General features: G+C 53.5%; 54 protein-coding genes, 6 tRNA genes and 6 other RNA genes (2 of these 66 only partly in view). 53 read left to right on the forward strand and 13 right to left on the reverse strand.

Annotated elements, in window-relative coordinates:
* Together nagE and glnS are read left to right on the forward strand one after the other, a co-directional pair.
* Positions 1-740: the end of a PTS N-acetyl glucosamine transporter subunit IIABC gene (gene nagE, locus LJN55_RS06250; protein ID WP_133845774.1), read on the forward strand. It extends 1,207 nt beyond the left edge of the window; 740 of the gene's 1,947 nt are visible here — the last part of the coding sequence; the start codon falls outside the window, past its left edge; its stop codon occupies positions 738-740.
* A 157-nt stretch (positions 741-897) separates the two neighbouring features.
* A complete protein-coding gene (gene glnS / locus LJN55_RS06255) occupies positions 898-2,565 on the forward strand; it encodes a glutamine--tRNA ligase (RefSeq protein ID WP_227535867.1) in 1,668 nt (555 codons plus the stop codon).
* Between the two features lie 53 nt (positions 2,566-2,618).
* On the opposite strand, the gene LJN55_RS06260 is transcribed toward glnS, so the two are convergent.
* The gene (locus LJN55_RS06260) at positions 2,619-3,455 is read right to left on the reverse strand and encodes a LysR family transcriptional regulator (protein ID WP_227535868.1); all 837 of its coding nucleotides are present in this window, start codon (positions 3,453-3,455) and stop codon (positions 2,619-2,621) included.
* Between the two features lie 133 nt (positions 3,456-3,588).
* On the opposite strand from LJN55_RS06260, the gene LJN55_RS06265 reads away from it, so the two are divergent.
* The 3 genes from LJN55_RS06265 (at position 3,589) to mtr (ending at position 6,688) form a co-directional block, all read left to right on the forward strand.
* Complete coding sequence (locus LJN55_RS06265; protein ID WP_227535869.1) at positions 3,589-4,947, forward strand: MFS transporter; 1,359 nt, start codon at positions 3,589-3,591, stop codon at positions 4,945-4,947.
* Positions 4,935-5,324 (forward strand): hypothetical protein, encoded by a 390-nt coding sequence (locus tag LJN55_RS06270; protein WP_159337435.1) that lies wholly within the window; start codon positions 4,935-4,937, stop codon positions 5,322-5,324. Before LJN55_RS06265 ends, LJN55_RS06270 begins: the two co-directional genes overlap by 13 nt.
* Positions 5,325-5,440: 116 nt before the next feature.
* Positions 5,441-6,688 carry a tryptophan permease gene (gene mtr, locus LJN55_RS06275; protein WP_133845552.1) on the forward strand — a complete coding sequence of 416 codons (1,248 nt, stop codon included), beginning with the start codon at positions 5,441-5,443 and terminating at the stop codon, positions 6,686-6,688.
* Positions 6,689-6,792: 104 nt separating this feature from the next.
* On the opposite strand, the gene fur is transcribed toward mtr, so the two are convergent.
* From fur to ybfF, 4 genes are all read right to left on the reverse strand, one after another.
* Complete coding sequence (fur, locus tag LJN55_RS06280) at positions 6,793-7,236, reverse strand: ferric iron uptake transcriptional regulator (protein WP_062748415.1); 444 nt, start codon at positions 7,234-7,236, stop codon at positions 6,793-6,795.
* Positions 7,237-7,633: 397 nt separating this feature from the next.
* Entirely contained in the window at positions 7,634-8,164 is a 531-nt protein-coding gene (fldA, locus tag LJN55_RS06285) for a flavodoxin FldA (protein ID WP_227535870.1), read from the reverse strand.
* A 141-nt stretch (positions 8,165-8,305) separates the two neighbouring features.
* Entirely contained in the window at positions 8,306-8,587 is a 282-nt protein-coding gene (ybfE, locus tag LJN55_RS06290) for a LexA regulated protein (RefSeq protein WP_133845548.1), read from the reverse strand.
* A 112-nt stretch (positions 8,588-8,699) separates the two neighbouring features.
* Positions 8,700-9,464, reverse strand: coding sequence for an esterase (gene ybfF / locus LJN55_RS06295; protein ID WP_133845546.1), 765 nt, complete (start codon positions 9,462-9,464; stop codon positions 8,700-8,702).
* A 261-nt stretch (positions 9,465-9,725) separates the two neighbouring features.
* On the opposite strand from ybfF, the gene seqA reads away from it, so the two are divergent.
* Together seqA and pgm are read left to right on the forward strand one after the other, a co-directional pair.
* On the forward strand, positions 9,726-10,271 hold the full coding sequence (gene seqA / locus LJN55_RS06300) for a replication initiation negative regulator SeqA (protein WP_227535871.1): 546 nt from the start codon (positions 9,726-9,728) through the stop codon (positions 10,269-10,271).
* 24 nt (positions 10,272-10,295) lie between these two features.
* Complete coding sequence (pgm, locus tag LJN55_RS06305; protein ID WP_133845542.1) at positions 10,296-11,936, forward strand: phosphoglucomutase (alpha-D-glucose-1,6-bisphosphate-dependent); 1,641 nt, start codon at positions 10,296-10,298, stop codon at positions 11,934-11,936.
* Between the two features lie 46 nt (positions 11,937-11,982).
* On the opposite strand, the gene kdpE is transcribed toward pgm, so the two are convergent.
* Positions 11,983-12,612 (reverse strand): two-component system response regulator KdpE, encoded by a 630-nt coding sequence (kdpE, locus tag LJN55_RS06310; RefSeq protein WP_241008241.1) that lies wholly within the window; start codon positions 12,610-12,612, stop codon positions 11,983-11,985.
* Between the two features lie 345 nt (positions 12,613-12,957).
* Here kdpE and LJN55_RS06315 point away from each other — a divergent pair, with 345 nt between their 5' ends.
* The 11 genes from LJN55_RS06315 (at position 12,958) to nei (ending at position 22,153) form a co-directional block, all read left to right on the forward strand.
* The gene (locus LJN55_RS06315; RefSeq protein ID WP_133845539.1) at positions 12,958-13,164 is read left to right on the forward strand and encodes a YbfA family protein; all 207 of its coding nucleotides are present in this window, start codon (positions 12,958-12,960) and stop codon (positions 13,162-13,164) included.
* A gap of 110 nt (positions 13,165-13,274) precedes the next feature.
* Complete coding sequence (locus LJN55_RS06320) at positions 13,275-14,231, forward strand: YbgA family protein (RefSeq protein ID WP_227535872.1); 957 nt, start codon at positions 13,275-13,277, stop codon at positions 14,229-14,231.
* Positions 14,232-14,245: 14 nt separating this feature from the next.
* On the forward strand, positions 14,246-15,679 hold the full coding sequence (phrB, locus tag LJN55_RS06325; RefSeq protein ID WP_227535873.1) for a deoxyribodipyrimidine photo-lyase: 1,434 nt from the start codon (positions 14,246-14,248) through the stop codon (positions 15,677-15,679).
* A 2-nt stretch (positions 15,680-15,681) separates the two neighbouring features.
* Positions 15,682-16,425: a type 2 GTP cyclohydrolase I gene (locus LJN55_RS06330; protein WP_167864133.1), complete on the forward strand. Its 744-nt coding sequence runs from the start codon at positions 15,682-15,684 to the stop codon at positions 16,423-16,425.
* A gap of 179 nt (positions 16,426-16,604) precedes the next feature.
* Positions 16,605-17,261: a 5-oxoprolinase subunit PxpB gene (gene pxpB, locus LJN55_RS06335; RefSeq protein ID WP_212813902.1), complete on the forward strand. Its 657-nt coding sequence runs from the start codon at positions 16,605-16,607 to the stop codon at positions 17,259-17,261.
* Positions 17,255-18,193: a 5-oxoprolinase subunit PxpC gene (pxpC, locus tag LJN55_RS06340; RefSeq protein WP_227535874.1), complete on the forward strand. Its 939-nt coding sequence runs from the start codon at positions 17,255-17,257 to the stop codon at positions 18,191-18,193. Before pxpB ends, pxpC begins: the two co-directional genes overlap by 7 nt.
* The gene (pxpA, locus tag LJN55_RS06345) at positions 18,177-18,914 is read left to right on the forward strand and encodes a 5-oxoprolinase subunit PxpA (RefSeq protein ID WP_133845528.1); all 738 of its coding nucleotides are present in this window, start codon (positions 18,177-18,179) and stop codon (positions 18,912-18,914) included. Before pxpC ends, pxpA begins: the two co-directional genes overlap by 17 nt.
* Positions 18,915-18,978: 64 nt before the next feature.
* The gene (locus LJN55_RS06350) at positions 18,979-19,707 is read left to right on the forward strand and encodes a DUF969 domain-containing protein (RefSeq protein WP_133845526.1); all 729 of its coding nucleotides are present in this window, start codon (positions 18,979-18,981) and stop codon (positions 19,705-19,707) included.
* Positions 19,707-20,696 carry a DUF979 domain-containing protein gene (locus LJN55_RS06355; RefSeq protein WP_227535875.1) on the forward strand — a complete coding sequence of 330 codons (990 nt, stop codon included), beginning with the start codon at positions 19,707-19,709 and terminating at the stop codon, positions 20,694-20,696. The genes LJN55_RS06350 and LJN55_RS06355 overlap by 1 nt, the downstream gene beginning before the upstream one ends.
* Before the next feature lie 7 nt (positions 20,697-20,703).
* Positions 20,704-21,345, forward strand: a complete 642-nt coding sequence (pcp, locus tag LJN55_RS06360; protein WP_159337431.1) for a pyroglutamyl-peptidase I — start codon at positions 20,704-20,706, stop codon at positions 21,343-21,345.
* A gap of 16 nt (positions 21,346-21,361) precedes the next feature.
* Positions 21,362-22,153, forward strand: a complete 792-nt coding sequence (nei, locus tag LJN55_RS06365) for an endonuclease VIII (RefSeq protein WP_227535876.1) — start codon at positions 21,362-21,364, stop codon at positions 22,151-22,153.
* A gap of 69 nt (positions 22,154-22,222) precedes the next feature.
* On the opposite strand, the gene LJN55_RS06370 is transcribed toward nei, so the two are convergent.
* Positions 22,223-23,506: a citrate synthase gene (locus LJN55_RS06370; RefSeq protein WP_133845518.1), complete on the reverse strand. Its 1,284-nt coding sequence runs from the start codon at positions 23,504-23,506 to the stop codon at positions 22,223-22,225.
* A 633-nt stretch (positions 23,507-24,139) separates the two neighbouring features.
* Here LJN55_RS06370 and sdhC point away from each other — a divergent pair.
* The 31 genes from sdhC to LJN55_RS06525 all read left to right on the forward strand — a co-directional run bounded on the left by sdhC (position 24,140) and on the right by LJN55_RS06525 (position 45,034).
* Entirely contained in the window at positions 24,140-24,529 is a 390-nt protein-coding gene (gene sdhC, locus LJN55_RS06375) for a succinate dehydrogenase cytochrome b556 subunit (protein WP_133845516.1), read from the forward strand.
* Complete coding sequence (gene sdhD / locus LJN55_RS06380) at positions 24,523-24,870, forward strand: succinate dehydrogenase membrane anchor subunit (RefSeq protein ID WP_133845514.1); 348 nt, start codon at positions 24,523-24,525, stop codon at positions 24,868-24,870. The genes sdhC and sdhD overlap by 7 nt, the downstream gene beginning before the upstream one ends.
* Positions 24,870-26,636, forward strand: a complete 1,767-nt coding sequence (sdhA, locus tag LJN55_RS06385) for a succinate dehydrogenase flavoprotein subunit (protein ID WP_133845512.1) — start codon at positions 24,870-24,872, stop codon at positions 26,634-26,636. The genes sdhD and sdhA overlap by 1 nt, the downstream gene beginning before the upstream one ends.
* Positions 26,637-26,653: 17 nt before the next feature.
* Positions 26,654-27,370 (forward strand): succinate dehydrogenase iron-sulfur subunit, encoded by a 717-nt coding sequence (locus tag LJN55_RS06390; RefSeq protein WP_133845510.1) that lies wholly within the window; start codon positions 26,654-26,656, stop codon positions 27,368-27,370.
* Positions 27,371-27,602: 232 nt separating this feature from the next.
* Positions 27,603-30,410, forward strand: a complete 2,808-nt coding sequence (gene sucA / locus LJN55_RS06395; RefSeq protein ID WP_227535877.1) for a 2-oxoglutarate dehydrogenase E1 component — start codon at positions 27,603-27,605, stop codon at positions 30,408-30,410.
* Between the two features lie 13 nt (positions 30,411-30,423).
* Complete coding sequence (odhB, locus tag LJN55_RS06400; protein ID WP_133845506.1) at positions 30,424-31,647, forward strand: 2-oxoglutarate dehydrogenase complex dihydrolipoyllysine-residue succinyltransferase; 1,224 nt, start codon at positions 30,424-30,426, stop codon at positions 31,645-31,647.
* A 94-nt stretch (positions 31,648-31,741) separates the two neighbouring features.
* Positions 31,742-32,908, forward strand: coding sequence for an ADP-forming succinate--CoA ligase subunit beta (gene sucC, locus LJN55_RS06405; RefSeq protein ID WP_062748462.1), 1,167 nt, complete (start codon positions 31,742-31,744; stop codon positions 32,906-32,908).
* The gene (sucD, locus tag LJN55_RS06410) at positions 32,908-33,780 is read left to right on the forward strand and encodes a succinate--CoA ligase subunit alpha (protein WP_062748464.1); all 873 of its coding nucleotides are present in this window, start codon (positions 32,908-32,910) and stop codon (positions 33,778-33,780) included. Before sucC ends, sucD begins: the two co-directional genes overlap by 1 nt.
* Before the next feature lie 616 nt (positions 33,781-34,396).
* Positions 34,397-35,965, forward strand: a complete 1,569-nt coding sequence (gene cydA, locus LJN55_RS06415; RefSeq protein ID WP_133845504.1) for a cytochrome ubiquinol oxidase subunit I — start codon at positions 34,397-34,399, stop codon at positions 35,963-35,965.
* 15 nt (positions 35,966-35,980) lie between these two features.
* Positions 35,981-37,120, forward strand: a complete 1,140-nt coding sequence (gene cydB, locus LJN55_RS06420; RefSeq protein ID WP_227535878.1) for a cytochrome d ubiquinol oxidase subunit II — start codon at positions 35,981-35,983, stop codon at positions 37,118-37,120.
* 15 nt (positions 37,121-37,135) lie between these two features.
* Complete coding sequence (gene cydX, locus LJN55_RS06425; RefSeq protein ID WP_133845500.1) at positions 37,136-37,249, forward strand: cytochrome bd-I oxidase subunit CydX; 114 nt, start codon at positions 37,136-37,138, stop codon at positions 37,247-37,249.
* Positions 37,249-37,542, forward strand: a complete 294-nt coding sequence (gene ybgE, locus LJN55_RS06430) for a cyd operon protein YbgE (protein WP_133845498.1) — start codon at positions 37,249-37,251, stop codon at positions 37,540-37,542. The genes cydX and ybgE overlap by 1 nt, the downstream gene beginning before the upstream one ends.
* Before the next feature lie 249 nt (positions 37,543-37,791).
* Complete coding sequence (ybgC, locus tag LJN55_RS06435) at positions 37,792-38,196, forward strand: tol-pal system-associated acyl-CoA thioesterase (protein WP_133845496.1); 405 nt, start codon at positions 37,792-37,794, stop codon at positions 38,194-38,196.
* 5 nt (positions 38,197-38,201) lie between these two features.
* Positions 38,202-38,879 carry a Tol-Pal system protein TolQ gene (tolQ, locus tag LJN55_RS06440; protein WP_171148735.1) on the forward strand — a complete coding sequence of 226 codons (678 nt, stop codon included), beginning with the start codon at positions 38,202-38,204 and terminating at the stop codon, positions 38,877-38,879.
* Between the two features lie 13 nt (positions 38,880-38,892).
* Entirely contained in the window at positions 38,893-39,321 is a 429-nt protein-coding gene (gene tolR, locus LJN55_RS06445) for a colicin uptake protein TolR (RefSeq protein ID WP_062748479.1), read from the forward strand.
* Between the two features lie 29 nt (positions 39,322-39,350).
* On the forward strand, positions 39,351-40,604 hold the full coding sequence (tolA, locus tag LJN55_RS06450; protein ID WP_212815925.1) for a cell envelope integrity protein TolA: 1,254 nt from the start codon (positions 39,351-39,353) through the stop codon (positions 40,602-40,604).
* Positions 40,605-40,713: 109 nt separating this feature from the next.
* Positions 40,714-42,006 (forward strand): Tol-Pal system beta propeller repeat protein TolB, encoded by a 1,293-nt coding sequence (tolB, locus tag LJN55_RS06455; RefSeq protein ID WP_200641585.1) that lies wholly within the window; start codon positions 40,714-40,716, stop codon positions 42,004-42,006.
* 44 nt (positions 42,007-42,050) lie between these two features.
* The gene (gene pal / locus LJN55_RS06460; RefSeq protein ID WP_133845490.1) at positions 42,051-42,563 is read left to right on the forward strand and encodes a peptidoglycan-associated lipoprotein Pal; all 513 of its coding nucleotides are present in this window, start codon (positions 42,051-42,053) and stop codon (positions 42,561-42,563) included.
* Between the two features lie 9 nt (positions 42,564-42,572).
* Positions 42,573-43,379 (forward strand): cell division protein CpoB, encoded by an 807-nt coding sequence (gene cpoB / locus LJN55_RS06465; protein WP_159337428.1) that lies wholly within the window; start codon positions 42,573-42,575, stop codon positions 43,377-43,379.
* A 164-nt stretch (positions 43,380-43,543) separates the two neighbouring features.
* A tRNA-Lys gene (locus tag LJN55_RS06470) sits at positions 43,544-43,619 on the forward strand.
* A 12-nt stretch (positions 43,620-43,631) separates the two neighbouring features.
* Positions 43,632-43,745: non-coding RNA, RtT sRNA (locus LJN55_RS06475), on the forward strand.
* A 46-nt stretch (positions 43,746-43,791) separates the two neighbouring features.
* A tRNA-Val gene (locus tag LJN55_RS06480) sits at positions 43,792-43,867 on the forward strand.
* Between the two features lie 4 nt (positions 43,868-43,871).
* Positions 43,872-43,947, forward strand: a tRNA-Lys gene (locus LJN55_RS06485).
* Between the two features lie 12 nt (positions 43,948-43,959).
* A non-coding RNA gene (locus LJN55_RS06490) (RtT sRNA) lies at positions 43,960-44,073 on the forward strand.
* A 45-nt stretch (positions 44,074-44,118) separates the two neighbouring features.
* Positions 44,119-44,194: transfer RNA gene (locus LJN55_RS06495), tRNA-Lys, on the forward strand.
* A 37-nt stretch (positions 44,195-44,231) separates the two neighbouring features.
* Positions 44,232-44,307: transfer RNA gene (locus LJN55_RS06500), tRNA-Val, on the forward strand.
* A gap of 4 nt (positions 44,308-44,311) precedes the next feature.
* Positions 44,312-44,387, forward strand: a tRNA-Lys gene (locus LJN55_RS06505).
* Positions 44,388-44,430: 43 nt separating this feature from the next.
* A non-coding RNA gene (locus LJN55_RS06510) (RtT sRNA) lies at positions 44,431-44,566 on the forward strand.
* A gap of 31 nt (positions 44,567-44,597) precedes the next feature.
* Positions 44,598-44,722, forward strand: a non-coding RNA gene (locus LJN55_RS06515) — RtT sRNA.
* Between the two features lie 31 nt (positions 44,723-44,753).
* Positions 44,754-44,878, forward strand: a non-coding RNA gene (locus LJN55_RS06520) — RtT sRNA.
* A gap of 31 nt (positions 44,879-44,909) precedes the next feature.
* A non-coding RNA gene (locus LJN55_RS06525) (RtT sRNA) lies at positions 44,910-45,034 on the forward strand.
* 68 nt (positions 45,035-45,102) lie between these two features.
* Here the strand turns inward: LJN55_RS06525 and LJN55_RS06530 are convergent.
* Positions 45,103-46,560: a DNA-3-methyladenine glycosylase 2 gene (locus tag LJN55_RS06530; protein ID WP_227535879.1), complete on the reverse strand. Its 1,458-nt coding sequence runs from the start codon at positions 46,558-46,560 to the stop codon at positions 45,103-45,105.
* Between the two features lie 167 nt (positions 46,561-46,727).
* Between LJN55_RS06530 and LJN55_RS06535 the strand changes: the two genes are divergently transcribed.
* From LJN55_RS06535 to pnuC, 3 genes are all read left to right on the forward strand, one after another.
* Complete coding sequence (locus tag LJN55_RS06535; RefSeq protein WP_133841215.1) at positions 46,728-47,231, forward strand: methylated-DNA--[protein]-cysteine S-methyltransferase; 504 nt, start codon at positions 46,728-46,730, stop codon at positions 47,229-47,231.
* Positions 47,232-47,390: 159 nt separating this feature from the next.
* The gene (nadA, locus tag LJN55_RS06540; protein ID WP_227535880.1) at positions 47,391-48,452 is read left to right on the forward strand and encodes a quinolinate synthase NadA; all 1,062 of its coding nucleotides are present in this window, start codon (positions 47,391-47,393) and stop codon (positions 48,450-48,452) included.
* A gap of 26 nt (positions 48,453-48,478) precedes the next feature.
* Entirely contained in the window at positions 48,479-49,177 is a 699-nt protein-coding gene (gene pnuC, locus LJN55_RS06545; RefSeq protein WP_227535881.1) for a nicotinamide riboside transporter PnuC, read from the forward strand.
* A 68-nt stretch (positions 49,178-49,245) separates the two neighbouring features.
* Here the strand turns inward: pnuC and zitB are convergent, their stop codons facing one another.
* The 4 genes from zitB to LJN55_RS06565 form a co-directional block, all read right to left on the reverse strand.
* Positions 49,246-50,172: a CDF family zinc transporter ZitB gene (zitB, locus tag LJN55_RS06550; RefSeq protein WP_227535882.1), complete on the reverse strand. Its 927-nt coding sequence runs from the start codon at positions 50,170-50,172 to the stop codon at positions 49,246-49,248.
* Positions 50,153-53,296, reverse strand: a complete 3,144-nt coding sequence (locus tag LJN55_RS06555) for an ATP-binding protein (RefSeq protein ID WP_227535883.1) — start codon at positions 53,294-53,296, stop codon at positions 50,153-50,155. Before LJN55_RS06555 ends, zitB begins: the two co-directional genes overlap by 20 nt.
* The gene (locus tag LJN55_RS06560) at positions 53,278-53,868 is read right to left on the reverse strand and encodes a response regulator transcription factor (RefSeq protein WP_227535884.1); all 591 of its coding nucleotides are present in this window, start codon (positions 53,866-53,868) and stop codon (positions 53,278-53,280) included. Before LJN55_RS06560 ends, LJN55_RS06555 begins: the two co-directional genes overlap by 19 nt.
* Before the next feature lie 116 nt (positions 53,869-53,984).
* The gene (locus LJN55_RS06565; protein ID WP_133841210.1) at positions 53,985-54,317 is read right to left on the reverse strand and encodes a YbgS-like family protein; all 333 of its coding nucleotides are present in this window, start codon (positions 54,315-54,317) and stop codon (positions 53,985-53,987) included.
* Positions 54,318-54,609: 292 nt separating this feature from the next.
* On the opposite strand from LJN55_RS06565, the gene aroG reads away from it, so the two are divergent.
* Positions 54,610-55,662 carry a 3-deoxy-7-phosphoheptulonate synthase AroG gene (gene aroG, locus LJN55_RS06570; protein WP_133841209.1) on the forward strand — a complete coding sequence of 351 codons (1,053 nt, stop codon included), beginning with the start codon at positions 54,610-54,612 and terminating at the stop codon, positions 55,660-55,662.
* Positions 55,663-55,735: 73 nt separating this feature from the next.
* On the opposite strand, the gene gpmA is transcribed toward aroG, so the two are convergent.
* A protein-coding gene (gene gpmA / locus LJN55_RS06575) for a 2,3-diphosphoglycerate-dependent phosphoglycerate mutase (protein WP_012441996.1) crosses the window boundary here: on the reverse strand, positions 55,736-56,426 show its 3' portion. 62 nt of this gene lie beyond the right edge of the window; only the last 691 of its 753 coding nucleotides appear in the window; its start codon lies off the right edge, out of view; it ends in the stop codon at positions 55,736-55,738.

Raw genomic sequence — 56,426 nt, forward strand, 5'->3', positions numbered from 1 at the left:
CGGATAACCTTAATGTTATTGATGCCTGCATCACTCGCCTGCGTCTGTCCGTTAAAGATGCATCGCTGGTGAATGATGCACAGTGTAAACGCCTGGGGGCTTCCGGGGTGGTGAAACTGAACAAGCAGACCATTCAGGTGATTGTGGGTGCGAAAGCAGAATCCATCGCCGAAGAGATGAAAAAGCAGATTGCTAAAGGCCCGGTTGCTGCCGCAGCGGCGAGCTCGAAACCTGTTGCGCCAGTCGCCGCTCCGCAGGCAATACCCAATGCGGCTAAAGGGGTGATCGGTACACTGGTTGCACCGGTTAGCGGTAAGGTTGTTGCCATTGACCAGGTGCCTGATGAAGCCTTCGCCAGCAAAGCCGTGGGCGACGGCCTGGCCATCTTGCCAACCGGTAGCACCGTTGTTGCTCCGGCTTCCGGTACGCTGGTGAAAATCTTTAATACTAACCATGCATTCTGTCTTGAAACCGAAAACGGCGTCGAAATTGTAGTGCACATGGGGCTGGATACGGTTGCACTGGAAGGTAAAGGGTTTACGCGTCTGGCTGAAGAAGGCTCAACGGTAGTGGCGGGTCAGCCAGTACTGGAAATGGACCTTGTCTTCCTGAATGCGAATGCCCGTTCGATGATCAGTCCGGTGGTGATCAGCAACATTGATGATTTCGCGGGATTAACGCTGCTGGCCGGTGAAACCGTGGTAGCGGGTGAGACCCGAATCGTTGAAATTAATGGCTAACACCGTCGACTGATGCGACTGTGACAGGGCGGGAAGCGATTCCCGCCCTTTTTTTATGTGATTCCCGCAACAAACGGTTGTTTCCCCTCTCTGCTTTGTGGATCATACTCCGTTATTTCATAGCTAATTTAAGCCATGCACTATTGAGGAAATTGAGATGAGTGAGGCTGAAGCCCGCCCAACTAACTTTATTCGTCAGATCATCGACGAAGATCTGGCGAACGGCAAGCACAGCTCAGTGCATACCCGCTTCCCGCCTGAGCCGAATGGCTATCTGCATATTGGTCATGCGAAATCGATCTGCCTGAACTTTGGCATCGCACAAGATTATCAGGGGCAGTGCAACCTGCGCTTCGATGACACCAACCCGGTGAAAGAAGATCTGGAGTTTGTTGAGTCGATCAAGCGTGATGTGCAATGGCTGGGTTTCACGTGGAGCGGTGAAGTACGCTACTCATCTGATTATTTTGAACAGCTGCATAACTATGCTGTTGAACTGATCACCAAAGGGCTGGCTTATGTTGACGAACTGTCGCCTGAGCAGATCCGTGAATACCGTGGCAGCCTGACGTCAGCGGGTAAAAACAGTCCCTACCGCGATCGCAGTGTGGAAGAGAACCTGGCGCTGTTTGCCAAAATGCGTGCCGGTGGCTTTGCCGAAGGCACCGCCTGCCTGCGCGCTAAAATCGATATGGCTTCCAACTTTATCGTGCTGCGCGATCCGGTGATTTACCGTATTAAATTTGCTGAACATCATCAGACCGGTAACGCCTGGTGCATCTATCCGATGTACGACTTTACCCACTGCATCTCGGATGCGCTGGAAGGCATTACCCACTCCCTGTGTACGCTGGAGTTCCAGGACAACCGTCGTCTGTACGACTGGGTGCTGGATAACATCACTATTCCCGTTCACCCGCGTCAGTATGAGTTCTCCCGTCTGAATCTCGAATACGCCATTATGTCTAAGCGTAAATTGAGCCAGCTGGTGTCTGAGAATGTGGTGGAAGGCTGGGACGATCCTCGCATGCTGACTGTTTCTGGTCTGCGTCGCCGTGGTTACAGCGCTGAGTCTATCCGTGAGTTTTGCCGCCGTATCGGCGTGACAAAACAGGATAATATCGTTGAGATGGCTGCGCTGGAATCCTGTATTCGTGACGACCTGAACGAAAATGCACCGCGCGCGATGGCGGTGATGGATCCGGTTAAAGTGGTGATTGAAAACCTGCCTGCGCATCATGACGAGATGATTAGCATGCCGAATCATCCGAACAAGCTCGAAATGGGAACACGTGAAGTGCCGTTCAGCCGTGAGATCTATATCGATCGCGCTGATTTCCGAGAAGAAGCGAACAAGCAGTACAAACGTCTGGTGCTGGGCAAAGAAGTCCGCCTGCGTAACGCTTACGTGATCAAAGCCGAGCGTGTGGCGAAAGATGACGAAGGCAACATCACCTGCCTGTTCTGTACCTGCGATGTGGATACTCTGAGCAAAGATCCGGCTGACGGCCGTAAAGTGAAGGGCGTGATCCACTGGGTATCGGCTGTTCATGCGCTGCCAGCGGAGTTCCGTCTTTATGATCGCCTGTTCAGCGTGCCGAACCCGGCAGCGGCAGAAGACTTCCTCGCCAGCATCAACCCGGATTCTTTAGTGATCCGCCAGGGCTTTGTTGAGCCGGGTATGCAGCAGGCGGAAGCCTCTGCGCCGTATCAGTTTGAGCGCGAAGGTTATTTCTGTGCCGATAGCGTGTATTCCAGTGCCAGCAATCTGGTGTTTAACCGCACCGTTGGCCTGCGTGATACCTGGGCAAAAGTGGGCGAGTAAACCGCTATTTGCTGATAAAAGGCCGCCGATGCGGCCTTTTTTTCGTCTGCTACTTATAATTCGGCACACAGATAATCAATAAACATCCGCGTTTTACGCGGCAGAGCGGTGCGGGTGGCAAAGACAGCGCTGACGGGCTGTACCGGTAGCTGCCAGTCATTGAACAGAAGCTGTAATTCTCCGCTGGCCAGATCGTCTGTCACCAGCCATTCAGGCAGCACCGCCACGCCCATTCCGGCCAGTGCCATCTGGCGCATAATCTGCGCAGAATTGGCGCTGTAACGTGCTTCGCTTTTCACTTCACAACGATCCTGCCCGCGCTGGAAATGCCAGCGGCCGGGATGGGAGAGATTACTGTTGTGTATCCATGGCAGGGTGCCCACCTCACTGAGCTGTTGCAGCGAATAGCGCGCCATCAGCAGCGGCGACGCCACCAGCACAATACGGTATTCCCCCAATTTGCGACTCTTTAGCGAGGAGTCGCGCAGTGTGCCGAGGCGGATAGCCACATCCAGTTTGTTGCTCACCAGGTCATCAAGCGAGGCACCGACGTTATAGCTCAGGGTGAGCGCGGGGTGACGCTGGCAAAAACGGGCTACGGGTGGCATCAGGAACTGCTGGCCATACTCCCAGGTGGAGGTGATACGCAGTTCCCCCGATAGCGGCTGGCTGTCATCGGTGATGCGACTTACGGCAAGGTCGATATCGCAGAAGATCCCCTTAAAATCCTGGTAGAGCTGGCTTCCGCTCTCTGTCAGCGCCAGGTTACGGGTATTGCGCGTCAGCAGGGCGACGCCGAGTACCTGTTCCAGTGTCTTAATATGCAGGCTGACCATCGCCTTACTTAAGCCGAGATTATCGGCGGCACGGGTAAAACTGCCGCTTTCCACGACCGCAAAAAAGTGTGAATTTTATCCAGTTGAGCATGCATGGGATTGTTTACTTATATCGAACAATCTTTTCACTGTATGCCAGTCGATCTCCGTGGTCAATCGCCGCTATGCTGCGCCCGGAGGTATGACTATGAGCTATCGCTACCGCATAGCAGTAATTTTCCTGCTCGGCTTCTTTATTGATTGTATTAATATTTTTATGTCGGCGATTGCGCTGCCGGAGATGGCGGGAGAACTGCGTATAGCCAGCGGTTCGCTCGGCTGGGTGGCCAACAGCTATATACTCGGCTTGACGGTGATTATCCCAATCAGCAGCTGGCTTGCCGGGCGTTATGGTGCTCGCCGGGTGCTGGTGGCCTCGATGTTGCTGTTCAGCCTGGCGGCACTGGGCTGCGGTCTGGCAGATACGTTTATCACGTTGGTAATGTGGCGTTTTGTACAGGGTATGGCGGGAGGGTTGCTCATCCCGGTGGGGCAGGCTCTGACATTTAATCTGTTTAAGGGCAAGGAACGGGCAACCATATCGACCCTGATTATGAGCGTGGCATTGATTGCGCCAGCACTGTCGCCGCTGCTGGGCGGCATGATTGTCGACAGCCTCTCATGGCGCTGGATTTTCTGGTGCAATATTCCGTTCAGCCTGTTGGCCGCTGCGCTGGCCGCGCTGTGGGTGCAGCGTGAAACGCGGGTGGCAGTCCGGCCTGATATCCGTGGCATTCTGCTGGTGTGCCTGGCACTGGCTGCCGTTCTGCTTGGGTTGTCGCAGCTTGCGGAGGCGGGGTCTCTTATTTCTGCATCGTTATGGCTGCTGGCCGCGTTGGGCCTGGCTATCGGCTATTTGCGCCATTACCATCGTCAACCCCAGGCGGTGATTGATTTGAAGCTGTTGCGTAATCCCTGGCTAAAGCTGGCGGTGGTCATTTACTACGCCGTGCCGGGCATCTTCACCGGTGTGAACCTGCTCAACATTTTTTATCTGCAACAGTGCCTGCATTTTTCTGCCGAACGTTGTGGAGCATTTATGCTGCTGTACGGTGGTGGGGCACTGGTGGCGATGCTGGTATGTGGTCGTCTTTACCATTGTCTGGGCGCACTGACCCTGTTCAGCTGTGGGTTGGTCTTACATGCAGGCGGCATCGTGCTGCTGGCGCTGGTACAGAGTCCCGAACAGGTGATGCTATTGAATGCGGCTTATCTGCTGATGGGGATTGGCGGTGGAATCAGTGCCAATACGGCACAAACCAGTGCTCTGACTGATTTTCACGATGAGCAGATGACGCGGGCCAGTGTGATATGGAATATTAATCGTCAGCTTTCATTCAGCCTCGGCGCCGCATTGTTTACACTGCTGTTTACGTTGATGAGCCGCCACTATTCTGCTGCTCAGTCTTATCATCAGGTCTTTGTTGTTGCCGCAGTTACCGGCCTGTTCCCCTTGTGGATGATTTATCGCCACGCCCGTCATAAGGATGTTGTATGTCAGCGTTAACCGAAAAAGCCTGTGAAAGTATCATTGTACTGCATCAGCTTATTGAGAAAGTGTTTCACGGAGATGGGAGCTTTGTCCCTGAGCTGTTGCGACATTTTGAACCCGATTTTATCATGGTCGCGCCCAGCGGAAAAAGTCTGTCGATGGAGGAGGTGACTGCGCTGTTCACTCGTCTGGTCGGCGAACGGCAGGGTGTTGCTATCACGATTGAACACTGCAAAGTGATCTCTCAGTTTGGCCAGGAAGTAGCGATCCAGTATCACGAGCTACAACAGCAGGGTGATAATCATACCCACCGTATTTCACTGGCGGTGATTGATTGTGGTTGTACGCCACCTCGCTGGCGCTATTTGCAGGAAACAATGGTGGTCAGTTAATTACTGTACTAGTTCGTGAGTGTGATTCTGTGTAGACTATGCGGCATTATTGCCGTTTAGCCAGTGGATTATCCCGGTTTATGGCATGTTATTTATTGCATTCGCTAAGGGATTTCATGGCTACACCTGCTTCTGCTGTTCGTCTGCCGTCAACACTCTGGGGGGCGTTGATTATCAGTGGCACCATTATTGGTGCCGGGATGTTCTCGCTGCCGGTAGTGATGTCCGGTGCCTGGTTTGCCTGGTCCTCCGCGCTGCTGATCGTGACCTGGTTCTGTATGCTGCTGTCCGGATTACTGTATCTGGAAGCCAGCCTGCATTATCCCATCGGGGCGAGTTTTGATACGGTCACACGCGATTTACTTGGGCGTGGCTGGAACCTGATCAACGGTTTGTCCGTGGTCTTTGTGCTGGGGATCCTCACCTATGCGTACATTTCTGCCAGTGGCGCGATTATTCAGCACAGCCTCAATCAATTAAATGTCGGAATATCGGCACGTATGGCTGGGCTGCTCTTTACGCTACTGGTGGCGCTGTTTATCTGGCTGGGAACAGCGGTTGTCAGCCGGATGACGCTGATTTTTCTCGGCGCGAAGATCCTCACCTTTCTGATGATTTTTGGCGGCCTGCTGTGGCATGTTCAGCCGGCTATTCTGCTCGACAGCCAGGGAGCCGATCGCGATTATCTGCGATATCTCTGGATAGTGGTGCCGTTTTGTCTGGCCTCCTTCGGCTACCATGGCAACATTGCCGGGTTGACGACTTACTACCATAAGAATGCAGGCCGCGTGAGCCGTTGCCTGATTTACGGCACGCTGCTGGCTCTGATGATTTACTTTATCTGGATCATCGGCACGATGGGCAATATTCCCCGCAGCGAATTTAAAGCGATTGCCGCGCAAGGCGGTAATATTGACGTACTGGTGGGGGCGTTATCCGGCGTACTGCACAATCGCTCTCTGAATCTGTTACTGGATATCTTCTCTAACTTCGCCGTTGCCTGTTCATTCCTCGGTGTCAGTCTTGGCTTTTTTGATTACCTTGCCGATCTCTTTAAACTGGATAACTCCGCGTCCGGAAGATTAAAAACCACGCTGCTGACGTTTATTCTGCCGCTAACTGCCGCGATGATCTGGCCCAACGGTTTTCTGCTGGCAATCGGTTATGCCGGGCTGGCCGCGACGTTGTGGGCTGTTGTCACGCCAGCGCTACTAGCCTGGCAGTCACGTCGACGTTTTGCCACTGCCACGTGGCGAGTCAGAGGGGGGATGGCACCGATTGTGCTGGTTCTGCTGTTTGGTGCACTGAATGCCGTGGTCTCGTTGCTTTCATATGGTGGCTGGCTGCCGCTCTATACGCGATAACCTTTTGAGACAGATTGGCAGCGTTTTAGCCGGGAGGAATCGCTATAACGCAGGCATAAAAAAACCGGTGGCAAGCCACCGGTTTTTACACTGAACAGTGCAGATTATTTGTCGTGCAGAGTCTCGTCTTCACGACAGTCACCCAGAGAACAATGGCCATAAAGATACAGGCTATGGTTGCTCAGTTTGATACCGTGACGCGTGGCGATTTCACGCTGACGTTCCTCAATGTATTCGTCTCTGAACTCAATAACTTTACCGCAGTCCAGGCAGATCAGGTGATCGTGATGGTGCTGCTGAGTCAGTTCGAAAACGGATTTACCGCCTTCAAAGTTATGGCGGGTAACGATCCCCGCATCATCAAATTGGTTCAGCACGCGGTAAACGGTGGCCAGACCAATTTCTTCGCCCATATCAATCAGGCGTTTGTACAAGTCTTCCGCACTGACATGATGGCCCTCTGGTTCCTGAAGCACTTCCAGAATTTTCAGTCGGGGAAGCGTGACTTTCAGGCCGGCCTTCTTTAATGCGGTGTTATTGTCAGTCATGCGGATATTGTCCTGTTACTTTGCTAGTCACTTAGTGGCTGAAAAGCCCTGAACATCGGTCGACGCTAAAAGATGAGTGCGTCTCAGTATAGAACTGATACTCCGAAATGAAAACCATAAGGGGTGCCTGAAACCGCAATGGATGTAAGGATAAGTGTCATTACATCCAGGGTAGCACGCGCCCGAATTAGGCTGGGTTAACATTTCAATCTGCATCATCTTCACCGCTCTTTGGGCGACTCACATCCTCAAAGAGTGGGGCAGGTGCTGAGTAAGCGGGTAACCGATGGGGTTATTGTACAGTTTTGCAGATGAAAGTTACAAACATGTATCTATTACTTCTATAGGAAAAACCACTTACTTGATGTGAGATAGCTCCCACATCAAGCGGCTATGGTTATGCTTCGATGATATCTTTTAGCTGAAGTTCATCAAAAATTTGTTTTACCCAATTTTCAACGCGTTCGTTGGTGAGCTCTGGCTGGCGATCTTCATCAATGGCCAGGCCAAGGAAATGGTTATCATCTGCCATGCCTTTCGAAGCCTCGAAATGGTAACCTTCGCTCGGCCAGTGGCCGACAATCACTGCGCCGTTCGGCTCAATGATGTCGCGGATGGTGCCCATTGCATCGCAGAAATACTCGGAATAGTCTTCCTGATCGCCGCAACCAAACAGCGCAACCAGTTTACCGTTGAAGTCGATTTCTTCCAGCGTTGGGAAGAAGTCATCCCAGTCGCACTGGGCTTCACCGTAGTACCAGGTTGGGATGCCAAGCAGCAGAATATCAAAGGCTTCAAGGTCTTCTTTGCTGCTTTTAGCAATATCACGAACTTCTGCAACATCTTTCCCCAGTTGCTTCTGGATCATTTTTGCAATGTTTTCGGTATTGCCTGTATCGCTACCAAAGAAAATGCCGACGAGTGCCATGAGTTTAATAACCTCTTGAATCTTAATGATATGGTGACTGCTGATTTTTTCGCAGATATCGCTAATGATAACAGACCGTCGTGAGCGGATAAATGAGTAATGCTGCCGGTTTTGTCGCTGAGTGCTAAGGCCCTGATACCATCAGGACGGATGACGTTGCAACTGTTCCAGCAGCATTTCTTCGATCAGTTCACTGCGGCTGATATTGCGCTCGAAAGCTAGCTGATTCAGGACATCAACCGCGTCGCTGTTCATTTTCAGTTCGACACGCTTCAGGCCGCGCACTTTATCGCGCTTGAGCTGATTGCGTTTGTTGATACGCAACTGCTCATCACGCGTCAGCGGATTAGTCTTGGGTCGTCCCGGACGTCGTTCATCTGCAAACAGATCGATCGTTGTGCGGTCCGTGTTCTCTTTTGCCATAGGAATCGTAATACTGAAAGGCTGGATTGCTGATGAATAGGGCCGTTATGCCGTCTGATAATCAGCAGCGGCAAAATTTTAGCGCGCCATCATACCCCAGCGAAAATGGTTTTCACAGCGCTAAAAAACGTCGGATTGCACGTAATACCGCATCGGGTTTCTCAGCATGTACCCAATGCCCTGCGCCGGTGATGACATGGGCACGCGCCTGCGGGAACTGGGTTAACAGTGCATCGCGATATGCATCGGCCAAATAGGGAGAACGCTCCCCACGAATGAACAGCACAGGATGTGACCAGGGGGCCAATGGCTCCCAGCCAATGATGTTTTCATAACATGCCAGCAGCGCCGGAACGTTGAAACGCCAAACACCCTCGTGGAACGACTTGAGTAAAAACTGGATAACGCCTTCTTCACTGATACTTTGACGCATCAGGGCAGTAGCTTCGCTGCGCGTGGTGATACCGGCCTCAGTCACCGCATTCAGTGCGGCAAAAATATCGTCATGATGACGCGTGGTGTAGGCCACAGGAGCGATATCAATCACTACGATCTCCTCAACACGATCGGGCGCCAGTGCGGTAATCGCCATGGCGATCTTCCCCCCCATCGAGTGACCGATCACGCTGAAACGATCGACCTGCATCGCGTCAAGCGTGTCCAGGACATCCTGAGCCATTAACGCATAATCCATCTTTTGCGCACGCGGAGACAAACCGTGGTTTCGGACATCGAGTTGAATCAAACGGCGATCGTCTTTTAATCCCCGGGCCAGTACGCCGAGGTTATCCAGGCTACCAAATAAACCGTGGATCAATACCAGTGGAAGCCCGTCAGTGGCGGATTGTTCAGATTGCAGGCGAAAATTCAAATTCATAGAGAAAGTTCTTACAGTTGGCACCAAGGCTTAGGGTATCATGGATCCCACAATTTCTGCCGCTGGCGCGAATGGCGGGTATGATCTTTTTGCGGCATATTCCGACTTTTGCCCTGAAACGGGTCTGGCGCTACACCCTGGCGGGATTTAACTTTATAATCCTGATGTTAGAACTGGATCGGCTCAACGTCATGATGGTTGCGTGGATTGTTGTCCCCGAACAACCGGTTCTGATACTAGCAACAACCGTACTGGATAAAGATGAAAACGATAGAAGTCGACGAAGAGCTATACCGTTATATTGCCAGCCACACTCAGCATATTGGTGAAAGCGCATCCGATATTTTGCGCCGTATGCTGAAGTTCACTGCGGGTCAAACTGCTCCTGTGGCGGCGAATGCTGCAGCGGCAGCGAAAGAACCTGCCGCTGCAGGTATTAAATCTGAATCCCGACCGCAGGATCGTGTTCGTGCGGTACGTGAGCTGTTGCTTTCGGATGAGTACGCGGAGCAGAAGCGTGCAGTGAATCGCTTTATGCTGATTCTATCGACTTTATACAGTCTGGATGCCAAAACGTTTGGCGCAGCGACTGAGTCTCTGCAAGGTCGTACGCGTGTTTACTTCGCGGGCAACCAGCAAACGTTGGTAGAGAATGGCACCCATACCAAGCCGCAGCACGTTCCGGGCACACCGTATTGGGTGATCACCAACACAAATACTGACCGTAAGCGCAGCATGGTGGAACACATTATGTTGTCGATGCAGTTCCCGATGGAGCTGACAGAGAAAGTTTGCGGTACCCTCTAACTGAAGCGTCAGGGAGAAGCGCCAATGGCCAATCACCCCCGTGCCGGGCAACCCGCCCAGCAGAGCGATTTGATTAACGTTGCACAATTAACATCTCAATATTATGTCCTGCAGCCTGAACTGGGTAACGCAGAGCATGCGGTGAAATTTGGCACTTCCGGCCATCGCGGTAGCGCGGGCCGTCATAGCTTCAACGAGACGCACATTCTGGCCATCGCGCAGGCGATTGCGGAAGAACGCAAAAAGAACGGTGTAACCGGTCCTTGTTTTGTGGGTAAAGATACGCACGCGTTGTCTGAACCGGCCATCATCTCGGTATTGGAAGTGCTTACCGCTAACGGTGTTGATGTGATCGTTCAGCAGGATAACGGCTATACGCCGACCCCTGCGATCTCCAATGCGATCCTTGAACACAACAAAACCGGTGGTGCTCAGGCTGATGGTATCGTCATCACGCCTTCACACAATCCACCTGAAGATGGCGGTATTAAATACAATCCACCAAACGGTGGCCCGGCCGATACGAACGTCACGAAAGTGGTGGAAGATCGCGCTAACGCTCTGATCAAAGACAGCCTGAAAGAAGTGAAACGCATAACGCTGGATCAGGCCTGGGCCAGCGGTCACTTGACGGAAAAAGATCTGATCCAGCCTTATATTGAAGGTCTGGCTCAGATCGTTGATATTCCGGCGATCCAGAAAGCCGGTCTGAAGATTGGCGTTGATCCGCTGGGCGGTTCAGGGATTGCCTACTGGCAGCGTATTGCGGAGTTCTACAATCTTGATTTGACCATCGTTAACGATGCTGTCGATCAGACTTTCCGCTTTATGCACCTTGACCACGATGGTGTGATCCGCATGGACTGCTCGTCTGAGTCGGCGATGGCGGGTTTGCTGGCGTTGCGTGACAAGTTCGACCTGGCCTTTGCCAACGATCCTGATTATGACCGTCACGGTATCGTCACGCCTGCGGGACTGATGAATCCAAACCACTATCTGGCAGTAGCGATTCAGTATCTGTTCCAGCATCGTCCACAGTGGGGCAAAGATGTCGCGGTGGGTAAAACGCTGGTGTCCAGCGCGATGATTGACCGCGTAGTCGACGATCTGGGCCGCAAGCTGGTAGAAGTGCCGGTTGGCTTCAAATGGTTTGTTGATGGTCTGTTCGATGGCAGTTTCGGTTTTGGTGGCGAAGAGAGTGCGGGTGCTTCGTTCCTGCGCTTCGACGGCACGCCTTGGTCAACCGATAAAGACGGCATCATCATGTGTCTGTTGGCTGCAGAGATTACTGCGGTAACGGGTAAGAACCCGCAGCAGCACTACGACGAACTGGCACAGCGCTTTGGCGCACCAAGCTACAACCGTATCCAGGCTCCGGCCACTTCCGCGCAGAAAGCTGCGTTGTCAAAACTGTCCCCAGAAATGGTCAGTGCTGACACGCTGGCGGGTGATCCTATCACGGCACGTCTGACGGCAGCACCGGGTAACGGCGCCTCTATCGGCGGCTTGAAAGTGATGACCAAAAACGGCTGGTTCGCTGCGCGTCCATCTGGTACGGAAGATGCTTATAAAATCTATTGCGAAAGCTTCCTGGGTGCTGAACACCGCGAGAAGATTGAGAAAGAAGCGGTAGAGATTGTGAGTGCGGTACTGAAAAACGCCTGAGATATCAGGCAGTGAAGAGAAGGGCTCACACAGTGAGCCCTTTTTTTTATGGCATAAAGCGATAGCCCACACCGGTTTCGGTCAGCAGATGTTGGGGTCTGGCGGGGTCGCGTTCAATTTTGTGGCGCAGATGCCCCATATAAATACGCAGATAATGGCTGTGCTCAACCGCATTCGGCCCCCAGACTTGAGTCAGCAGTTGTCGCTGAGTCATCACCTTACCCGGGTGGTTAATCAGGCTGACCAGCAGACGAAATTCAATCGGCGTCAGGTGCAGGTCCGCACCGTCGCGCATCACCCGGCGGGCGGCAATATCCACCGTGACGCTACCAATATTAATTGGCGCATCCACGCTGTCGTTACCCTGCTGTGGGCGATGACGTAAGGCGACACGCACTCTTGCCATCAACTCACCGACACCAAAGGGTTTCGTCAGGAAGTCGTCAGCGCCAGCATCCAGCGCGGTGATTTTATCCTGCTCATCACTGCGTGCCGAGAGCACAATCACCGGGATATTGCTCCACTGGCGCATATCACGAATAAATTCTGTCCCATCACCATCTGGCAGACCGAGGTCAAGTATCACCAGTTCCGGTTTGCGCGTGGCGGCTTCGATTAAACCCCGGCTCAGGGTTTCGGCATCAACCACGCGAAAACCTTCCCCTTCCAGCGCCATGCGCAGGAAACGGCGGATCTCTTTTTCATCTTCAACAATCAGAATTGTGGACACAGAACCTCAGTAGCTAAGCGGCGTGACGACGTGAAAAATGATAACAGGGCTAATTTAGCAAAAAGAACGAAGGGCGTCTGTGATTGTTGCGCTCCCCCTGATGTTACAGAAAGGATGTTTTTTTCACATTCCAAGGTTAATATTTAACGAATATGTAACCTTCTTTCATTTTTGAGGCGGTTGGTGGTTTTTTTTTCGACAAAAGTGGTCGGATCAGTAGTAAAATTACATCTGAAGGCGTATATTTTGTTCAGATTACACACAACCCTTTTAATCATCTCAGGAGGACGTATGAGTCTTTATCATAACTATTCATCTGCTCGGATTTTCATGCGTCGCACTGCGGTGCTGGTTATCGGCATCGCAGCGCTGCCATTTATGCTGTTTCGCGCAGATCGTGCCCGTTTCTACAGTTACCTGCATCGCGTCTGGGTGAAAACCAGCGATCAGCCCGTCTGGCTGGCACAGGCAGAAGCTGCCGGGTGTGATTTCTATTAACTGACCTCGCATTCATAAAAATCCCGCCGTCTGGCGGGATTTTTTTTGCCTGTTACGCCGTGTTTTGCGCTACACTCAAATCTGTACAAGATATTTGAGGTTGTATAATTATGGGCGATAAAATTCCAGTGGGTATTAGTGCCTGTTTGTTAGGTCAGAAGGTGCGTTTTGATGGCGGCCACAAACGCAATGAATTCGCAGCTGAACATCTGGCGCCCTTTTTACACTTCGAGCCCGTGTGCCCGGAAATGGCTATCGGTTTACCTACCCCCAGGCCCGCACTGCGCCTGACTGAAGCCGGGGACGGGGAGGTGTCACTCTGTTTCAGCAACGGACAGGATGCCCCTGTTACAGAAAAAATGGCATCTTTCTCGCAGGAAAAAATCAGCCATCTACATCATCTCTGTGGCTACATTGTCTGCGCAAAATCCCCCAGCTGTGGCATGGAACGGGTACGCATTTACCAGCCAGATAATAACAATAACCGCAAAGCCGGAACCGGGGTCTTTACCCGGGAACTGATGGAACAGATGCCCTGGCTGCCCGTAGAAGAGGATGGCCGCCTGCACGATCCGCTGTTGCGCGAAAATTTCGTTGCGCGAGTCTATGCCCTGCATGAATTTAACCAGCTTTGGCAAAGCGGGCTGACCCGCGCCAAACTGATGGCATTTCATACGCGTTACAAGCTGCTGCTACTGGCACACTCTCAGCCCGACTACCGTGAAATCGGGCCCTTTGTCGCGAAAATGGATCAATGGGAATCGCTGGAGGATTTTGCAGTAGAGTATCGGCAGCGGCTGATGGACCTGATGAAGCAGGTGGCCTCCCGCAGCAATCACACCAACGTACTGATGCATGTTCAGGGCTATTTCCGTCGTGATCTGACATCGTCTCAGCGTCAGGAGCTGGCCGGGCTGATTGACCATTACCGTCAGGGGATCCAGCCGTTGCTGGCACCCATTACCTTACTGAAACACTATATGGCGGAATTCCCGCATCCGTGGCTGGCCGGACAGCGTTATTTTGCGCCTTATCCGGAAGCTCTGCGTCTGCGCTACGGGCATTAATCTCAGGGAGCACTATGACAACTCATCTGGTCTGGCTGCGCAATGACCTGCGTATCAACGATAACTACGCACTCCATGCCGCCTGCCGTTCAGCAAATGCCCGGGTGATAGCGTTGTTTATCGCCACTCCCGGGCAATGGGCGCAGCACCATATGGCGCCGAAACAGGCGGAGTTTATCTGGCAGAGCTTGCTTGACGTCCAGCGCTCACTGGCCAAAAAAGGCATTCCTCTTCATATCGCTGAGTGTGATGATTTCACTGCCTCGGTGGCTTTGTTACAGGACTTTTGTCGGGATCAACGTGTCGACCGTTTGTTCTATAACTATCAGTATGAAGTGAACGAGCGTCAGCGTGATGCAATGGTAGAACAGACGCTGTTTGATCAGGATGTCATGGTACAGGGATTTGACGACAGCCTGCTGCTGCCACCCGGCAGCGTGCTGACCGGCAACCGTGAGATGTACAAAGTGTTTACGCCGTTCAGCCGGGCGTTTGTGAAGCGATTGAAAGAGGGATTACCTGAGTGTCTGCCTGCTCCTGATGTCAGGAAAGGCGGGGCGATCGAAACCGATGATCGTCCCTTAAAGGCATTTGATTACCCGCGCGAAGCGGTGGACGCCCGCCTTTTCCCGGCAGGAGAGCAGGCGGCGATTGCGCGATTGCGCGAGTTTTGTCAGCAGCCTGTGACGGAGTACCCCGAGCAGCGTGACTTACCCGCCCGCGATGGCACCAGCCGCCTGTCGGTCTATCTGGCGACCGGTGTACTGTCTCCGCGTCAGTGTCTGCACCGGTTACTGAAACAGCACCCACGTGGGCTGGAAGATCAGCAGGTGTTTGTCTGGTTGAATGAATTAATCTGGCGTGAGTTTTATCGTCATCTTCTGGTGGCCTGGCCGTCATTGTGCCGGCATCAGCCTTTTACACGCTGGACCCGAGGCGTGAAATGGCGGGACGATAAACAGGGGCTGCTGGCGTGGCAACAGGGGAAAACCGGCTATCCGATTGTCGATGCAGCGATGCGTCAGCTCAACAGCCTTGGCTGGATGCATAACCGTTTGCGCATGATTACAGCCAGCTTTCTGGTGAAAGACCTGCTGATCGACTGGCGCGAAGGTGAGCGTTATTTTATGTCGCAGTTGCTGGATGGTGATTTGGCGGCGAATAACGGGGGATGGCAGTGGGCAGCCTCCACAGGGACCGATGCCGCCCCCTATTTTCGCATTTTTAACCCTACCACCCAGGGTGAGCGCTTTGATAAAAGTGGGGAGTTTATCCGCCACTGGTTGCCAGAGTTGCGCGCGGTGCCGGAAAAATATATCCATCAGCCGCATGAGTGGGCAAAGAAAAATCAGCAAAGTCTCGATTATCCGCTGCCGATCGTGGAACATAAACAGGCGCGCCAGCAAACGCTGGATTCCTTTGAAGCAGCACGAAAACAGACGGACTGATTATGCTAAATACTGAACTCGAACAGCTGGTTAACCAGTTACTCAACAGCGCGGATTACAAAGACTATGCCCCGAACGGGTTGCAGGTTGAGGGACGCCGCGAGATTAAAAAAGTGATTACCGGTGTCACCGCCTGTCAGGCGCTGCTCGATGAAGCCGTGCGTCTGGAGGCCGATGCTGTGCTGGTGCATCACGGTTATTTCTGGAAAAGCGAAGCGCCAGCTATCAGGGGCATGAAACGTCAGCGCCTGAAAACGCTGCTGGCGAACGATATCAACCTGTTTGGCTGGCATCTGCCACTGGACGGACACCCTTCAATCGGCAACAACGCTCAGCTTGCCAGGCTGTTTGGCATTGATGTAAAAGGTGAAATTGCATTGCTGCTGCCCTGGGGTGAACTGGTTGAGCCGGTCAGTGGTGAACAGTTTGCCCAACGTATCACGACGGTACTGGGCCGCGAGCCACTGCACTGTGGCGACAATGCACCCGCGCTTATTCGTCGCGTGGCCTGGTGCAGCGGTGGCGGTCAAGGCTATATCGATCAGGCCGCTGCTTTCGGTGTTGATGCTTTTATCAGCGGTGAAGCGTCTGAACAGACAATCCATAGCGCACGTGAACAGGGCCTGCATTTCTTTGCTGCGGGCCACCATGCGACCGAACGTGACGGCATTAAAGCGCTGGGGGAGTGGCTGGCAAACGAGCACGGCCTGGACGTGACATTTATCGACATTCATAACCCTGTCTGAGCCTTTCCAATCGTTCAGCGCGTTCTGATGGAATGCGCTGAAGGTTGACTCCGTTACAACAATTCCGCATAACTGTTTGTCATATCTGCAATTAACCAGACTCACCTTCTTAGTGGCCATTCTGTTTTGCCATTGGAGTGAGTGGTTTTTTCCCTTTTCTTATTTTCAGGAGGCGCCTTTTGCAACGAGCACGTTGTTATCTGTTAGGCGAACGCGCAGTCGTACTGGAGCTGGACCCGCCAATATCGCTCGCCAGCCAGCAACGTATCTGGGGCCTGACGCAGCGATTGCAGGATCGCCCGGAAGTGATCGAAGTGGTGCCGGGTATGAACAACATCACCGTGATGCTCAGCGATCCACAGCAGACCGCGCTGGATGCGATTGAGTGGTTACAGCAATGGTGGGAAGCCAGTGAATCACTGACGCTGGAACCCCGGTTGATAGAAATCCCGGTGGTCTATGGCGGTGATTCAGGCCCGGATCTTAATGAGGTTGCCCGCCACAGTGGCATGAGTACGTCTGAGGTAGTGGCCTGCCATGCCTCGGTGGACTACGTGGTCTATTTTATCGGTTTTCAACCCGGATTTCCGTACCTCGGTGGGTTAGATGAGCGGTTGCATACGCCACGGCGCGCCGAGCCACGTGTACAGGTTCCCGCCGGTTCGGTCGGGATCGGTGGCAGCCAGACCGGTGTTTATCCGCTGGCAGCACCGGGTGGATGGCAGCTGATTGGCCACACTAAAACGGCACTTTTTACCCCGGATACGCACCCTCCGGTGTTGCTGCGTCCCGGCGACCGCGTGCGCTTTGTGCCGCAAAAGGAGGGGGTATGTTAAAGATTATTCGTGCCGGTATGAGCACCAGCATTCAGGATGGCGGCCGTGTTGGCTGGCGAAAATACGGTATCAGTCTGGGCGGCGTGCTGGACCATCCGGCGATGCAAACCGCCAATATGCTGGTGGGCAATCCCCGCGAAAGTGCGGTGCTGGAAATCACCCTGGGCCAGTTTTGTGCTGAATTCCAGCGCGATGGCTGGATAGCGCTGGCGGGGGCAGGCTGTCACGCCGAACTGGATGGTAAAGCCGTCTGGACCGGCTGGCGCACCGAGGTGAAAAAAGGCCAGCGTTTAACGTTGAGTTTGCCATTACGTGGGATGCGCAGCTATCTGGCTGTCAGCGGCGGTTACCGTGTTGATGAGCGGCTGGGATCGGACAGTACCGATTTGAAAGCCGGTCTCGGTGGTTTTGCCGGACGTAAGCTGGAAGACGGTGATATTTTGCCGCTGGGCGAACCGACACGCCAGTTCCACCAGCCGGCGGGGGTGCGTCAGTTGCTGTGGGGCAATCGGGTGCGTGCCATGCCAGGCCCGGAATATCATGAGTTCAGTGAAGACAGTCAGGAAGCGTTCTGGCGCACTGCCTGGCGGCTTAACCCACAGAGTAATCGTATGGGATATCGTTTACAGGGGCGGAAATTACAGCGTGATGCTACCCGTGACCTGCTCTCACACGGTCTGGTGCCTGGCGTGGTGCAAGTGCCACCTAATGGGCAACCTATTGTGCTGATGGCCGATGCCCAAACCACCGGGGGATATCCGCGTATTGCCTGCGTGATCGAAGCGGATCTTTATCATCTGGCGCAGTTGCGTCTGGGAGAACCGATCCATTTTGTGCACTGTACGCTGTCCGATGCCCTGCATGCCAAGAATGAGCAGCAGCGCTCACTGGATCAAATGGCCTGGGGGTTAGCAGATGAACGTCGATCTTAATGCCGATCTCGGGGAAGGAGCGGCATGTGACCGCGAGCTGTTGCAACTGGTCTCTTCAGCCAATATTGCCTGCGGTTTCCATGCGGGTGATGCGCAGACGATGTTGCAGTCCGTTCGCTGGGCACGGGAGTTCGGTGTCGCCATTGGTGCCCATCCCAGTTTTCCTGACCGTGAAAATTTCGGCCGTACGGCCATGCAACTTCCTGCAGAAACCGTGTATGCGCAGGTGGTGTACCAGGTTGGCGCGCTGAAAGCACTGACCGAAAGTGAAGGGGGCAGGCTGGTTCATGTTAAACCTCACGGGATGCTTTACAACCAGGCGGCCTGCGACCCGCAGCTGGCGGATGCGATTGCCGCAGCGGTTAACGCCGTTGATCCCGGACTGATGCTGGTCGGCCTGGCCAACAGCGAGCTGATTCGCGCAGGCGTGCGGCACGGATTAATCACCCGGCAGGAAGTGTTTGCCGACCGCGGTTATCAAACCGATGGCTCACTGGTTCCTCGTGGCCAGCCCGGTGCGCTGGTGGACAGCAACCAGCAGGCGATTACCCAAACGCTGGCGATGATTCAACAAGGGCAGGTTCAAAGCCTGAGTGGAGAATGGGTGAAGGTGCAGGCCGACACAGTGTGCCTGCACGGTGATGGCGCACACGCACTGGATTTTGCCCGACAGCTCCGGCAGGCATTCAGCCAGCAGCAGATTGTGGTGACCAGCTGCTAATACCGATTACTTATTATACGCCCTGACCACGGTTGGGGCGTTTTTTTCTGTTTCAGGAGTCAATATGGACGCTGCTGTTAATCTCTGGCCCCTTGCGGGGATAGCCGCCATCGTGGTGGGTTTTCTCTTACGGTTCAACCCGGTCATTGTGGTGGTGGTTGCCGGGCTGATCACGGGTCTGGCGGCACAGATGCCGATCGCCGATATTCTGGAAAAACTGGGTGCCGGGTTCCTTAATACCCGTAATTTACCGTTTATTCTGTTACTTCCTCTGGCAATCATCGGTTTGTTGGAGCGCAACGGTTTGAAAGAGCGTGCCCAGGCATGGATTGCGCGCATTCGAAGCGCCACGGCGGGCAGATTGATGATTGTGTATCTGTTTGCACGTGAAATTACCGCAGCGCTGGGGCTGACCAGCCTCGGCGGACATCCCCAAATGGTGCGTCCACTGCTGGCACCGATGGCGGAAGGTGCCGCTGAGAGCCGTTATGGCGAACTGCCTCCGGCGGTGCGCTACCGGCTTCGTGCTATGGCCGCCGCCACCGATAATGTCGGGCTGTTCTTTGGTGAGGATATTTTTGTCGCCTTTGGCGCGATTATCTTTATGCATAACTTTATGCAGGAGTCCGCGGGGATCCAGACCGAACCGTTGCATATTGCCCTGTGGGGGATCCCTACCGCGCTTTGTGCGTTTTTAATTCATGCAGTACGGTTGCATCGCCTCGATAAAACGCTGGCGAACGAGTTGAGTAAGCTGAATGCCAGTGCGCTGCAACAGAAGGGGGGACGCTAATGTTCCAGCAAAATTATCTGTACTGGCTGGCGGGCAGCATCCTGCTGGTGGTGGCGCTGATGTCGTGGCGTGATAAAACCAATCCCCGCCGACTGACGACCGGGTTGTTTTGGGCGTTGTATGGCCTGGTGTTCTTTGTGGGGGAATGGGCCACGGATCTGGTGGGGGCGCGTGCTCTGCATATCAGTATTGGCGTGGGGGTTGTCGTGATGGCGCTGATTGCCGGTCTGGGGGGCGTTAAGCTCGGCAGTTACTCACAGCGTACCCCGGAACAGCGTATTGAACGGGCAGAGCGCCTGGGGAACCGCCTGTTTATGCCTGCACTGATCATCCCGGTGGTCACCGTGATTGGGGTTCTGATGTTCAACAATATTCCTGGTCTGCAACAGACGGTCTTCGGGGCCGGGAATCATGCCACACTGGTTACGTTGTTCTCGATGTCGGTTGGCTGTCTGCTGGCATGGTTGCTGGCACTGAGGATGACGCGGGAATCCCCGGCACAGTCCTTACAGGAGGCCCGGCGTCTGCTGGACTCGATTGGCTGGGCATTTATCTTGCCGCAGATCCTGGCGACGTTAGGGCTGCTGTTCACCAGTGCGGGCGTGGGAACGGCAATTTCCCATCTGACCGAAAGTTACCTCGCCGTGGATAATCGCTTTATTGCGGTGGTCCTGTATGCGGGCGGTATGGCGTTGCTGACCATGGTGATGGGCAATGCCTTTGCGGCTTTCCCGATTGTGACGGCGGGCATCGGTATTCCCATTCTGGTGCTGCAACATCATGGTAATCCGGCCGTCATGGCGGCAATTGGGATGTTCTGTGGTTACTGCGGCACGCTGATGACACCGATGGCAGCAAACTTCAATATTGTGCCCGCCAGACTGCTGGAGTTGCCTGACCGTAACGCGGTGATCAAGGCGCAGATTCCGACGGGCGTGCTACTGTTAATAGCCAATATCTTCCTGTTGTATTTCCTGATGTTTTTTTGAGGAAAAAATGAAAACGGTACTGATTACAGGTTTTGAGCCTTTTGAAGGCGCGCGTATCAACCCCTCCTGGGAAGCTGCCAGCCAGTTAAATGAACGGATGATCGGCGGTGTGAAGGTGGTTGCCAGACAGCTGCCCTGTGTTTTTGGCCATTCGCTGGAAGTACTGGAGCAGGCGATTGACGAGCTGGATCCTGTTCTGGTGATTGCTGTGGCGCTGGCAGGGGGGCGTACGGATATCAGCGTTGAACGGGTAGCAATAAATATTGATGATGCGCGCATAGCGGATAATGCGGGTAACCAACCGATTGATGAACCCATTATCGTCGCGGGTCCGGCGGCTTATTTTTCAACCTTGCCGATTAAAGCAATTGTCTCCGGCATTCGTGAGGCCGGTATCCCTGCATCGGTTTCCCAAACCGCGGGGACTTTTGTCTGTAATCATGTCATGTATGGTCTGTTGCATCGCCTGCGGCGGCGTAAAGCACGGGCTGGGCTGATTCATGTGCCCTGTTCGCCCGAGCAGGCGATTGAGCGCCCGGGAACACCCAGCATGTCGCAGGCCTCGGTGGTGCTGGCGCTGGAAATGGCGATCAGTATTGCCTTGACGGTTGAAGACGATATCCGCCTCGAAGGCGGCGCAACCCATTAATTCAGAGTGAGGATCTATGCCTGAGGGCCCGGAAATCCGCCGAGCGGCGGATCAACTGGAAAAGGCAATACAAGGTAAGGTGTTAACCGATGTCTGGTTCGCATATCCGGCATTGCAAACGTATCAGCAGGCGCTGATCGGCGAACGTGTTGTCTCAATAGAAACCCGTGGGAAAGCCTTGTTGACCCATTTTTCAAATGGCCTGACGTTGTACAGCCATAATCAGTTGTACGGCGTCTGGCGGGTGGTGAAAACCGGCAGTCTACCGGAAGGAAAACGCATTCTGCGTGTTCGTCTGGCCGCGGCAGACAAGACGCTGCTGCTGTTAAGCGCATCGGAGATTGCGCTGCTGGATGCTGACGGGGTGGCCAGTCATCCCTTCCTGTTAAAGATCGGACCGGATGTCCTTGATATGTCGCTGACTGAAGAGACGGTGCGTGAGCGGCTGTTATCGCCGCGTTTTCGCCGCCGTCAGTTTAGCGGCCTGCTGCTGGATCAGGCTTTCCTGGCCGGGCTGGGTAATTATCTGCGCGTGGAGATACTCTGGCAGGCGCAGTTGGCCGCACACCATAAAGCAGAATCGTTAAACAAAGCCCAGCTTGATGCGCTGGTCGCCGCATTACTGGCAGTACCGCGTCTCTCTTATCAGACTCGCGGACAGGTGGATGAGAACCATCATCATGGTGCATTGTTTCGTTTTAAGGTATTTCACCGGGCAGGGCAGGCGTGTGAGCGCTGTGGCGGGATGATTGAGCGTACGATGCTGTCATCGCGGCCGTTTTACTGGTGTGCGGGATGCCAGAAATAAATCAGGGCGAGGCATGCCTCGCCCCAACGGGTCATATCTGCAGGAGTCGGGCATGCCCGACCCGGAAGATTATTTCTTGATGTTTGACGAGAAATCACGCTGATCGTAGCCAGTGTACAACTGGCGTGGACGGGCGATTTTTACACCATCGTCATGCATTTCTTTCCAGTGTGCAATCCAGCCCACGGTACGTGCCATCGCAAAGATAACCGTAAACATGGAAGACGGAATGCCCATTGCTTTCAGAATGATGCCTGAATAGAAGTCGACGTTTGGATAGAGTTTACGCTCAATGAAGTACGGGTCGTTCAGCGCAATGTGTTCCAGCTCCATCGCCACTTCCAGCAGGTCATCTTTCATGCCCAGCTCTTTCAACACTTCATGGCAGGTTTCACGCATCACGGTGGCACGCGGATCGTAGTTCTTGTAAACGCGGTGGCCGAAGCCCATCAGACGGAACGAATCGTTTTTGTCTTTCGCGCGGCGCAGGAACTCAGGAATGTGCTCAACGGTGCTGATCTCTTCCAGCATGCGCAGACAGGCTTCGTTGGCACCACCGTGCGCCGGTCCCCAAAGGGAGGCGATACCTGCAGCGATACAGGCAAACGGGTTGGCGCCAGACGAACCGGCGGTACGCACGGTAGAGGTTGATGCGTTCTGCTCATGATCGGCGTGCAGGATCAGAATGCGGTCCATGGCGCGTTCCAGCACCGGGTTCACCACATATTCTTCACACGGCGTAGAAAACATCATGTGCAGGAAGTTGCCGGCATAGGACAAGTCGTTGCGCGGATAGGCAAACGGCTGACCGATGGAATATTTGTAACACATTGCCGCCATAGTTGGCATTTTAGACAGCAGACGGAACGCAGCGATTTCACGATGGCGCTCAATGTTGACGTCCATAGCATCATGATAAAATGCCGCCAGCGCACCGGTAACACCACACATGACTGCCATCGGATGTGAGTCACGGCGGAAGCCACGGAACAGATGGTGAATCTGCTCATGCAGCATTGTATGGCGCGTCACAGTGAGTTTGAATTCTTCAAACTCTTTCTCGGTTGGTGGTTCACCATTCAGCAGGATGTAACACACTTCCAGGTAGTTTGAGTGCAGCGCTAACTGGTCAATCGGGAAACCACGGTGCAGCAGAATGCCTTCATCACCGTCGATATAGGTAATTTTAGATTCGCAGGATGCAGTAGAAGTAAAGCCGGGGTCAAAGGTGAAATACCCTTTGGAACCCAGATTCCGGACATCGATTTCTTCCTGACCCAACGTACCTTTCAGTACATCGAGCACGATAGGATCTTCGCCATCCAGGGTTAGTGTTGCTTTTTTATCAGCCATTTACAGTCTCCTTAGCGCCGTATTTTAGGGATCTTTATCACCAGGAAAGTCATATTCCCCAGCCTTGTGTCTGGCGCAGAAGGTCATCATCTCTGTGGCATCTTTTTGCGTGCAGGGTACAGAGTGACGGGCGCGTGCTGGCCGGGATGACATATTACTGATGCGTAGCATGGTTGTATAAAGACCCGGTTTGGTAATGACTTACGTTGTCGTCAAAACCTGATGCTTTATGGGTAATCCCAACCAATGTTACATAACTTGTGCTTAGGGGAAAGTGTATCCCCATAACTTTTGTGCATCATAGAACTTTTATTCGTCCGTTTGTAACAAGAATGTTGAACTTTTGTCAAATCAGATAATTAAAATTGTATCAATTATGAAAACCGTGAGAGTGATCACTGTTCCGCTGAAATGTTCCCAAAGAGTTTGTAGGGGAATTGTAATGAGAATGTGATCCACCTATACTGCCGCCAGGTCTCCGGATTTCCCCTGCAGTAGGAGCCACCCAGCGTTTCATACGCGTCGTTTTTGACACTGGACGTTGTAGTTTTGGTGCCTGGCGCGAATGGTCAACTTAGATAACGCTGTCTGACCCCCCTTCAGGACCGGAGGAAGCAAAATAAGAAAAGCTGTGTGGGCAAAACCGTGAAAAAACAAAGACCTGTCAACTTGGATCTCACTACGATCCGGTTTCCCTTAACCGCAATTGCGTCCATTCTCCACCGCGTGTCCGGCGTGATCACCTTTGTGTCGATCGGGATTCTGCTCTGGTTACTGGGTCTGTCTCTCTCTTCTCCCGAAGGCTTCCTTCAGGCTTCTGCCGTCATGGATAGCTTTATTGCCAAATTCATCATGTGGGGCATCTTAACCGCACTGGCGTACCATATCGCTGGCGGCATTCGCCATATGATGATGGACTTTGGTTTCCTCGGTGAAACCTTAGAAACGGGTAAGTTTTCCGCGCAAATTGCATTCGGTATCACTGTCGTGCTCTCAATCCTGGCTGGAGTCCTCGTATGGTAAGCAATGCTTCTGCACTGGGTCGCAACGGCATTCATGACTGGTTGCTGCTGCGTGCTGCCGCCATGGTTATGACCCTCTATGTGCTGTATATCCTCGGCTTTATCGTGATGTCAGGGACCCTGACCTATGACATCTGGCGTGGTTTTTTTGCCTCAAACTTCACGAAAGTCTTCACCCTTCTGACGCTGTTCTCCATTCTGGTGCATGGCTGGATTGGGATGTGGCAGGTACTGACTGACTACATTAAACCACTGGCGCTGCGCATGATGCTGCAACTGGTGATTGTGGTAGCCCTGTTGGTGTATGCAATTTATGGAACCGTTGTTGTGTGGGGTGCGTGATGAGTTTGCCAGTCAGAGAATTTGATGCCGTGGTTATCGGCGCAGGCGGTGCAGGTATGCGCGCCGCCTTACAGATTTCCCAATCGGGCCAGACCTGTGCCCTGTTGTCCAAAGTTTTCCCAACCCGTTCTCATACCGTTTCTGCGCAAGGCGGTATTACCGTTGCGCTGGGTAATACCCATGAAGACAACTGGGAATGGCACATGTATGACACGGTCAAAGGTTCCGACTATATCGGTGACCAGGACGCGATTGAATATATGTGTAAAACCGGTCCGGAAGCGATTCTTGAGCTGGAACATATGGGCCTGCCATTCTCCCGTCTGGATGATGGTCGTATTTATCAGCGTCCGTTTGGTGGCCAGTCGAAAAACTTCGGCGGTGAGCAGGCGGCACGAACGGCTGCAGCCGCTGACCGTACCGGCCACGCATTGTTGCATACGCTGTATCAGCAGAACCTAAAAAACCACACCACTATCTTTTCCGAATGGTATGCGTTGGATCTGGTGAAAAACGCCGATGGCGCGATTGTCGGCTGTACTGCGCTGAACATTGAAGATGGTGAAGTGGTGTACTTCAAAGCGCGTGCCACCGTGCTGGCGACCGGCGGTGCCGGACGTATTTACCAGTCTACAACCAATGCGCATATCAACACCGGTGACGGCGTCGGTATGGCATTGCGTGCCGGTGTACCAGTGCAGGATATGGAAATGTGGCAGTTCCACCCGACCGGTATTGCGGGTGCGGGCGTGCTGGTGACCGAAGGTTGCCGTGGTGAAGGCGGATATCTGCTGAATAAACACGGCGAACGCTTTATGGAGCGTTACGCGCCAAATGCGAAAGACCTGGCGGGTCGTGACGTGGTAGCACGTTCTATCATGATCGAAATCCGTGAAGGTCGTGGCTGTGACGGTCCGTGGGGTCCACACGCTAAGCTGAAGCTGGACCACCTGGGTAAAGAGGTGCTGGAAGCGCGTTTGCCGGGCATCCTTGAGCTGTCGCGGACCTTTGCGCACGTTGATCCGGTGAAAGAACCGATCCCGGTCATCCCAACCTGCCACTATATGATGGGGGGGATTCCAACGCGTGTGAGCGGTCAGGCACTGACGGTGAACGAGAAAGGTGAAGATGTTCTGGTTCCGGGCCTGTTTGCGGTGGGTGAAATTGCCTGCGTATCCGTCCACGGGGCTAACCGTCTTGGCGGCAACTCGCTGCTCGATCTGGTGGTGTTTGGCCGTGCTGCTGGTGTGCATCTGCAGGAATCCATTGCCGAGCAGGGTGAGCTGCGCGAAGCCACGGAAGAAGAAATTGACGCTTCTCTGGCCCGACTGAACCGCTGGAATAACAACGTCACGGGTGAAGATCCGGCAGATCTGCGTAAAGCGTTGCAGGCCTGTATGCAGAATAACTTCTCGGTCTTCCGTGAAGGTGATGCGATGGCGCGGGGTCTGGAAGAGTTGAAAGTGTTGCGCGAGCGTCTGAAGAATGCCCGTCTGGATGACCGTTCCAGCGATTTCAACACCCAGCGTGTTGAGTGCCTGGAGCTGGATAACCTGATGGAGACGGCCTACGCCACAGCGGTGTCAGCCAACTATCGTACGGAAAGCCGTGGGGCACATAGCCGCTTCGACTATCCTGAACGTGACGATGCAAACTGGTTATGTCACAGCGTGTATCTGCCGCTGACTGAAAGCATGACGCGCCGTGAAGTGAACATGCAGCCGAAACTGCGTGCGGCCTTCCCGCCGAAAGCACGTACATACTAGTTTGCGGAGATAACACCATGAGACTCGAATTTTCCATCTATCGTTACAATCCGGATGTCGATGATGCTCCGCGTATGCAGGAATACACGCTGGAGTCAGAAGACGGCCGTGACATGATGTTGCTGGACGCGCTGATGCGTCTGAAAGAGAAAGACCCGACGTTAGCGTTTCGCCGCTCGTGCCGTGAAGGGGTGTGTGGCTCTGACGGTCTCAATATGAACGGTAAAAATGGCCTTGCCTGCATTACCCCCGTTTCTGCGCTGGGTAATGGTAAACAGAAAATTGTGATCCGCCCGCTGCCCGGTTTACCGGTGATCCGCGATTTGGTGGTGGACATGGGGCAATTCTATGCTCAGTATGAGAAGATTAAGCCTTACCTGTTGAATAATGGGCAAAAACCACCAGCAAGGGAACATCTTCAGGAGCCGGAACAGCGTGAAAAACTGGATGGTCTGTACGAATGTATTCTTTGCGCCTGTTGCTCGACCTCATGCCCGTCATTCTGGTGGAACCCGGACAAATTTATCGGTCCGGCAGGTTTGCTGGCGGCATACCGTTTCCTGATTGATAGCCGTGACACCGAAACCGATGCGCGTCTTGATAATCTGAACGATGCTTTCAGTGTATTCCGCTGTCACAGTATCATGAACTGTGTGAGCGTATGTCCTAAAGGGCTAAACCCAACGCGTGCCATCGGCCATATTAAGTCGATGCTGTTGCAGCGGGGCGCTTAACACTGACGTACCGGGAGCCTGCGGGTTCCCGGTGTTTTACCAGGTCATCTTTGTAAGGTGTTTTCGGCAGAGTGAAGTTGCCGGAAACCCTTTGCAAAGGTTCCCTTACGGGCCGGTCGCTCGTATCGAAGAACCGTACCACGGTAAGCCGTTAACGCGGCGCGGGACTTGCAAAGGTTCCATTAACCAACCACGGCGAAAAAAAAAGCACAAATATGCTTAAGGGATCACAATGCAGAACAGCGCGATGAAACCCTGGCTGGACTCCTCCTGGCTGGCCGGCGCGAACCAGTCCTACATAGAGCAGCTCTATGAGGACTTTTTAACCGATCCTGACTCTGTCGATGTGGCCTGGAAGTCTCTTTTCCAGCAGCTTCCTGGAACTGGGGTTAGACCTGAGCAATTTCACTCCACCACCCGCGAGTATTTCCGCCGTCTGGCGAAAGATGCTTCGCGCTATACCGCCTCCGTCAGCGATCCTGAAACCAATGCTAAACAGGTTAAGGTACTGCAACTGATCAACGCCTTCCGTTTCCGCGGACATCAGCAAGCAAACCTCGACCCGTTAGGCCTGTGGAAGCAGGAAGCTGTACCGGATCTCGACCCAGCCTACCATGGTCTGAGCGAAGCCGATTTCCAGGAAAGTTTCAATGTCGGTTCCTTTGCCATTGGTAAAGAGACACTGAAGCTGGCGGATCTGTTTGCGGCGCTGCAGCAAACCTATTGCGGTTCGATCGGTGCGGAATATATGCACATGACCAACACCGAAGAAAAACGCTGGATCCAACAGCGTCTGGAATCGGTGGTGGGGCAGGCATCTTACTCTGTTGAAGAGAAAAAGGGCTTCCTCAAGCAGCTGACTGCAGCAGAAGGTCTGGAGCGCTATCTGGGCGCGAAATTCCCGGGTGCTAAACGCTTCTCACTGGAAGGCGGTGACGCGCTGGTGCCGATGCTGAATGAGATGATTCGTCATGCCGGTAAGAGCGGTACGCGCGAAGTGGTGCTGGGTATGGCACACCGCGGCCGTCTGAACGTGCTGATCAACGTGCTGGGCAAAAAGCCACAGGACCTGTTCGACGAATTCTCTGGTAAGCATAAAGAGCATCTTGGCACGGGTGACGTGAAGTACCATATGGGCTTCTCATCGGATGTGGAAACTGAAGGCGGCATGGTTCACCTGGCGCTGGCGTTTAACCCATCACATCTCGAGATTGTCAGCCCGGTGGTCATGGGATCTGTCCGCGCCCGTCTTGACCGTCTTGATGAACCTGCCAGCAACAAAGTCTTACCTATCACTATTCACGGTGATGCTGCCGTTATCGGGCAGGGCGTGGTGCAGGAAACCCTGAACATGTCGCAGGCCCGGGGTTACGAAGTGGGCGGTACAGTACGTATCGTGATCAACAACCAGATTGGTTTCACCACCTCAAACCCTAAAGATGCACGTTCAACTCAGTACTGTACCGATATTGGTAAAATGGTGCTGGCCCCGATCTTCCACGTCAACGCGGATGACCCGGAAGCGGTTGCCTTTGTCACCCGTCTGGCGTTGGATTTCCGTAACACCTTTAAACGCGACGTGTTTATTGATCTGGTCTGTTATCGCCGTCATGGCCATAACGAAGCTGATGAGCCAAGCGCCACGCAGCCTGTGATGTACCAGAAAATCAAGAAACACCCGACGCCGCGTAAACTCTATGCTGACAAGCTGGAAGCCGAAAAGGTCGCCAGCCTGGAAGATGCCACGGAAATGGTCAACCTGTACCGTGATGCTCTGGATGCAGGTGAGTGCGTGGTACCGGAATGGCGCCCAATGAGCCTCCACTCTTTCACCTGGTCGCCGTATCTAAACCATGACTGGGATGAAGGCTACCCGGAATCTATCGAACTGAAGCGTTTGCAGGCACTGGCAAAACGCATCAGCACGGTACCGGAATCTGTCGAAATGCAGTCCCGTGTGGCCAAGATTTACAACGATCGCGCTGAAATGGCGGCCGGAAATAAGCCGTTCGACTGGGGCGCAGCAGAAAACCTCGCGTACGCCACGCTGGTGGATGAAGGCATTCCATGCCGTCTTTCCGGCGAGGATATGGGGCGCGGTACGTTCTTCCATCGTCATGCGGTTATCCATAACCAGGCGAATGGGTCGACCTACACTCCGTTACAGCATGTGCATAACGGGCAGGGCATCTTCAAAGTATGGGACTCCGTGCTGTCAGAAGAAGCCGTGCTGGCGTTTGAATATGGCTATGCCACCGCAGAACCGCGCACCCTGACCATCTGGGAAGCACAGTTCGGTGACTTCGCTAACGGGGCGCAGGTCGTTATTGACCAGTTCATCAGCTCCGGCGAGCAGAAGTGGGGCCGTATGTGTGGCCTGGTGATGCTTCTGCCACATGGCTATGAAGGTCAGGGCCCTGAGCACTCCTCTGCGCGCCTGGAGCGTTACCTGCAACTTTGTGCAGAGCAGAACATGCAGGTTTGCGTGCCGTCTACACCTGCGCAGGTTTACCACATGCTGCGTCGTCAGGCGCTGCGCGGTATGCGCCGTCCGCTGGTGGTGATGTCACCGAAGTCATTGTTACGTCATCCGCAGGCGGTATCTTCACTGGAAGAGTTGGCCAGCGGAGCGTTCCTGCCTGCCATTGGTGAAATCGACAATCTCGACCCTAAAGACGTCAAACGTGTCGTACTGTGTTCCGGTAAGGTGTATTACGACCTGCTGGATAAACGTCGTAAGAATGAGCAAACCGACGTCGCTATCGTGCGTATTGAGCAGCTTTATCCGTTCCCACACAAAGCGGTGCAGGATGTGTTGCAGCAGTATTCTCACGTGCATGATTTTGTCTGGTGTCAGGAAGAGCCACTGAACCAGGGTGCATGGTATTGCAGTCAGCATCACTTCCGCGAAGTCGTGCCGTTTGGGGCTTCATTACGTTATGCCGGTCGCCCTGCATCTGCATCTCCGGCAGTTGGCTATATGTCCGTTCACCAGCAGCAGCAGCAAGATCTGGTTAATGACGCGCTGAACGTTGAATAATTAAGGAAATAGAATGAGTAGCGTAGATATCGTTGTTCCTGACCTGCCTGAATCCGTGGCAGATGCCACCGTGGCAACCTGGCACAAAAAACCGGGCGACAGCGTCAAACGTGACGAAGTGCTGGTAGAAATTGAAACAGACAAAGTGATTCTGGAAGTGCCTGCCTCGGCGGATGGCGTACTGGAAGCTATCCTCGAAGATGAAGGCGCCACCGTGGTGTCTCGTCAGGCGCTGGGTCGCTTGAAAGAAGGTAATAGCGGCGGCAAAGAAACCTCTGCCAAAGCCGAAGCCAAAGAGGCGACCCCTGCGCAGCGCGCAACGGCCTCACTTGAAGAAGAGAGCAACGATGCGCTCAGCCCGGCGATTCGCCGTCTGATTGCCGAGCACAGCCTTGACGCTGCCGCAATCAAAGGCAGCGGCGTGGGTGGTCGTATCACCCGTGAAGATGTGGAAAAACATCTGGCAAATGCTCCGGCGAAAGCTGCTGAAGCGAAAGCGGCACCTGCTGCTACCGCACCGGCTGCTTCTCTGGGCAACCGCAGCGAGAAGCGTGTGCCAATGACGCGCCTGCGCAAGCGTGTGGCTGAACGCCTGCTGGAAGCGAAAAACAGCACGGCAATGCTGACCACGTTCAACGAAGTCAACATGCAGCCCATCATGGCACTGCGTAAGCAGTATGGTGATGCCTTCGAAAAACGTCACGGTGTGCGTCTGGGCTTTATGTCCTTCTACATTAAAGCCGTTGTTGAAGCCTTGAAACGCTACCCGGAAGTGAATGCGTCCATCGATGGTGAAGAAGTGGTGTATCACAACTACTTCGACGTCAGCATTGCGGTTTCCACACCGCGCGGCCTGGTGACTCCGGTGCTGAAAGATGTTGATGCTTTGAGCATGGCTGACATTGAGAAGAAAATTAAAGAGCTGGCAGTGAAAGGACGCGACGGTAAGTTGACTGTTGACGAACTGACTGGCGGTAACTTCACCATTACTAACGGTGGTGTTTTCGGTTCCCTGATGTCTACCCCGATTATCAACCCGCCGCAGAGCGCGATCCTGGGTATGCATGCCATTAAAGATCGCCCAATGGCGGTGAATGGCCAGGTCGTTATCCAGCCAATGATGTATCTGGCACTCTCTTACGATCACCGTCTGATCGATGGCCGCGAATCAGTGGGCTATCTGGTGGCGATCAAAGAGCTGCTGGAAGATCCGGCGCGTCTGCTGCTGGATGTCTAAACCCCTGGGGTACGGCAGTATATTGTCGTACCCAACCCTATGTGTAGCCGCTTCTGGCGGCTAAGTCTTTTCAGACCTGAATGGATAGAACATCATGAACTTACACGAATATCAGGCAAAACAGTTGTTTGCACGGTATGGTTTACCGGCACCAACCGGTTATGCCTGCACCACGCCACGCGAAGCAGAAGAAGCCGCCTCTAAGATTGGTGCCGGCCCGTGGGTAGTGAAATGTCAGGTTCATGCCGGTGGCCGCGGTAAAGCGGGCGGTGTGAAAGTGGTTAACAGTAAAGAAGAGATCCGCGCTTTCGCTGAAAACTGGCTGGGTAAACGTCTGGTGACCTACCAGACTGACGCACATGGCCAGCCGGTTAACCAGATTCTGGTGGAATCCGCGACCGATATCGACCAGGAACTGTACCTGGGCGCAGTCGTTGACCGTGGCACCCGTCGCGTGGTGTTTATGGCGTCAACCGAAGGCGGCGTGGAAATTGAGAAAGTGGCGGAAGAAACCCCGCACCTGATTCACAAAATGGCGCTGGATCCCCTCACCGGGCCACAGCCTTACCAGGGTCGTGAGCTGGCGTTTAAACTAGGTCTGACTGGTAAGCAGGTTGGTCAGTTCACCAAGATCTTTATGGGTCTGGCAACGCTGTTCCTGGAGCGTGATCTGGCGCTGGTTGAGATCAACCCGTTAGTGATCACTAAGCAGGGCGACCTGGTTTGCCTGGACGGCAAGCTGACGGCTGACGGCAATGCTTTGTTCCGCCAGCCAGAGCTGCGCGAAATGCGCGACCCAAGCCAGGAAGACTCCCGCGAAGCACATGCAGCGCAGTGGGAACTGAACTACGTGGCGCTGGAAGGTAACATCGGTTGTATGGTCAACGGTGCGGGTCTGGCGATGGGTACGATGGACATCGTGAAACTGAGCGGTGGCCAGCCTGCTAACTTCCTTGATGTTGGCGGCGGTGCGACCAAAGAGCGCGTGACCGAAGCCTTTAAAATAATCCTGTCAGATGACGCGGTGAAAGCGGTCTTTGTTAACATCTTCGGCGGTATCGTTCGCTGCGACCTGATTGCTGACGGCATTATCGGTGCGGTGGAAGAAGTGGGTGTAAACGTGCCGGTGGTGGTGCGTCTGGAAGGGAACAATGCCGAGCTGGGTGCCAAAAAACTGGCAGACAGCGGCCTGAATATTATTGCAGCAACCAGCCTGAGCGATGCGGCGCACCGTGTTGTTGCCGCAGCGGAGGGTAAATAATGTCTATTCTGATTGATAAAAACACCAAAGTTATCTGCCAGGGCTTCACCGGTGGTCAGGGGACTTTCCACTCCGAACAGGCGCTAGCCTATGGTACTCAGCTGGTCGGCGGTGTAACGCCAGGTAAAGGCGGCACTGAGCATCTGGGTCTGCCGGTATTTAACACCGTGCGCGAAGCGGTAGAAGCAACAGGTGCGACAGCATCCGTGATTTACGTACCGGCTCCGTTCTGCAAAGACGGTATCCTGGAAGCGATTGAAGCGGGCATTAAGCTGATCATCACCATCACTGAAGGCATCCCAACGCTGGATATGCTGACCGTGAAAGTGAAGCTGGATGAAGCCGGTGTGCGTATGATCGGTCCAAACTGCCCGGGTGTTATTACCCCGGGAGCCTGTAAGATCGGCATCATGCCTGGCCATATTCACCAGCCAGGCCGCATTGGCATCGTGTCCCGTTCCGGTACGCTGACCTATGAAGCCGTGAAGCAGACGACAGATATTGGTTACGGCCAGTCTACCTGCGTCGGTATCGGTGGTGACCCGATCCCAGGCTCTAACTTCATCGATATCCTGAAGCTGTTCCAGGATGACCCACAGACCGAAGCCATCGTCATGATTGGTGAAATCGGCGGTAGCGCAGAAGAAGAAGCTGCTGCGTTTATCAAAGAGTACGTGACTAAACCGGTAGTGGGTTACATCGCCGGTGTGACGGCGCCTAAGGGCAAACGTATGGGGCACGCAGGGGCTATCATCGCAGGCGGTAAAGGCACAGCAGACGAGAAGTTTGCAGCGCTGGAAGCAGCAGGCGTGAAAACCGTGCGTAGCCTGGCTGATATCGGCGAGGCCGTAAAAGCGGTACTGCCACAGTAATACGCTTGTTTACTGCAATACAGGCCACCTGAGGGTGGCCTTTTTTATGGTTGTCTGCCACACTTTTTACTGTTAGTGATTAACGTTAAATTATTATTAAAGCTCTCAGATGTAATTTAACGTTAAATTGCCACTCCATTGTTTTTATATTTTAACCTTCCCCCTGTAATCGCATACAAACCTTTAACAAACAAACCTTGCTACCACAATATATGAGATCTCAATCTTAATTTAGATCAAGAAAAGCAGACTTATTTATTGGGTATATTACTGGAGTCTTTGTGCGTTTTTGGTTTAAATTGCGCTACATCAAATTCAGGTTGTTTCCGCTATCTCATTAAAAGTTGATACAGCCTGCTAAAAATAATACTGTCGTCACAAAACCACTTTAAACCTGTGTGTATAAAGGCGTATTATGGAAGTCGGGATGTCTTTCTGGATCTTCTAAGGTTGTTACTAACCCTTTTAGCCCTATGGCTGGGATGATTCCCTGTGTCAGGAGACACTTTACGGGATTACGTTTTCTTTTTTATTTATTGGGATGTCTCCAGGTAATTCTGAGTAATTTACTCGGGTATTCTTCTGTCGGAACCCACTTGCGGAGCAAGGAGTCAGAATGTTTGATATTGTCGAACTGTCGCGATTACAGTTTGCTTTGACTGCTATGTACCATTTTCTGTTTGTGCCTTTAACGCTGGGTATGGCGTTTTTACTGGCCATTATGGAAACGGTATATGTGTTGTCGGGTAAACAAATCTACAAAGATATGACCAAGTTTTGGGGCAAGTTATTTGGTATTAACTTTGCCCTGGGTGTTGCAACCGGGCTTACGATGGAGTTTCAGTTCGGCACTAACTGGTCTTATTACTCGCACTATGTGGGTGATATCTTCGGTGCCCCGCTGGCCATTGAAGGCCTGATGGCATTCTTCCTTGAGTCGACCTTTGTCGGGCTGTTCTTCTTCGGCTGGGATCGCCTGGGCAAAGTACAGCACATGGCCGTGACCTGGCTGGTGGCTCTCGGTTCCAACCTCTCCGCATTGTGGATTCTGGTGGCAAACGGCTGGATGCAGAATCCAGTGGCCTCTGAGTTTAACTTCGAAACGATGCGTATGGAGATGGTCAGCTTCTCCGAACTGGTATTAAACCCGGTAGCACAGGTGAAATTCGTGCACACCGTGGCAGCCGGTTATACCTGTGGTGCGATGTTTATTCTGGGCATCAGTGCTTACTACTTGCTGCGCGGCCGTGATATCGCTTTTGCCAAACGTTCATTCGCGATTGCTGCCAGCTTTGGTATGGCCGCTATCCTGTCTGTTATCGTACTGGGTGATGAATCGGGCTATGAAATTGGTGATGTGCAGAAAACCAAGCTTGCCGCGATAGAAGCCGAGTGGGAAACGCAGCCAGCGCCGGCCGCCTTTACACTGTTCGGTATCCCCGATCAGGAAGCACAGAAGAATAACTATGCTATTCAGATCCCCTGGGCGCTGGGCCTGATCGCGACCCGTTCCGTCGACAAACAGGTCACCGGTTTGAAAGAGTTGATGGAGCAGCATGAAGTGCGCATCCGTAACGGGATGAAGGCTTACCAGCTGTTGCAGGAACTACGTACCGGCAACCAGGACCCAGCCGTGCGTACTGCATTCAATGCGGCCAAACAGGATCTGGGCTATGGCTTGCTGTTGAAACGCTATACAGCGAACGTTGCGGATGCCAGCGAAGCTCAGATCCAGCAGGCAACGAAAGATTCGATTCCCAGCGTTGCTCCACTCTACTTCTCCTTCCGCATTATGGTCGCCTGTGGCGTGTTGATGTTACTGATTATCGGGCTGTCATTCTGGACCGTTATTCGTAATCGCATTGGTAAATGCCCACTCCTGCTGAAATGCGCGCTGTACGGCATTCCGCTGCCGTGGATTGCGATTGAATCTGGCTGGTTTGTTGCGGAATATGGCCGTCAACCCTGGGCGATTGGTGAAGTGCTGCCCACCGCTGTAGCGAACTCATCACTGACTGTAGGCGATCTACTGTTCTCGATGGGGCTGATTTGTGGTCTGTATACGCTGTTCCTGGTGGCTGAAATGTACCTGATGTTCAAGTTTGCCCGCCTGGGTCCTAGCAGCCTGAAAACCGGACGCTATCACTATGAGCAGTCCAGCATCGCCTCGCAGCCGGCACGCTAAGACAGGAGTCCATACATGTTAACTTATGAAGAATTGCGCTTTCTCTGGTGGTTGCTGATTGGTATTTTGCTGATCGGTTTTGCAGTCGCTGACGGTTTTGATATGGGCGTTGGCATGCTGACCCGCATCCTGGGGCGTTCTGATACTGAACGCCGTATTATGATCAACAGTATCGCCCCACACTGGGACGGTAACCAGGTCTGGTTGATCACGGCTGGTGGTGCATTGTTTGCTGCCTGGCCGATGGTTTATGCCGCTGCGTTTTCCGGTTTTTATGTGGCGATGATCCTGGTGCTGGCCTCATTATTCTTCCGTCCGGTCGGGTTTGACTACCGCTCCAAGATTGAAGATATGCGCTGGCGCGGGATGTGGGACTGGGGGATTTTCATCGGCAGCTTTGTCCCGCCGCTGGTCATTGGTGTCGCCTTTGGTAACCTCTTACAAGGTGTACCTTTCCACATCGACAACGATTTGCGCCTGTTCTATACCGGCAACTTCTTCCAACTGCTGAATCCGTTTGGTCTGCTGGCGGGGATTGTCAGTCTGACGATGATCCTGACCCAGGGTGCAACGTATTTGCAGATGCGCACCGTCGGTGAATTGCATCTGCGTACCCGTAAAGCCGCGCAGATTTCTGCTGCCGTGATGATGGTCTGCTTCGCGCTGGCGGGTGTCTGGGTGGTGTACGGCATTGATGGTTATGTGGTGACCTCGGCACTCGATCATAACGGTGCGTCTAATCCACTGGTGAAAGAAGTCAGCCGTCAGGCGGGTGCCTGGATGGTGAACTTCAATAATGCGCCGATTCTCTGGGCCATTCCGGTGCTGGGCGTGGTACTGCCGTTACTGACTATCCTCTTCTCGCGTATTGAGAAAGGGGCCTGGGCGTTCCTGTTTTCTTCACTGACGCTGGCCTGTGTCATTCTGACGGCCGGTATTACGATGTTCCCGTTCGTTATGCCATCCAGTACCGTACCGAATGTGAGCCTGACCATGTGGGATGCTACGTCGACGGTATTGACACTCAACGTCATGACCGTGGTAGCGGCTATCTTTGTGCCAATTATCCTGGCTTACACAACCTGGTGTTACTACAAAATGTTCGGCCGTGTGACCAAAGAACAGATTGAAAATAACAGTAATTCTCTCTACTAAAGAAGGAGCGACATCATGTGGTATTTTGCCTGGATTCTTGGCACGCTGCTGGCCTGTGCCTTCGGTATCATTACCGCTCTGGCGCTGGAACAAGCTGAAGCGTCAGCCGCGAGTAAAGAGGAACTGTGATGGGGGAGGGCATCGCTCGTCTCTATCAACTGATGGACAAGGGCCCGCTGAGGGCGCTTTCCCTGGTGGCCGCGTTACTGCTGGCGGGGTGTATGTTCTGGAACCCATCGCGCTTTGCCGCGAACAGCAGTGAGCTGGCTATCTGGCAGGGGCTGTTGCTGATGTGGGCGGTCTGCACGGGCGTAATTCACGGTGTGGGGTTCCGCCCGCATCGTCTACGCTGGCGCGGATTTTTCTCTCCACTTCCTGCCTTGTTAGTTGCCATGAGTGGCGTTGTTTTTTTCTTCCTCTGATCGTGCAGAGGGACAGATTCATCTGTCCCTCTGTTTTCCTCTTTGTCCCTCGCCATAATAAATGTCGCTGAAGCTATTTTTAGCTGCGTTTATGTCAATATTTGTCTAACAAATGTCCTGAAATTAGTGAAGTTGTTACGCAGGGATAATTATTTTCGTCAGCCTCTGGCAACCCATTCCCAACAGGTTAGCTCTTGCGTATAGTAGCAACGTTTTCCTGTACCAACGTTAGCATTACCGGGATGTAGAGTGAGTACAACGCTGTTTCGATGGCCGGTGCGTGTCTATTACGAAGATACCGATGCCGGTGGTGTGGTTTACCACGCCAGCTATGTCGCTTTTTATGAACGGGCACGGACTGAAATGCTGCGCCAGCGCCATTTCAATCAACAGGTTCTGCTGGAACAGCAGGTGGCCTTTGTCGTGCGTCGTATCACGGTTGATTACCTTGCAGCTGCACGCCTCGACGATATGCTCGATGTGCAAAGCGAGGTTATTGGCATGACCAGAACGACCATGACATTCGCACAACGCATCGTTAATGCAGAAGGCCGTGTGCTCAATGAAGCAGAGGTCCTGATCGCCTGCATCAATCCACATCTAATGAAGCCGATAGCGCTTCCCAAGTCTATTGTCGCGGAGTTCAAGCAGTGACTGACATGAACATTCTTGATTTGTTCCTGAAGGCGAGCCTTCTGGTCAAACTTATCATGTTGATATTGATCGGATTTTCTATCGCCTCCTGGGCTGTAATCATTCAGCGTACCCGTATTTTGAATGCGGCCACGCGTGATGCAGACGCCTTCGAAGATAAGTTTTGGTCCGGTATCGAACTGTCTCGTCTCTATCAGGAAAGCCAGGCCCGTCGCGATGAGCTGGGCGGTTCTGAGCAGATTTTCTATGCGGGTTTTAAAGAGTTTGCCCGTCTGCATCGTGCTAACAACCATGCGCCGGAAGCGGTCGTGGAGGGGGCGACGCGTGCCATGCGTATTTCCATGAACCGTGAACTGGAAGCGCTGGAAAACCATATACCTTTCCTGGGTACCGTAGGTTCCATCAGCCCTTATATTGGTCTGTTTGGTACGGTATGGGGGATTATGCATGCCTTCATCGCGCTGGGCGCGGTGAAACAGGCCACCTTACAGATGGTGGCACCGGGTATTGCTGAAGCACTGATTGCAACTGCAATTGGTCTGTTTGCGGCCATCCCTGCGGTCATGGCTTACAACCGCCTGACGCAGCGTGTGAACAAACTTGAGCAGAACTACGACAACTTTATGGAAGAGTTCACGGCTATCCTGCATCGTCAGGCGTTCTCTAGCGACGTAAGCAAGTAAGTCGGAGGTTAGCATGGCCAGAAGGCGTGGTCGCGGTCGCCGCGACGTCAAGTCCGAGATCAATATTGTTCCGTTGCTGGACGTGCTGCTGGTGCTGTTGCTGATTTTCATGGCAACGGCGCCGATCATCACTCAAAGCGTGGAAGTTGATCTCCCGGACGCTACAGATTCTAAAACCGTCTCCAGCGATGATAATCCTCCTGTGATTGTTGAAGTCGCGGGTGTCGGGCAGTACAGCCTGGTGGTCGATCACGATCGGATGGAGCAGTTGCCAGCGGAACAAGTGGTGGCCGAAGCGCAGCGCCGCATTACGGCTAACCCGAAAACGGTGTTCCTGATTGGCGGGGCCAAAGAGGTTCCTTACGAGGAAATCATCAAGGCGCTGAACTTGCTGCATCAGGCAGGCGTGAAGTCTGTCGGATTAATGACGCAGCCGATTTAATTCATTCGAACCGTTTTTGGGAACCGAGAGTGTCGAAGGCAACCGAGCAAGACGAAAAGTTAAAACGAGCGATAACAATATCAGTCATCTTCCACATTATTCTGGTGGCCGTGCTGGTATGGAGTTCGTTTGACGAAAACATCGACGCCAGCGGCGGTGGTGGCGGTAGCGATATTGATGCAGTCATGGTCGATCCTGGCGCGGTGGTAGAACAGTACAATCGTCAGCAAAATCAGCAGAGCGACAGCAAGCGTGCCGAGCAACAACGTCAGAAGCAGGCTAAACAGCAGGCGGAAGAGTTGCAGCAGAAACAGGCCGCAGAACAGCAAAGGCTGAAACAGATCGAGAAAGAACGTCTGCAGGCGCAGGAAGATGCCAAACAGCAGGCGGCAGAACAGGCCGCCGAGCAGAAGCAAGCCGCGGATGCGGCGAAGCAGGCACAGCAGGAGCAGAAACAGGCTGAAGCCGCCGCGGCAAAAGCCAAAGCCGATGCGAAAGCCCAGGCGGATGCCCAGGCGAAGTCTGCTGCTGATGCACAGAAAAAAGCTGCAGAAGAAGCGAAAAAAGCGGCTGCTGATGCGAAGAAAGAAGCCGAAGCAGAAGCGAAACAGGCCGCTGCGGAAGCCGCTAAAGTGAAAGCGGCAGCGGATGCAAAAGCCAAAGCGACTGCTGAGGCAAAAGCGGCGGCGGATGCGAAGGCTGCTGCTCAGGAAGCCAAAGCACAGGCGGCGGCTGAGGCGAAAGAAAAAGCAGCGGAAGAAGCCAAAGAGAAAGCGGCGACTGCTGCCAAAGAAAAAGCGGAAGCGGCTGCAAAAGCGAAAGCTGATGCCGCAGCGAAAGCCAAAGCCGATGCCGCAGCCAAGAAGAAAGCAGCAGCTGAAGCCGCGAAAGAGTCGGGTGATGTCGGTGACTTACTGGGTGACCTGACCTCAGGTAAAAATGCGCCGAAGTCGGGTAACGCTGCTGGCGGCGGTGGTGCTGCGGGGCAGGGTACGCAGAAAAAATCGGGTGCATCCGGTGCTGCTATCGACAGTTACCTCGGACAGGTTAAAGGCGCGATTCAAAGTAAATTGTATAATGCGGATACTTTCGCCGGGCAAACCTGCGATATCCGCATCAAACTGGCTCCGGACGGGCTGCTGATTTCAGCGACGACGGCCGGTGGTGATGCTGCGCTCTGTCAGGCCGCGTTAAGTGCTGCTCGTACTGCTAAAATTCCAAAACCGCCTACCCAGGATGTCTGGCAGGCGGTGAAAGAAGCGACAGTCGAGTTTAAACTGTAAGAATTCGGTCATCAGCGGCATGTTGAACTATGTTTTGCGTGCCGTACTCTTAGGTTTCTTGATACAAGGCTAATTATCGTGGGTGCTATGCCCGGATAAGGGAGAAAGAATGAAGCAGGCATTTCGTGTAGCGCTGAGTTTTTTAATGCTGTTTGTCGCGGTCGCGCATGCAGAAGTTCGCATTGAAATTACTCAGGGTGTGAATTCCGCACGTCCTATCGGCGTTGTGCCGTTTAAATGGGATGGTCCAGGTGCCGCACCGGAAGATATTGGTGGCATTGTTGCTGCCGACTTGCGTAACAGCGGTAAATTCAATCCAATCGATCGTTCACGTTTACCACAGCAGCCAACCTCTGCTGCCGAAGTGCAGCCCGCTGCATGGAGCGCGCTGGGCATTGATGCCGTCGTGGTAGGCCAGGTTCAGCCAGGTGCTGACGGCAGCTATACAGTTTCCTACCAGTTGGTCGATACCTCGGCTAACCCTGGCGCTGTGCTGGCGCAGAATCAGTTCAAAGTGACTAAACAGTGGTTACGTTATGCCGCGCATACGGCCAGTGATGAAAGCTTTGAAAAACTGACCAGCATCAAAGGGGCATTCCGTACCCGTATTGCTTACGTAGTGCAGACCAACGGCGGTCAATTCCCGTATGAACTGCGCGTATCTGATTACGATGGTTACAACCAGTTTGTTGTGCATCGTTCACCAGAACCACTGATGTCACCAGCCTGGTCTCCAGACGGCAGCAAAGTGGCTTACGTGACCTTTGAAAGCGGTAAGTCTGCGCTGGTTATCCAGACGCTGGCTAATGGCGCGATCAGGCAGGTTGCTTCGTTCCCACGTCACAACGGTGCGCCAGCCTTCTCCCCAGATGGCAGCAAACTGGCATTTGCGTTATCAAAAACCGGTAGCCTGAATCTGTACGTGATGGACCTTGGTTCTGGTCAGATTCGTCAGATCACTGATGGTCGTTATAACAGCACCGAACCAACCTGGTTCCCGGACAGCCAGAGTCTGGCTTACACCTCCGATCAGGCAGGTCGTCCACAAATTTATAAAATCAGCGCAAGCGGCGGTACAGCTCAACGTATTACCTGGGAAGGTTCTCAGAACCAGGACTCAGACGTCAGCTCTGATGGCAAATCAATGGTGATGGTCAGCACCAATGGCGGTGCTCAACACATCGCCCGACAAGATCTGGTAACGGGAGCCGTTCAACAATTAACGGACACGTTCCTGGATGAGACGCCAAGTCTCGCACCTAACGGCACAATGGTAATCTATAGCTCTACTCAGGGTATGGGTTCCGTATTGCAGTTGGTTTCGACGGATGGGCGTTTCAAAGCGCGTCTTCCGGCAACTGATGGACAGGTCAAATTTCCTGCCTGGTCGCCGTATCTGTGATGCATGTGTAAATATGTATGGCAAACTATAATAGGAATTAAACAATGCAACTGAACAAAGTGCTGAAAGGCTTAATGCTGGCACTGCCAGTAATCGCAGTGGCTGCATGTAGCTCTCATAAGAACAACAACAACGACCAGACTAACGGTCTTGGTGACGGTTCTAACAGCGGCATGAACAGCGGTAACATGTCTTCTGACGAGCAGGCACGTCTGCAGATGCAAGAACTGCAGAAAAACAACATCGTATACTTCGGTCTGGACAAGTATGACATCGCTTCTGACTTCGCTCAGATGCTGGATGCGCACGCTAACTTCCTGCGTAGCAACCCATCATACAAAGTGACCGTAGAAGGTCATGCGGATGAGCGCGGTACACCTGAATACAACATCGCCCTGGGCGAACGTCGTGCTTCAGCTGTTAAAATGTACCTGCAGGGTAAAGGCGTTTCTGCTGACCAGATCTCTATCGTTTCTTACGGTAAAGAAAAACCTGCAGTACTGGGTCACGACGAATCAGCTTATGCTAAAAACCGTCGTGCAGTACTGGTTTACTAAGAGAATCACATGATTAGTAGCTTCAGAACTCACCTGTTGAGTCTGTCGTTACTGGTTGGCGTAGCGGCCCCCTGGGCCGCTAATGCCCAGGCAACAATCAGTAACGTTGGCTCCGGCTCGGTTGAAGACCGTGTCACTACACTTGAGCGTATTTCTAATGCTCAGGCGCAACTCCTCCAGCAACTTCAGCAGCAACTTTCCGAAACTCAAAATGATATTGACTCACTACGTGGTCAAATTCAGGAAAACAGCTATCAGCTGAATCAGGTTGTGGAGCGTCAGAAAGGACTTTACCAGCAGATTGACAGTCTCAGCAGCGGTGGTGCAAACGCCGGTGCAGCGGCCGCGTCAGGTGCGGGTGCGGCAGCCGCCGATACGTCCTCTGACGGCAGCAATGCAGCGGCAGCAGCTCCTGCTGCCGCTGCTGCCCCAACCCAAAGTGGGGATGCGAATACCGATTACAATGCGGCAGTGGCGCTGGTACTGGAGAAAAAACAGTACGATCAGGCTATCGCAGCATTTCAGTCCTTTGTGAAGAAATACCCGGATTCGACTTTTCAGCCTAACGCGAACTATTGGCTTGGTCAGTTGAATTACAACAAAGGCAAAAAAGACGATGCCGCGTTTTATTTCGCGACTGTTGTCAAAAATTACCCAAAATCACCGAAGAGTGCAGATGCGCTGCTGAAGGTGGGGGTGATCATGCAGGAAAAAGGCGACAAGGCGAAAGCCAAAGCGGTCTATCAGCAGGTGGTCAAACTGTACCCTAACAGTGAAGCCGCAAAACAGGCACAAAAGCGCTCAGCGGCACTCTGATTGGCGTGATTGAGCTCATTTTAGCCTGAAATATGGTCTTACCGCGTGAAAGCTAAGCAGTTGAACAACTTATCCTGAAATAGTGGTTGCGCTGGAAATTCAAATCAGTAATATATGCCGCCGTTGCCGGGGGATATGTTAAGAGACGCCAGCAGCACAAAAGCGGGTCGTTAGCTCAGTTGGTAGAGCAGTTGACTTTTAATCAATTGGTCGCAGGTTCGAATCCTGCACGACCCACCACTATTAAGTTTTAAACGGTGTAAACCGTGAAGGATGAGAACCGTAAAAAGTTCGAGTCGAGCGAAAGCGAGACAACGTTGCTTCAGCAACGGCCCGTAGGGCGAAGTCATCCTGCACGACCCACCACTATTCAGTTTTAAACGGTGTAAACCGTGCTTTGAAGTTTTGATATGGGTGATTAGCTCAGTTGGTAGAGCATCTCCTTTACACGGAGGGGGTCGGCGGTTCGAGCCCGTCATCACCCACCATATCGGGTCGTTAGCTCAGTTGGTAGAGCAGTTGACTTTTAATCAATTGGTCGCAGGTTCGAATCCTGCACGACCCACCACTTCAAAGTAGTAAGCGGTGTAAACCGTGAAGGATGAGAACCGTAAAAGGTTCGAGTCGAGCGAAAGCGAGACAACGTTGCTTCAGCAACGGCCCGAAGGGCGAAGTCATCCTGCACGACCCACCACTTCAAAGTAGCAAGTTATAGCGTAGTCCAGTTTTACCGCATTGCGGGTCGTTAGCTCAGTTGGTAGAGCAGTTGACTTTTAATCAATTGGTCGCAGGTTCGAATCCTGCACGACCCACCATCTCTTAAGAGATAAACATGCGTAGCAGTTCTGATATGGGTGATTAGCTCAGTTGGTAGAGCATCTCCTTTACACGGAGGGGGTCGGCGGTTCGAGCCCGTCATCACCCACCATATCGGGTCGTTAGCTCAGTTGGTAGAGCAGTTGACTTTTAATCAATTGGTCGCAGGTTCGAATCCTGCACGACCCACCAATTCAGAAAAAAGCGCCTAACAGGCGCTTTTTTCGTTTCTGTGCGGTGAAGCTTAACGTGCAGGATGAGAACCTGCAGCAGGTTCGACAAAATTGCACTGCAATTTTGTGCTGATGCGCCAGCATCACCCGCAGGGCGAGCATCAATATGATGCGAGGCATATCCTGCACGACCCACCAATGTAAGAAGGCGCCCTAAAGGCGCCTTTTTGCTGTCTGCGATTCGTGTAGGGTGAGAACCTGCAGCAGGTTCGAGTCGAACGCAGTGAGACAGCGTTGCCAAAGGCAACGACCCGGAGGGCGAGGCAAAGCCGAGTCATCCTGCACGACCCACCAATGTAAGAAGGCGCCCTAAAGGCGCCTTTTTGCTGTCTGCGATTCGGGCAGTATGAGAACCTGCAGCAGGTTCGAGTCGAACGTAGTGAGACAGCGTTGCTGAAGGCAACGACCCGGAGGGCGAGGCAAAGCCGAGTCATCCTGCACGACCCACCAATGTAAGAAGGCGCCCTAAAGGCGCCTTTTTGCTGTCTGCGATTCGTGTAGGGTGAGAACCTGCAGCAGGTTCGAGTCGAACGCAGTGAGACAGCGTTGCCAAAGGCAACGACCCGGAGGGCGAGGCGAAGCCGAGTCATCCTGCACGACCCACCAGTGTAAGAAGGCGCCCTAAAGGCGCCTTTTTGCTGTCTGCGATTTGAGTGTCCGGTCGCCCCGTTCCTTTATACCAATTTTCCACTGTGCCAGATATGCATCACCGCATAGCTGCGCCACGGACGCCATGCTTGTGAACGCTCCTCCGCCTGTTTAACGCTAAGACCACCGAGATTATTGCGTACCACAATATCTCCCGCCGGAAACGCGTCAGGCCAGCGTAATGCGCGCATCGCGAGGTATTTCGCCGTCCAGTCACCAATGCCAGGCAAGGCTAACAGTTGTGCAATCGTATCGTCAGGATTGCTGACGATATCCAGTTGCAGTTTCTCCAGAGCACACTGTTCCGCCAACGCCAGGATACAGCGGGTGCGGGCACTGACAATCCCCAGGCGGGCAATCTCATCCACACTGCATTGCGCCACCCGGGCTGGCAGGGGAGAAAGATGTGTCAGTTCGGCAAAGGGCGTAGTGATCTTTTCCCCCAACGCGGTGGCGAAGCGTCCACCCAACGTAGCAGCGGCTTTCACGGTGATCTGCTGGCCGAGAATCGCACGCACGGCCATCTCAAAACCGTCGAACGCACCGGGAACCCGTAATCCGGGATGCGCCAGCACTGAGGCGTGCAGCAACGGGTCCTGTCCCAGGTGTTCTGCAATCAGGTCAGGGCGGGCATTCAGGTCAAACAGATTTCTCAGTCGGCGCAGCAGCACAGGCAAAACGGCATTCAGTGAATGTGTGAACTCAACCTGCAGCATATTTTTCTCTGCCTGCTGCGTCACTCTTATCCATCCATAATGCGGCCCCAGACGCACGGTACGGGCATAACTGACATCATCTACACTCTCTACGCCCAGCAGCGCACGACGGCGCAGGAAGGCCAGCATCGCCTCCCAGTCATAAGGAGGGCGATAGCTGAGCTGCAATGTTGACGTGTCGTTGCTGTCGATGCCTCCTTCTCTGATCTTCATGTTCTTACGCAAATGCGAAGGGGGCATACGATACTGGCTGCTGAACGCAGCGTTAAAACGACGCAGGCTGGAAAACCCACTGGCAAACGCAATTTGCGTGACGGGCAAATGGGTTTCGCTCAATAACTGTTTAGCCAGCAGCAATCGCCGGGTTTGGCGTAACTCCTGTGGCGAAACGCCCAGCTCTTTATGAACAATGCGGCGAAGTTGACGCAGACTGAGATGAAAACTGGCAGCAATCTCTTCCAGGCTGTCGACCTGCTCAATCATCCCTTCATCAATACGCTGCATCAACCGTTCGGCAATACGCTGACTGTGATCGACAGGCGCATGGCCGGGAGCCAGCTCGGGTCTGCAACGGAGGCAGGGCCGAAAGGTGGCTTTTTCTGCCGCTTCAGCGCTGTCGAAAAACAGGCAGTTCTCCGCACGTGGTGCCTTCACCGGGCAAACGGGACGACAATAAATGCCGGTTGAGGTCACACCCACGTAGAATATGCCGTCAAAACGCGCATCGCGTGAGGTGAGGGCGCGGTAAGCTGAGATTGGGTCAATCATCGTTATGTCCTGTCGCACAGAATTCACTTCAGATTAGGTGTTTAGCGCATCCAGTACTCGCCGTTTGCGGACACAACATTATTCTGTACTGATGTCCGAAAACGGCCAGTGATATGCCATCCCCAGGGCATAATAGCGCGTACCCCAGACAGAGAAGGAGAGGGAAGATGGCTTTCTACTATAAAATGATGCAATCCCCGGTTGGTGAGTTGAAACTGGTGGCAAGCGAACAGGGTCTCGCCGCTATTCTGTGGGAAAATGATGATCCCAAACGTGTGCGCTTCAGGCCACAGCTGGAAGACACCCACAACGCAACCTTGCTCGAAGCCGAACGGCAGCTGCGCGAATATTTTGCCGGCCATCGCCAGCAGTTCAGCTTGCCGCTGGATTTCATCGGCACGACGTTCCAGAAGCAGGTCTGGGCGGCGTTGATCACCATCCCCTTTGGTGAAACGCGCAGCTACGGGGAAATCGCCCACCAGATCGGCAACCCCAACTCTGTTCGTGCAGTGGGCGCAGCCAATGGAAAAAATCCACTCTCAATTATTGCCCCTTGCCACCGGGTGATTGGCGCCAATGGTAAACTGACCGGATTTGCCGGTGGCCTGGCAGCCAAAGCCTTTTTACTGCGTCTGGAAGGGGGGCAGTTGTGGGCGGAGGAGTCTCTTTGATGATCGGCATCACATCCTGAGGCAAAAGTTAGAAATCCGGCGACATAGGTTCATTTTTCAGCTATCGTGTTTAGCATATAAAACAAACCAGCCGTAGAGTTGGCACCAGATGGGCCTTCTACGTTAATTCGGTTAAGTTGAAGAAACGAGAGTTGCCTTATGAGCCTGATGTTTGATCCCGAAGCCGCTGTTTACCCCTTCCCGCCAAAACCGGCACGTTTATCTGTTGATGAAAAACAGTTCTACCGTGAAAAAATCAAACGCCTGCTGAAAGAGCGTGATGCGGTCATGGTCGCTCATTATTACACCGATCCGGAAATTCAGGCCCTGGCAGAAGAGACCGGTGGCTGCGTCTCTGATTCTCTTGAAATGGCGCGCTTTGGCAGCCAGCACTCTGCTTCCACCCTGCTGGTTGCTGGAGTGCGTTTTATGGGCGAAACGGCCAAGATCCTCAGCCCGGAAAAAACCATTCTCATGCCAACCCTTCAGGCCGAGTGTTCACTCGATCTCGGCTGCCCGATCGAGGAATTCAGCCAATTCTGTGATGCCCATCCTGATCGCACCGTGGTGGTGTATGCCAATACCTCTGCGGCGGTAAAAGCCCGTGCTGACTGGGTGGTGACCTCCAGTATTGCTGTGGAATTGATTGAGCATCTCGACAGTCTGGGAGAGAAAATTATCTGGGCTCCCGATCGCCATCTTGGACAGTATGTCACGCGAAAAAGTGGCGCAGATGTCATTTGCTGGCAGGCGGCCTGTATCGTTCATGACGAGTTTAAAACGCAGGCACTGCAGCGCATGAAGATACTCTACCCGGAGGCGGCGGTGCTGGTGCATCCTGAATCCCCGCAGGCGATCGTCGAGCTGGCCGATGCCGTTGGCTCTACCAGTCAGCTGATCCATGCCGCGCAGACGATGCCGCATAAGCAGATGATCGTCGCCACCGATCGCGGTATTTTTTATAAAATGCAGCAGGCGTGTCCGGACAAAGAATTGCTGGAAGCGCCGACGGCAGGCGAAGGTGCCACCTGTCGCAGCTGTGCTCACTGCCCGTGGATGGCGATGAACGGCCTGAAAGCGATTGCTGATGGTCTGGAGCAGGGCGGCAGTGAACATGAGATTTTTGTTGATGAAGCACTACGTCAGGCCGCATTGATCCCGCTGGATCGTATGCTAACCTTTGCGGCAGATCTTAAGCTCAAGATCAAAGGTAATGCTTAATTTATAAAATTACAGGATGTCGCAATATGGATTTTTTCAGTACCTCAAATATTCTGGTTCATATTCCTCTCGGGCAGGGTGGCTACGATCTGTCGTGGATTGAAGCGATCGGTACCATTGCCGGTTTGCTGTGTATCTGGCTGGCCAGCCTGGAAAAAATCGTTAACTACGCCTTTGGTCTGATTAACGTCACGTTGTTTGCAGTGATCTTCTTTCAGATCCAGCTTTATGCCAGCCTGCTGCTGCAACTGTTTTTCTTTGTTGCCAATATTTACGGATGGTACGCCTGGAGCCGGCAAACCAGTGATAATCAGCAGGCGCTGAAAATACGCTGGCTACCGATGCCTAAACTGCTCGGCTGGGGCGCGGCAATTGTCGTGGCGATTGCTCTGATGACGCGCTATATCGACCCGGTATTTGCTTTCCTGACCCACACCGCCGTATCGCTGATGCAGGGGCTGGGCATGAACGTGGTCATGCCGCAGCTACAGCCCGATGCGTTCCCCTTCTGGGACTCCTGCATGATGGTGCTGTCGATTGTGGCGATGGTATTGATGACGCGTAAATATGTCGAAAACTGGCTGCTTTGGGTGATTATCAACGTGATCAGCGTGATAATTTTCGCCCGCCAGGGGGTTTATGCGATGGCGCTGGAATATGCCGTGCTGACATTAATCGCCCTCAACGGTTCGTGGCTGTGGGTGAAAAGCGCCCGTCAACGCTGATGCCTGGCTCAGGGCAGACCGTCTGTTTTGGTCTGCCCTGAGCCACGGATACCCTCATTCCAGGCATCTCAATGATGGTGATGTGTGCTGTGGTTCTCCTGAACCCCGTGCAGGCCACAGTCGTCATCTTCACAGCGCTGATACTCCATCTGTACCGTTGCATGCGCAATATGATAGTGCTGACGCAGATAATCCTGAATGCAGTGCAGCAGAGCATCATGATCCCGCGGGGGAATCACCTGGACATGCAGCATAATCACCGGTTTCTCCCCCACCTGCCATAAATGCACATGGTGCACGTGACGGACTTCAGGAATGCTGCGGACCAGGGCGCGTTGCAGCTTATCCACGTCAATATCCCGTGGTGCACCTTCCAGCAATTCGCGACCGCTCTCTTTCATCAACGCCCAGCCACTGCGCAGCACCAGTAACGACACCAGAATCGATAAAATAGGGTCGATGGGCGTCCAGCCGGTGAGCATGATGATCAGTGCAGCAACAATGGCACCGACTGAGCCAAGCAGATCGCCAAGGACATGCAGTGCTGCGGCCCGCACATTCAGGTTCTTCTCTTCACTGCCGCTGCGCAGCAGCCAGAGCGACAGCAGGTTCGCCAGCAGCCCGCCGATAGCAATGATCAGCATCATACCTCCTGCAATCGGCTGCGGTTGCCGGAAACGCACCAGCGCTTCCCAGACAATCAGGGCAGTAATGACCAGCAGGGCGATCGCATTCACAAAGGCGGCAAGCGTGGTTAAACGCAACAGACCAAATGAGTGCTGTGCCGTCGGTTTGCGCCGGGAAAACTGGGTAGCGAGCAGCGCCAATAGCAGTGCAGCGGCATCGGTGAGCATGTGCCCGGCATCGGCCAGCAGCGCCAGCGAGCCTGAGATCAGTCCACCCGCGACTTCCGCCACCATAAAAATGGCGGTGACGGCGAAAGCGGCCAGCAGACGGGATCGGTTGGTGTCGGTTTCACCGTGGTTGTGAGCCATAAGATTCCAGTTGAGTTAATAACTTATCGCTTAATGATATCAATAAAGTTAGCGCAGATTTAGGGGGCTGATGGTTTTTTGCCGACTGAATGATCTGCTGGCAAAGTCGTTCCCCTTCGCTATAACCCAGCAGCAGCCAACTTCCCTTCATCCGGTGAGCAGCGCTCTCAAGTGCAGGCCAGGCCTCAGCGGCAATGGCTTGATTCATCGCCTCGACATCGCGCGCTAATGTCTCACTCAGTGTCTGGCAGAGGCGCTGAAAATAGTGCACGTCATTGTGGGCAAGCTGGTTCAGACGTTGGGTGATATCCGCAAACAGGTCCGGTGCATCGGCCTGCAACAGCGTAGCGATATCCGCAAGAGACACGGGCTTGAGCAGCAGATGATCGGCAACCTGCTGTGCCTGCGGATGGTTAAGAATATGCGCATCAGCCGAACAGAGCACAATGCGCGTACGGTGCGGCTGATGGCGTTCGCGGCGGCGCAGGATTTTTGCCAGCGTCAGGCCATCCGGATGAGGCATGCTGAAGTCGATAAACAGCAAATCCCATTGCGCCTGTTTTGCGGCATCCAGCAGTGCGCGTCCATTGCCGAAGGTGTCAGCCTGAATGCCACAGTGTGCCAGCTGCTGCTGCATCACCAGTAGGTTAGTGGGATGGTCATCGATAATTGCCGCGCGTAAATGGTGGGCCATCGCCGCAACAGGACCCGCCTGTGACGCCACAGGCTGCGGTGGATTGATCACCTGCCACGGCAGCGTGACGCTGACACAGGTGCCTTCGCCAGGTGCCGATTGCAGGTCAATGGTCCCGCCCATGCGACTCACAATTTCACGGCAGATAGAGAGCCCCAGCCCGCTGCCCTGCACTGACAGTTGACGGCCGGAAGGCGTCTGATACCAGGGTTCAAACAGCCGTTGCTGTTCAGCCAGAGGAATGCCGCTGCCGGTATCAGTGACCCGCAGACAGAGGCGGGGCGGATCCTCCAGCGCGGCCAGCGTCAGATGGATCTTGCCTTGCGGGGTAAACTTAATGGCATTCCCCATCAGATTATTGGCGATCTGTTGCAGACGCTCACCATCAATCAGCACCCAGTCGGGCAGGGTCGTCAATGCACTGACGTTCAGCTGCGGTCCATTACGGCGAATAAGAGGGGGATAAAAAACGGCCAGATGCTTCAGCCAGCTTTCCGGTTCCAGCGGGCGCGGCACCAGGTTGAAGCTGTTGCTCTCTACTCTGGCATGATCCTGGAGATCATTGAGCAGCGTCAGCAGGCTGGCAGCGCTGCTGTAGATCAACGATAAATTATGGCGCTGGGGTTGTTGTACCAGCTCCAGTTCAAGCAGTCCCAGCACTGCCTGCATTGGCGTGCGCAGCTCGTGGCTGACAGTGGCCAGGAACTGGCTTTTCATGCGGTTTTCCCGAAGAGCCACTTCACGCTCCTGCTCCAGCCGTTGCCGCTGCTGACGTTCACGACGCTGGTCAAGATAGCGTCTCAGCAGCAGGATCAGCAGGAAGACAATGGCAAACAGCGCCGCCACCAGCACGAACAGCGATATGGGTCGCATGGCTCCCTGATGACCGTCATCAACACTTTCCGGTGTGCTGCCCCAGTTTTCCCGCAGCCGCTGCCAGCTTTCCGCCGGAATCTGTTGCAGGCTATTGTTCAGTAATGCCCGCAGTAGCGGCTGGTCAGGGGCAATGCCCAGGGTAATGGGCCAGGCAGTATCACTGGCAGTAAACGCCAGTTGCAGCGTATTGACATAACGGCTTTGGATACGCCAGCGAGCCGACAGCACATTGTCCACCAGTGCATCAATCTGACCGCTGGCCAGCGCGTCATACAGGCGGGTTGTGTCATCGAACACCTGAGGCTCGGTGCCCGCAGGCAACAGGCGGGAAGCAATATCGCCACGCTTTACCCCGATGCGCTTGCCATTAAGGTCTGCCCAACTACTGATGCTCTGTTCCGATGGGCGAACGTAAACGCCCCATAGCGCTCGCCAGACGGGCTGCGTATTATTCAGCATGGCGTCATTGCCGGTCAGGGGTAACGTCAATTGGATCAGGGCACGACCCTGCGTCACCAGCGTACCCGCCTGCTGAGCATTGCTGACCCAGTAAGGCTGGAAGCGCAATCCGGTGAGCTGGCCAATGCTGTTGAGCAGATCCACACTGTAACCGGCGGGCTGACCGCTGGCATTGCGGTAGCTCCACGGATAATCATCACTGACGGCGGCGTAAATAATCATCGGATGTTCGGCGATCCAGCTGCGTTCCATCGGAGTGAGCCGGGCGGTATTACTGTCCTGATAGCGCGGCAGTGTGCTACTCCAGCGTGCCTGGATGCCGTTGACTACCTCCATAGGGAGCTGACGAATGGCATCGTCCAACTGCTGCGTCAGTGCCGGACTCCGGGTTACTGCTCTGATTTGCAACATACCCGGATCAAGGGGCGAGGCCAGTTGGTAAATTTCACCCTGCTGTAACTGACCAAGCAGGAAACCTGCGCTGGTTTCATCCGCGACCACATAGTCACTGTGCTGATTCAACAGACCTGAGAGTGCCTGAACATCGCTGTCAACGATCTGCCAGCGATGCTGTTGGACAAAGGCGGGATTGACGCGTGCCAACGTATCACGGCTGACGCTGATGCGTGCTTCGCTGGAATTAAACATCACCGGACGCAGATTGTTGCGATTACGATAGATGCGCAGTGGGCTGCTAAACCAGGGCTGTGTGGCGCTGATGCCGGGGGGCAAAGGGTGCTGAGGCACGCCGAACAGCACGTCCACTTTCCTCTGCTGTAAGGCTTCCAGCATATCGGGCAGGCGATTAAAGCCCTGTACGCTCATACTCAGGCCACTGGTTTGCTGTAACGCCACCAGATAGTCTGCATTAATGCCGTAAAGATCGTTGCCCACCACCATATTCCACGGAGAACTGCCGCCAACCAGCACACCAATGCGCAGGTTTTTTAACGATTCTGACGCAGGCGAGGCCAGCGGCATCATCTCCTGTGGCAGGGCAATACTGCTGATGGGCCGCAGACTGGCGCTGACGCTACTGACGAACAGCAGCAGGATAAGCAACAGTGGTCTGGCTATCACTGGCGCGACTGCCACAGCTGTGCCAGTTCAACCACCGACTGTGCCCCGGTTTTATCCATAATATTCTTTTTATGCGTGCTGACCGTTTTATTGCTGATATGCAACTGTTCGGCAATTTGCAGATTGGACTTACCCCGTGCCAGCAGAGCAAGGATCTGCAACTCTTTAGCGGTGAGCTGTTCATGCAGCGTTTCATCCTGCTGCTGGGCAGGGAAAGCCCGTTGTCCCCCCAGCACGGCGAGTACGGCCGATAACAGCTGGCTTAAAGGCTGGCGTTTTGCCACAAAACCCGATGCCCCAGCCGCTTCTGCCAGACGCGGCCAGACACGCTCTTCCTGCGCTGAGTAGATCACCACGGGCAGTGAGGGGGCAAGCCGTTTGATACGTTTAAGCAGTTGCAGACCGTCGCTGTCAGGCAGACCAATATCGAGTATCACCAGGCTGACACGCTGACTGTCGAGTAACGCCAGTGCATCCTGCTGATTTTCAGCAGACAATAAAGTCAGAGGGAATGGCGCATGAACCAGAGCGGCTTCCAGTGCAACCTGCACCAGCGGGTGATCGTCAATCAGCAGCAACGTGGCCATGAAAAAGTCCGAAGTGAAACAGGGGATTCAGGATAGCTGATGGGATGGCCGAAGAAAACGAGAAAGAAAAAAGGAGAGCACCCGCTCTCCTTTAATGAATCTGACGTTATAACAGATTACTGACTGGTACCATCGGTTTTGGTATCAGCTTCATTACCGACTTTTTTGTTGATGTCGGGGCATTTGCCATCTTTACATTGGGTATTTTTATTCACTTCATCCGCACTCATGCCTTTATGGTGCTTCATATCTTTGTGCGTACCCGTACCGTCAGTGTTAATTTTACTGTTATCAACGTTATTTGGGGCAATTTTTTCATTAGAACCTGGGGCCACTGCACCGGCATCTGCGGCTGCATTCGCTGAACCGTTATTATCGGCAGCCATTGCCGCACCGCTGCCCAGGGTCATTGCTGCTGTCAGAAATACGATTGCAAACTTATTCATCATTATGCTCCGTTAATTATTGAATGTTGCCTGACTCATTAACTCGATTCGATGAGTTACGCGATTTCATTATCTTCAGAATAAAATCCTGTAAAAAGGTCAGGGTGAAATCGTAAGTGGTACAAATGCGTTTAATGCAAGAGTTAACGAGTAAAAGTGTAGTTCACGACAGGGATAAATCAAATCTGAGTGTGGGTTAACCAATGTAATGCGATTTACAGGGCTGGGGAGTCGCGATAGATTGGAGGCGATGCGCCTGGTGTGCAGTACGGCAATGAAATAACATGGAAATATTATGAATTATCAGAACGATGACTTAAGAATCAAAGAGATAAAAGAACTTTTACCTCCGGTTGCGTTATTTGAAAAATTCCCTGCCACGGACAAAGCGGCCAGCACCGTTTCCCAGGCCCGTCAGGCCATTCATCATATTCTGAAAAAACAGGATGACCGTCTGTTAGTGGTGATTGGTCCCTGCTCGATTCACGATACGGCGGCGGCCAAAGAGTACGCCTCCCGCCTGCTATTGCTGCGTGAAGAGCTGAAAGACTCGCTGGAAGTCGTGATGCGCGTCTACTTTGAAAAACCGCGCACCACGGTGGGCTGGAAAGGGCTGATCAACGATCCCCATATGGATGGCAGCTTCCAGATCAACGATGGCCTGCGCATCGCACGTCAGCTGCTGCTGGAGATCAACGACAGCGGCCTGCCAGCGGCGGGGGAATTCCTCGATATGATCACCCCGCAGTATGTCGCCGACCTGATGAGCTGGGGCGCCATTGGCGCACGTACTACCGAGTCTCAGGTGCACCGTGAACTCTCGTCCGGCCTTTCCTGCCCGGTAGGATTCAAAAATGGTACTGACGGCACCATCAAGGTCGCCATTGACGCCATCGGCGCAGCCAGCGCCCCTCACTGCTTCCTTTCGGTGACCAAATACGGGCATTCGGCGATTGTTGAGACCGCCGGTAACGAAGACTGCCATATTATCCTGCGTGGCGGCAAAGAGCCTAATTACAGTGCTCACCACGTCAGCGCCGTAAAATCCGGCCTGGAAAAAGCCGGTCTGGATCCACAGATAATGATCGACTTCAGCCATGCCAACAGCAGCAAGCAGTTTAAAAAGCAGCTGGAGGTGTCAACGGATGTGGCACAGCAGATCGCGGGCGGCGATCGCGCAATCATTGGTGTGATGATCGAAAGCCATCTGGTTGAAGGAAATCAGAGCCTGGAGAGCGGTGAGCCGCTGGTCTATGGCAAAAGTGTCACCGATGCCTGTATTGGCTGGGAAGATACTGAAACCGTGCTGCGTCAACTGGCGGATGCGGTGAAAACACGTCGCGGTTAATCCGTTAACGTACATAAAAAAACCCGCCGTCTGGCGGGTTTTTTATATCAGCGAATCCTCTATTGCTAAAGGATTACTTCGCTTTACCCTGGTTAGCAACGGCAGCGGCTTTCGCAGCAATCTCGTCAGCATCACCCAGGTAGTAATGTTTAATAGGTTTGAAGTTTTCATCGAACTCATACACCAATGGCACGCCAGTTGGGATATTCAGTTCCAGGATCTCTTCTTCGCTCATGTTGTCCAGGTATTTCACCAGCGCACGCAGGGAGTTACCGTGGGCGGCGATAATCACTTTCTCACCGCTTTTCATGCGTGGCAGAATAGATTCATTCCAGTAAGGCAGCACGCGATCGATGGTCAGCGCCAGGCTCTCGGTGGTTGGCAGCTGTTCAGCGGTCAGTGATGCATAACGTGGGTCGTGGCCTGGGAAACGCTCATCCGCACGATCCAGTTCTGGTGGGGTCACGGCAAAACCACGACGCCATTGCTTAACCTGCTCATCACCGTACTTGTTCGCGGTTTCAGCTTTATCCAGACCCTGCAGCGCACCATAGTGACGCTCGTTCAGGCGCCAGGATTTCTCCACTGGCAGCCACACCTGGTCCACTTCATCCAGGATGTTCCACAGCGTGTGGATGGCACGTTTCAGCACAGAAGTGTAAGCGAAATCGAAGGTGAAGCCTTCTTTCTTCAGCAGCTGACCAGCAGCTTTCGCTTCGGTGCGGCCTTTGTCTGACAGATCAACGTCATACCAACCGGTGAAA

The sequence above is a fragment of the Erwinia rhapontici genome (assembly GCF_020683125.1).
Classification (GTDB): domain Bacteria; phylum Pseudomonadota; class Gammaproteobacteria; order Enterobacterales; family Enterobacteriaceae; genus Erwinia; species Erwinia rhapontici.

Bases quoted from the DNA above. Each gene is read 5' to 3' on its own strand.
- pxpA (WP_133845528.1), top strand. From the start codon at position 18,177: ATGAACGTCGATCTTAATGCCGATCTCGGGGAAGGAGCGGCATGTGAC.
- pnuC (WP_227535881.1), top strand. From the start codon at position 48,479: ATGGATTTTTTCAGTACCTCAAATATTCTGGTTCATATTCCTCTCGGG.
- ybfF (WP_133845546.1), bottom strand. From the start codon at position 9,464: ATGAATTTGAATTTTCGCCTGCAATCTGAACAATCCGCCACTGACGGG.
- sucD (WP_062748464.1), top strand. From the start codon at position 32,908: ATGTCTATTCTGATTGATAAAAACACCAAAGTTATCTGCCAGGGCTTC.
- nadA (WP_227535880.1), top strand. From the start codon at position 47,391: ATGAGCCTGATGTTTGATCCCGAAGCCGCTGTTTACCCCTTCCCGCCA.
- LJN55_RS06535 (WP_133841215.1), top strand. From the start codon at position 46,728: ATGGCTTTCTACTATAAAATGATGCAATCCCCGGTTGGTGAGTTGAAA.
- phrB (WP_227535873.1), top strand. From the start codon at position 14,246: ATGACAACTCATCTGGTCTGGCTGCGCAATGACCTGCGTATCAACGAT.
- LJN55_RS06265 (WP_227535869.1), top strand. From the start codon at position 3,589: ATGAGCTATCGCTACCGCATAGCAGTAATTTTCCTGCTCGGCTTCTTT.
- fldA (WP_227535870.1), bottom strand. From the start codon at position 8,164: ATGGCACTCGTCGGCATTTTCTTTGGTAGCGATACAGGCAATACCGAA.
- LJN55_RS06270 (WP_159337435.1), top strand. From the start codon at position 4,935: ATGTCAGCGTTAACCGAAAAAGCCTGTGAAAGTATCATTGTACTGCAT.
- LJN55_RS06330 (WP_167864133.1), top strand. From the start codon at position 15,682: ATGCTAAATACTGAACTCGAACAGCTGGTTAACCAGTTACTCAACAGC.
- tolR (WP_062748479.1), top strand. From the start codon at position 38,893: ATGGCCAGAAGGCGTGGTCGCGGTCGCCGCGACGTCAAGTCCGAGATC.
- sucC (WP_062748462.1), top strand. From the start codon at position 31,742: ATGAACTTACACGAATATCAGGCAAAACAGTTGTTTGCACGGTATGGT.
- tolB (WP_200641585.1), top strand. From the start codon at position 40,714: ATGAAGCAGGCATTTCGTGTAGCGCTGAGTTTTTTAATGCTGTTTGTC.
- LJN55_RS06350 (WP_133845526.1), top strand. From the start codon at position 18,979: ATGGACGCTGCTGTTAATCTCTGGCCCCTTGCGGGGATAGCCGCCATC.
- sdhA (WP_133845512.1), top strand. From the start codon at position 24,870: ATGAGTTTGCCAGTCAGAGAATTTGATGCCGTGGTTATCGGCGCAGGC.
- glnS (WP_227535867.1), top strand. From the start codon at position 898: ATGAGTGAGGCTGAAGCCCGCCCAACTAACTTTATTCGTCAGATCATC.
- mtr (WP_133845552.1), top strand. From the start codon at position 5,441: ATGGCTACACCTGCTTCTGCTGTTCGTCTGCCGTCAACACTCTGGGGG.
- cydX (WP_133845500.1), top strand. From the start codon at position 37,136: ATGTGGTATTTTGCCTGGATTCTTGGCACGCTGCTGGCCTGTGCCTTC.
- nei (WP_227535876.1), top strand. From the start codon at position 21,362: ATGCCTGAGGGCCCGGAAATCCGCCGAGCGGCGGATCAACTGGAAAAG.
- LJN55_RS06565 (WP_133841210.1), bottom strand. From the start codon at position 54,317: ATGATGAATAAGTTTGCAATCGTATTTCTGACAGCAGCAATGACCCTG.
- ybfE (WP_133845548.1), bottom strand. From the start codon at position 8,587: ATGGCAAAAGAGAACACGGACCGCACAACGATCGATCTGTTTGCAGAT.
- kdpE (WP_241008241.1), bottom strand. From the start codon at position 12,612: ATGGCGCTGGAAGGGGAAGGTTTTCGCGTGGTTGATGCCGAAACCCTG.
- cydB (WP_227535878.1), top strand. From the start codon at position 35,981: ATGTTAACTTATGAAGAATTGCGCTTTCTCTGGTGGTTGCTGATTGGT.
- LJN55_RS06560 (WP_227535884.1), bottom strand. From the start codon at position 53,868: ATGGCCACGTTGCTGCTGATTGACGATCACCCGCTGGTGCAGGTTGCA.
- cpoB (WP_159337428.1), top strand. From the start codon at position 42,573: ATGATTAGTAGCTTCAGAACTCACCTGTTGAGTCTGTCGTTACTGGTT.
- odhB (WP_133845506.1), top strand. From the start codon at position 30,424: ATGAGTAGCGTAGATATCGTTGTTCCTGACCTGCCTGAATCCGTGGCA.
- LJN55_RS06530 (WP_227535879.1), bottom strand. From the start codon at position 46,560: ATGATTGACCCAATCTCAGCTTACCGCGCCCTCACCTCACGCGATGCG.
- pcp (WP_159337431.1), top strand. From the start codon at position 20,704: ATGAAAACGGTACTGATTACAGGTTTTGAGCCTTTTGAAGGCGCGCGT.
- zitB (WP_227535882.1), bottom strand. From the start codon at position 50,172: ATGGCTCACAACCACGGTGAAACCGACACCAACCGATCCCGTCTGCTG.
- cydA (WP_133845504.1), top strand. From the start codon at position 34,397: ATGTTTGATATTGTCGAACTGTCGCGATTACAGTTTGCTTTGACTGCT.
- LJN55_RS06315 (WP_133845539.1), top strand. From the start codon at position 12,958: ATGAGTCTTTATCATAACTATTCATCTGCTCGGATTTTCATGCGTCGC.
- sdhD (WP_133845514.1), top strand. From the start codon at position 24,523: ATGGTAAGCAATGCTTCTGCACTGGGTCGCAACGGCATTCATGACTGG.
- fur (WP_062748415.1), bottom strand. From the start codon at position 7,236: ATGACTGACAATAACACCGCATTAAAGAAGGCCGGCCTGAAAGTCACG.
- pxpC (WP_227535874.1), top strand. From the start codon at position 17,255: ATGTTAAAGATTATTCGTGCCGGTATGAGCACCAGCATTCAGGATGGC.
- LJN55_RS06355 (WP_227535875.1), top strand. From the start codon at position 19,707: ATGTTCCAGCAAAATTATCTGTACTGGCTGGCGGGCAGCATCCTGCTG.
- LJN55_RS06320 (WP_227535872.1), top strand. From the start codon at position 13,275: ATGGGCGATAAAATTCCAGTGGGTATTAGTGCCTGTTTGTTAGGTCAG.
- LJN55_RS06390 (WP_133845510.1), top strand. From the start codon at position 26,654: ATGAGACTCGAATTTTCCATCTATCGTTACAATCCGGATGTCGATGAT.
- sucA (WP_227535877.1), top strand. From the start codon at position 27,603: ATGCAGAACAGCGCGATGAAACCCTGGCTGGACTCCTCCTGGCTGGCC.
- LJN55_RS06370 (WP_133845518.1), bottom strand. From the start codon at position 23,506: ATGGCTGATAAAAAAGCAACACTAACCCTGGATGGCGAAGATCCTATC.
- seqA (WP_227535871.1), top strand. From the start codon at position 9,726: ATGAAAACGATAGAAGTCGACGAAGAGCTATACCGTTATATTGCCAGC.
- aroG (WP_133841209.1), top strand. From the start codon at position 54,610: ATGAATTATCAGAACGATGACTTAAGAATCAAAGAGATAAAAGAACTT.
- ybgE (WP_133845498.1), top strand. From the start codon at position 37,249: ATGGGGGAGGGCATCGCTCGTCTCTATCAACTGATGGACAAGGGCCCG.
- tolQ (WP_171148735.1), top strand. From the start codon at position 38,202: ATGAACATTCTTGATTTGTTCCTGAAGGCGAGCCTTCTGGTCAAACTT.
- pgm (WP_133845542.1), top strand. From the start codon at position 10,296: ATGGCCAATCACCCCCGTGCCGGGCAACCCGCCCAGCAGAGCGATTTG.
- pal (WP_133845490.1), top strand. From the start codon at position 42,051: ATGCAACTGAACAAAGTGCTGAAAGGCTTAATGCTGGCACTGCCAGTA.